Here is a 54,455-nt window from a genome sequence, read left to right as displayed (position 1 = left end):
CCAATGAATGGTGCGCTGCCGTCGGGACGCCCTAGGTAGAGGCCGGTGCCCACGTCGTGGATATGGTTGTTTCGGATGGTCCAGTCCCAGGCCGATGCGCGCGTGGTGATGCCGGTGTGGCCCTGCGAGGCGTCGTAGTTTTTGATGGTGAGGTGTTCGAGGGTGATATGGTGCGCGTAATGCCCATGTGCTTCCAGAACGACGCCTGCTGCATTGCGTCCTTGTCCATCCAGGGTCAGGTAACGCAATGTGACATAGGCCGTGCGCGCGAGGCTGATGGTATTTTCGCCGTCGCGCCCGCGAAAAACTGCCGGTTCCCCTTGCTCCGGACCCGTGATGATGATTGGGGCCTCGGGTGTGCCCTTGATGTTGTGCAGGCGCAGGTTGCGTGGATAGGTGCCAGCGGCCAGGTGGAGATGGTCGCCGGGTTGCAGTGTGGCGACCCTGTCACGGTAGTTGTCCGGAGTCGCGTGGAGTAAGCGCTGGGGTAGGGGCGTGGTGAGGACGTGGGCCGTATCGAGGTTCGTTGTAGTCCTGTCCGGCCGCGCCGGCTCTGGGGATGCCAGCAGTGAGGTGAAGAGGTGCCCATGCCGCCTCTCCAGTTCAGCCGTTAGATCGCATTCGCCTGCCTTGTACTCAATGGCGCCCACATCCACCGGCGTGGATCGGCGCTGCCCGCAGAAGTCGTGTGTGACATCATTGTCCCTGCTGCCCTTGGCCACCAAGTCTCCACCATCGCTTAGCCTCAGGTCACCCATCTGTGGTGCCAGAAACCATTGTTCAAAGCGGTCCAAACCCTTGCCGAACGCGGTATTCCCCAGGCTGGCCAAGAGGTTTCCGAGTGCGCCGGTCAAGAACATTGATATGCGATCCAGCCAGGAAGGTGCGGGAGTTTGTGCGCCCACATGCCGTGCCTGAATGCGCCCCTGGATCACGGGCAGATAGCTGGCCTGGGCAAACCAGCCGGTGGTCTGATTCCCTATGAGTTCCGCGTGGCCGCCATCACGCTCCCAGATGGTGCCGGTAAGCAGGTTATCTCTCACTTGGGCTTGGGTCTGTGGAAAGCGAGCCTGGATGCCGTAGGCGTTGTAGATGGTGTTGTTGGCGACGAGGGCGTCACGGGCTCGGTTGAGGTAGATGCCCGGTTCGTTCGGGCAGTTCAGGATGATGTTGTTGGTCATCCGACTGTCAATGGCCTCTGGGCAGTCGTTTTGGCAGTTGCCGGTTCCTCGGGAATCGAAAAGGCCTTGGCCTGTGCCGCCGCCGCCGAATGAGAGGCCGATACGTTGGCCCCCCGCATGACGCCACTCGCAGATCACCAGGTTGCTGTCGAAGGCGGCACTCTGAGCACCTCCTTTGACAAATCCGGCGCTGGTGTTGCGAACCGTGTGGTGGGGGGCGTGAGCGATATCGGCAATGAAATTCTCCGTCACGTGCCAGTTCTTGCCACCGACGATGTCGATGGGGACCACGGGTGAGTCATTGTCACGCGGGTAGTCGTTGACAAAGACATTGCGGGTCACCCGAACCTCATCGGGAAAGGTGCGGGGTGTGCCCTCGCCGTTGGCTTTGATGGCGGCGTGAAAGTTCTGGAAGCGATTGCCTTCAATGCGTACGTGGTGTGCCTCAGCCACGATGTGCAGGGCATGGTGGGTGTTGTGACCGCCTTGAAAATCCAGGCCGATAATGTGCCAATGGGCACCGTAAATTTTCAGCTGCGTGGTGTGGTTGCTCCAGAGTCGCGCGGCTCCGGGGATGAGGGATTCCAACACGATGGGGGCGTTGCTTTCCCCCGATTGTCTGAGTGTAAGGCTGGGCAGGAAGTAGTCACCGGGGAAGAGTGTGATTGTGTCGCCTGGGGCGGCGTCTCGAAGGGCCTCCCGAAGGGCGCTATCATCGCGGACTTCCAGGGAATTGGCATCCGCCGCAGCGCAACTCAGTGACAACAGTGCTGCCAGCAAGAGGAACAGGCTGATGCGAAGAGCGCTCATCACTTTGGCCGCTTTCGGGATGGTCTTGCGATTGTGGTGGGTGTGGGCATCGAAATCAATTGGAATATCCATGCGTTTCTGTTGCAAGATTGAATGACCGCCCATCTTGGGTGCGCCTCCTACCTTGCATGTGGTCCTGCGGGATGCGCGTGCCCTTTTTTCACGGTCGTTGAGGGTTGTCTCATTGTCCGCAGTCTTCTCGATTCAGGCCAAACTGGCAGTGGCCGCATGGGCTTCGTTGCTGGTAGTGCTTTATGCCACTCTGATGCCTTTCGAGTTCGGTAATCAGAGTGTTGCGCAGGCCTGGTCGCATTTCACCAGTATGACGGTCCCGCAGATGAGCGCCTCGGTGCGGCAGCAATGGGTCGCCAACATTGTCATGTTCGTGCCGCTGGGGCTGTTCTGGACGGCCTGGTTGTCGGGTTATGCACGAGGGGTTGTGGCACGGTTCTGGGTGGGGGTGTTCGTGGCCCTGTTGGCGCTGGCCACCACGGCAACCGTTGAGTTTCTGCAATTCTGGCTACCCCGGCGGGAGCCTTCGCTGCTGGATATGAGTGGCAACCTGATGGGGGGCGTATTGGGTGTTTTCGCCTGGTACGCGCTGTCGGGTCCGGTTTTGCGAGGGGTTGCAACGCTCCGCCAGGGCGGGGACGTCGCGCTGTGGTGGGCACTGGTTTTGTATGCGGGGGCCTATGCGCTGGCAGCATGGCTTCCCTGGGACTTTATAGTGTCCTTGGGGGAGGTGGCTGGCAAGCTGGCGACGGACCACTGGGGGCTCTGGCGGTCGCCAGCCTCCAGCGGGGCGGGAGGCGAGTGGTGGATCCTGCGCGGCGTGGCCATGGTGATGACGGCGCCCTTGGGGATATTGCTCGGGTGGTGGCTGTTGATGCGATTACCGGGGTTGACCGGGTTTGGGGCCTTCTCCCTGGTGTTGGTCGCCTCGTTGGCGTTTGGCTTGTTGATCGAGTTGGGGCAGTTTTTGACAGTGTCGGGAGTGGCCGAGGGTGGTTCGGGCTTATTCCGTGCGCTGGGGGTGGTGGTAGGTTTTGGGCTTTTTGCTGCGCGCAAGTGTTTCAATCCTGATCGTCTGCGGTCCTGGGCGCGCGCGCTGGTGGTGATGCTCCTGGTGCCTTTTATTTCGCTTCTGGTGGTGATCAACCTTGGGGGCGAGGGTTTCGCCCTGGAGACCCGTTCGGTGCTCGCCAAGTGGGAGTCGGTGCGGTTTTTGCCGTTCTGGTACCACTACATGGTACCCGAGGCGGTGGCGATTGGCAGTTTGATCTTTCATGTGATCATGTATCTGCCGGTGGGGGTCGGCGTGTGGTTGTGGGGCTGGGGCCACCGGCGGAACACGCCTCAACGAGGGTTATGGAGTGCGGTCGTGCTGGCATGGGTGCTTGCCGTGGGGATGGAGGGTGGCAAGCTGTTCATGGCAGGCTTGCGCCCGGACCCTACCACGGTCTGGATTGCTGCAGCCGCTGCATGGTTGGGTTGGCAGCTTTGTGCCGCGCTGTGGTGGGGGTTGCAGGGGGGCATGGAGCAGGCCCGTGTGTCATGGGAGGGACCTGCTCGGTCACTGGAGCGGGGTGAGGTGCCCCGGCATGCCAGTTTTAAGCGGGCAAGCAAATATCCGGGAATTGAGCCAGCGGACTCGGGGTTTGTTCGCGATAAAGGGATAACGAAGCCAGCGACCCACGTGGGGCAAGATTAGGATTTTTTCCCATGCCGACCTGGTCAGTCAGGTGTTTTCGTGAGGGCCTTGTGGGTTAGATGTTTCACAAGTAAAGGAAGGGGCATCTTCAGGTAATGGCCGCGTACGAATAATGCCGCCTGGGCAAAGGTGTCTCGTGCGGGGCTATCGGTGGCATGGGTGTTGATGCCATGCAGATAGATGCTGCGTTCCAGGGGCCGGGTGATCGCGGATGGCTGGTGTGGCTTAAGCGGCTGCCATGCGCGCTCCGGTAGGGCCAGATGCAGCGCTGATGCGGCGAGCGTGAGTGCTCGCTCCAGTATCCAGCTTAACCCCAGGGCTTCCGCTTCGTGGATAAGTCGATCAATAAAGCCATCGCCTTCAGTCTGCTGGAAATGCTCAATGAGCACCTTGATGTCATATAAATCCCTGATGCTGCGTGCCCAATCCGTTTCGGAGAAGAGATGGCATACGCAGTGCAGTACCATGTGCTCATCGCACAATAACCGATAACGCCATGGAAGTGGGGCTGGGAGTGAGTGCTCCCAAAGGCGTTGCGGATTGATGCGGACCTTGAAGGTTCTTGGCAGGATGTTGTGGTGCAGGTCTATGGTGGTGCCTCGGACCTTATGCTGGAGTGGTGGTAGTTCGTGCATCCACTCCCGATAGTAACGCTGGTCGTAATCATCGTGGTGCGTTGTTGTCCAGCCCTCGAACTGCAGGAGTTCCTCGGCAGCTTCTACCTGTGATGAGGGGTACATTAAGTCGATGTCTTGCGAGATTCTTCCTGGCGCATTAGGTAGCTGCCTCAGAAGGTAGGCACTGCCTTTGAGTGCAATGGGCGCCGGTAGTTTGTTTAACAGCGTGTTTTGGAGTGTTTCCAGCTCCCAGCGTAACGCTTCAGTGTTGTGTTCTGATCGGATGAAGCCGCCCCGCAAGTGTCGCGCCAATGCCTCCGGGATGGTTTCGTCAATGTCATGGATTTGTGCGAGGTGCCAAAGGGTTCCCAGCATGCCCGCTTCGCGCGCCGCCGCTAAAAGCTGGCCGAGCTCCTCGCCAGTTCTTTGGAGTATGCTTTCGGGGTGTGTTAAAGCTTCCCTTAGGGCAGCGCTACCATCCATGGGCCAGCTCCTCTATCTGCGCTATGACCTCATCGAGGTCGCTGTAGATTATGTCATAGCCTTCAGATTGGCTTACGACATCCGCAATTCTATGGAATGCAGTCCTACCGAGGGCGGTGAAGTTAAAAGCGTTCCTGACGAGCCCCGCGAAGACCGCGCTACGAGGGGTTGGGGTGATTTGTAGCGGAGCCCCTTTTTGAAAACGTGGAAAAATCACAAGGCCAGGTGACGCGGTCACGCCAGCGCTTTGAGCGCTGTCGCGTGACGGGCGCATGTGAGCCACGCTGCCTTTGATTGTGTCGTGGACCGGGGGTGTTAGTACGGCATCCTTTGAAAATTCTTGAATAACCTGGACTGATTCATTTTTCAAGCTTATGGGTCTGGCAGGTCCGGAGATCTTCGCAGCATCAAGTTCAAGCAAGGTTGTCTCATCACTGAGCAGACGCCATCCGCGGCAGGAAAGCGCGGCACAAAGCGTACTTTTCCCCGAGCCTGGTGGGGCAGGCATTATCAAGGATCTCCCGTGGCGCTCGAGCGAGGCGGCATGAAGGATGAGGTGGTGTGTGGTCTGATTGGCGATGCACCAGTTCAGCCCCCACTCCAGCATCGGGAATGCCTGTGAGAGGGGGAGTGGCTTAAAAATGCACTGCCGGTCTGCGAAGAACAGGACTTGGGGCTTATACCACCGTCTCAGGTAGGGCGCCTTGCTTAGAGAAATATCGAAATCTGCAAATGATGGCGAAATGTCACAAGGGAAGTGGCCGTACATTAACTTCAGGTCTGCCTTGACTCGGGGGATTCGGCACCTGATTCGGGCTCGAAATGGCCCGGTCTGTATGACCAGGTCCCCTCGGTGTAGGTGGACTTCGAGTTGCTCCGCCGGAATGTCATCCAATGTCATTTTGGGCGATTTCGATAATGTTAAGGTCGATAAGGGTTTCGATAACGTCCAAGGGGAGTGCTTCAGTCGGGTTCGTGCGCGCACTATCCAGGATGCTTTCCTTATGCCCGGGTTGATCGGTGGAGGGGGGCATGACTGGATGTGTGTCTATCTTGGAAATGAGGTGGGTCTTGCCCGAGCCCGCATGGAAGGCCATGATCACGTCGCCAGCCTGGCGCAGTTCCCCATAAGGGGTAAGCCGATACCCTTGAGGTATGGATGCTTTGGGGATAGGCAGGGGGGTGGCGGATCGGCCCATGAGGCGTAATCGGTAGGTGGCTGTTGTAGCTTGAGGTGGGTTGCTGCCCCTGCGGGAGCTCTCTTGGATTGAGGCCGTCGGAGTACTTGATCAGAGCAGCTGTCTCAAGGCTAACCACGATCCGCCCGCTGGGGGGTATGGAAACCTCTGAGAATGTTATTGTTGGTCCCGCCATCCAGGACGGTCAGTAGATTTCCTCGCGCAGTGGGCAGATATTCTAGAGTCTACAACGAGGGCATGTAAACGTGTTGATCCGTGCGCTCGCTGTCAATGACGTTTTGAAAAAACCGTGTAACGTCATCCATGTCCAGCGTTATGCCAGTCGAAGTTACATATATGCCGCTCCCGAGTACCTGTCCAACAATTTGGCCGGAGTGATGTTGACGGCTCACCTGGAAATCATATGTTAGCTCATTCAACCTCACCGCTGCACCCCAGCGCAGGAATTTCCTTACGGGATCGCTGTTAGGCAGCACGGCGCCCGTCCATGTGTAAATGGTGTCATCCGTCGCTTCATAATCTTCCTGATCCTCGGCGTAATACATGCCCTCCTGTGGCTTGGCTGCATCGCCGAGTGTGGCCTCCTGTGTAAGGTTTTGATCTGTATAGAAGCGAAAACCAAATTCGGCACTCAGAAGCTTGTCACTATGGGTGCCAAATTGGGAGTAGCGGGAGTTGACATTGCCTACGGACTCCGTATGGCAGTTTCCATCGAGCCCCTGGGATCCGCCCGATGTCCAGCCAGAGATGGTGCAATTTCTTCCCATGGCAGTGGCATGTAGAGGCCTTGAATGCAGAGTCATTATTGCGAGCGGCACTGAGCCAGCCAGCGCACGCCCGAACCGGCGCCGAGAGCGGCTGTGCGCAAGCGCGGCATCAATGTGTTCAGCGGGCGTATCTATTGGGGAACGGTCGGGCATCGTGGTACCACTCTTTCAGTAGACTTCAGGCGCAAGGTTTGCGTGCGCCACGGGTACAAAGATAGCGCTCCAGGGGCAGTGAAGCAAGGCCGGCTGGAGTTGCCTTTTAGTATTTCAAGCAATATTCGTGTCAAGTCCTGGGGGGGCTTTAAGGCGCTGTTTGTTTGGGTGTTTTTAAGGCGGTTAGTTCCTTGGGGTGCGACATTGTAAGGAAAGTCGACGTTGCTAGGGGCGCCCCTGGAGCGCAGGCCGCTAGCCCTTGCCGTCGGGTAAGACTGCAAGGTGGCTAGCCCAAGGTGGCGGCAAACTCCAGAAATTGCAACGATTAGCGGTACTCTCGAGGGGATGGGTGTTGCGTCGCTGGACGGGCTGACGGCTACCCGGGAGGTCATAGCGGCGTCAATTTTGTGATTCCTTTCACGTAATGGGGTGGTGGGTGGAAATTTCACCGACAGTAAGCTTTTTTGCGGGGGCGCGGAATGAGGGGGTATGTAGCTGAGCCCCCGGAAGCGCACCGCGTGTGGCGGTGGCAGTCTATTTGGCGATTCCCAGAAACACAGCCAGGCAACGTTCAATCTCCAGCAGAGAGGGGGGGCGATCTGCCCAATGGCGGGGCCGACCTTGTCGCGTTTTACCGTCATCTAACTCCTCCAGCCATCCGTGTCGGCGAAGGCTTCGTCCATGAAGCGGTGCATGTCTCCGTCGGCTCTGTCTGCCTTGGCGGCCAGAAGGCACTGACGGCGGCATTCCTCGACAAAGCCGGGTCGCTGTGTGTCGGTCACCCAGATTCGCGCGGGTCAAGCCCCGCCTTGTGCAGGGCGTCACGATCTTTCTTCATTTGGGGATTATCGTGTCTGTTGGCCATGTTGCGCGTCTTCAGAAGAACAGTCCCGGGTCAATATCAAACCGTCGTGACAGCGCCTTGATGTGGCTCTTGTTGAGGCTGCGTTCGCCGGACAGCACCCGGGACACCATGGACTTCGAGCCGATCTCGGGAAGGTCGGCGATGCCGAGTTGGTGTTGGGCCATCAGCAAGCGCAGCATCGCGAGATCGGCGGGTTGTTCCAGGGCCCGTTGTTCGAATGCCGCCAGTTCTGCATCCTGGTCCTCGTAGGTCTGGATGGCGTGGGTGAGCAGGTCGATGACGGCATTGAGTGGATCGCTGGGGGAATCCTCGGCTTCCTTCAGTAAGCTCTCGACCAGCGCCAGTGCCTCTTCATAATGGGCGTCGTCCCGGATGGGGAGATAGGGTGCCGCAGCTTTGGCGAAGCTGTGGCAGGCGTCTTTGAACGCTGCAGCGGTCATGACAGCTCTCCTTTCGCGTAGCGCTTGCAAATTTTGTCGTACTCGGCATGGGTGACAATGTGTTTCACGTACATGCGGTTCTGAACGAACTGGATAAAGGCGATCATCCGCAGGTGATTGCCGCCGACGTCAAGTACCCAGCATTTGTCCTTATGCTTGAAGTTGTCCAGTGAAGGGAACACCCGTCGCATCGCCTCCGGCGTGCCGAATTTGCTGTTGCGGAGCGTACGGTAGAGATCTTCCAGGGCCTGTCGTTGGTTGGGGTGGGCCTTGGCCGCCTCGTTGAACGGGCGCTTGGAAATGACATGCATGGACGCTCCTGTCAGGGTCGACTCCGTTGACTCATTGGCAACCATAGGGTGGGGCTGTCAGTGAGTCAACCGTTACCTTTCGGGTGTGTCTGGGGTGGTGGTGGGTTGAACACTTCAGGCCAGTGATATCATCGGATGGCAAGCGCTCACCCTGATCGTTGCCCCCGGAGTCGCCCATGCCCCAGAAACGCAATCTTCCCATTGGTATCCAGGCGTTCGACAAGCTCCGCCGGGGTGGCCACTACTATGTGGACAAGACACCGCACCTGCTTCGGTTGGTGAGTGAAGGGGGGTATTTTTTCCTCTCCCGTCCCCGCCGTTTTGGCAAGAGCCTGCTGCTGGATACTCTCAAGTGCCTGTTCGAGGGTCGTCAGGATCTGTTCGAGGGGTTGTTCATCCTGGAGCAATGGGACTGGCAGGTGCGTCATCCGGTGATTCGCCTGAGCTTTGCCGACGGGGTGCTGACCACGCGCGAGACGCTGGATGTCCACATCGATGAGTTGTTGCGGGCAGAGGCCTCGCGGCTTGAGGTGGCGCTGACGAATACCAGCATTCCGGGCCGTTTCCGGGAATTGATCCAGCAGGCCCATGCTGTTCATGGTCAGCGGGCGGTGGTGCTGATCGATGAGTATGACAAGCCGATCCTGGACAACATCACCGAGCCGGAGCGGGCGCGGGCGGTTCGGGAGGGGCTGAAGAATCTGTATTCGGTGCTCAAGGATGCCGACCCCCATCTGCGGTTCTGCTTGCTCACGGGGGTGTCGAAGTTCAGCAAGGTGAGTCTGTTCTCGGGGCTGAATAATCTCAATGACATCACCCTGGACGAGCCGTATGCCGACATTTGCGGTTATACGGATCACGATGTGGATACGGTGTTTGCGGCGGAGTTGCCGGGGCTGGATCGGGCGGAGATCCGGGACTGGTATAACGGCTACCGGTGGGGTGGGGCGGATACGCCCTCGGTGTATAACCCCTTTGATCTGTTGCTGTTGTTCCAGAAGCGTCGATTCGCGCCTTACTGGTTTGAGTCGGCCACACCGACCTTTCTGGTGGATCTGCTGAGCGAGCGCGGGGTGTTCACGCCGCGGCTGGAGGCGATGCAGACGGAGGCGGAGTTGCTGGGGCGGTTTGATGTGGATGGGATTGCCACCGAGGCCTTGTTGTTCCAGACGGGGTATCTCACGGTGCATGCGGTGGAGGAGCCCATGACGGGGTATTGGCTCTACACCCTGGGTTATCCCAACCGGGAGGTGGAGTCGAGCCTGAACCAGGCGTTGCTGCCGGCCTTGGGTGTGCCGGAATCGCCACGGCAGCGGTTGAGTCTGTTCAGGATTCTGCAGGCCCATGACCTGGATGCCCTGGAGGTGCACTTCAAGGCGCTGTTCGCCTCCTTGCCCCATGACTGGTATCGGAATAATCCCATTGCCCGGTATGAGGGGCATTATGCCAGTGTGTTCTACAGCCACTTTGCGGCTTTGGGGTTGCGGATCTCGGTGGAGGATTCATCCCACATGGGTAAGGTGGACATGGCCGTGGAGTTCGGTGGCCATGTGTATGTGTTCGAGTTCAAGGTGGTGGAGCAGGTGCCCCAGGGGCGGGCGCTGCAGCAGATCAAGGATAAGGGTTATGCGGACAAGTACCGGGGGCGGGGTCAGCCGATCCATCTGATCGGGGTGGAGTTTTCCCGGGTGCAGCGGCAGGTGGTGGCGTTTGAGGTGGAAACGGTGCCAGTAACCTGATTGGGCGATTCCCGGAAACACTACCAGCCGGGTTGGGAGGGATCTGGCGCCTTTGGGGTGGTCAACGCGACTCCCACGGCCTCCGCCCTCTCCGCTGCCACGGCACGAAAGTCCGAGGATATGCGATCATCTGCCGCCGCTCGCTGCCAGAAATCCAGTGCCATGGCGCCGCCCTGGCGCCACGGCTCGATGCCTCCGTGGGCCGGTGGGGGGGTGAAGGCCGGTGTCGGTGGTACCTCGCCAGGGCGGGGTGTGTGGAGCATGGGCAGCATGTCATAGACTGGGGCCAATGCCAGTCGTCCGTCGGGGTGGGGTTGGAGGGTCAGGTTGCCCAGGTGCTGGTCGCTGTTCTCGATCCAGTTGGCAAAATTCTGAAGCAGGGTCACCGTCGTCGGGGTGTCTTCGGTCACCCGTCCTTGCCGGGCAAGGGCCTGGATGGCCAGGCTCCAGCCCCGGCCGATACCGCTGAACTCCGCATCCACGGTGAGCAGTGAGAGGGCCGGTAGACGTCCACCCCGCGCGGTTCGGTCGAAGCGCACCGACTCCAGAAAGAAACGCCCCTCTCGTTCCAGCAGCCGACTTTCGGCCACGGCCAGTCCGTGTTCCGCGAGCGTGGTCAGGGCCAGGTATTCACAGACCAGGAGGTCACGCAGGCGCTGGGCCACCGCGCTGCCGTCGTCGGGCGGCGAGAACTTCACCAGTGCCGGGCGCCCCGCCACATGGGCAGCGAACTTGGGCTGCTCGCCCCCCACCGAGGAGCCGGGGGCACCCCCGGAGAGGACACGTTGGGCCAGCACTGGGAAGTCATCGATGGTGGCGGGCTCTGGTTGCCATGCCCGCCAACGGTCGAGGGCCGCGTCCCCGAGCAGGAGGTCGCCGGGGGTGTCGACCGCGTGATCCAGTAGCCAGGCGCCGATCTGATCGGTGGACCAGTGCTCCGGGTTGTTCGGGAACGCGGGGAGGGCATGGGCATTCAGGCGACCGAGAAAGCCCTGGGGCCGCAGGTCCTGGAGAAAGAATGGCAGATCATCGAACAGGCCTGTGCCGGCCTCACCCAGGAGCAGGCTGGGTAGCGGACCGTGTTGGATGGGGCGCGCCAGTATGGCGCCCTGGTCGAGACCGACCAGTTCGGCAAGGGGATGGACATGGCCATCGGGGTCCACGCGATGGATAGGGAGGGTGGTGTCGGCGCGGTTGAACAGCGGCCCGCGAAGGGCATGGCGGGTGGCGGGCCCACGCCCAAAGGAGACGACCTTTCCCCGGGCTTCGGCATCTCGCAGTCGCCGGTAGACGGTGGGTGCGCTGGCGCCCAGGGCGGTGGCCAGCTCGGCCCGCGAGGCGGTTCCAAGGGCGCGCAGCCGGGAGAGGAGTTCGTCGCTGGTCAGGCGCATGGGGGGCGAGTGAAACGATGATGAACTGGTATTTTCTGCCTGTAGGGCTTTTAGATCAAGTGGTTGTATGTTTGCTTGGCGGGATTTGTGAAACGATTTTGTGCGTTGGTTCCGAGCGGCGCGATGATGTAATCCGTATCATCTCCGCCCGAAAAGCCACCAAACAGGAGGTGAAACAGTATGTCGAAAGTATCGAAAACTGATTGGGAAGGGCTTGCCAAGATGAACGACGAGGACATCGATACCCAAGACATGCCCGAACTAGGCGAAGACTTCTTTCAGCGCGCCGAGCTGCGTGTTCCGGTAAAGAAAGCGGTTACAATCCGTCTCGACGCCGATGTCCTGGAGTGGTTCAAGGGGCAGGGTGCGGGCTACCAGACACGCATCAACCAGTTGTTGCGCCATTACATGCATGCCCAGCAGCGGTATCGGTGATGAACACTGTAAGGCTCGGAGCCATTTGCGAAACGATACAGTGACACCATTATCCAGATTGGATATGCCCCAGAAACGCAATCTACCCATTGGTGTCCAGGCGTTCGAGAAGATCCGTCGGGGTGGCCACTACTATGTGGACAGGACACCGCACCTGCTTCGGTTGGTGAGTGAGAGTGGGTATTTTTTCCTCTCTCGCCCCTGCCGTTTTTGGGAGAGCTGAAATGGAAACGGCGTGAGTCAGGGCCTCTGGATGGCCACGCTTTGGCGCCGGATGATGTCGCGAAAGCGTTCGTCGGTACTGGCCCAGTCGACGATGTCCACCTTCCAGGGTAGGTCGGAGTCGGCGAAGGCGTTGGTGAGTTCGGTAAGCTGGCTCAGGGTGAGTGGTCGATCGGTCATGATGGCCAGGTCCAGGTCGGAGTAGGGTTTGGGATTGCCGGTCGCTCGGGAGCCGAAGGCGCGCACCTCGTATTCAGGGGCGTGTGTCTGGAGGATGTCCCGGACGATGGCCCAGTGAGAGGCCGCCATATGAACGGGTGGATCAGCGGTTGCGGGCATCCAGTTGCTCCAGCAGGTGCCGTGCATCATGGATGAATACCCGGGTGCCTTGGAAAACCTCCCGGGCCTTTTCCTGATTGTAGGTGTGCGAGGTGATGTTGCGCATGGTTCGATAGTGGAACCAGGCGGCTACGTCCTGGATCAGGCCCTTTTCGCCTGCGGTTCGCAGCAGATCGCGGAAATGGCTGTGGTCCACTTCCTCGGGGCTGGCGGCCTCCAGCTCCAGTTGGCGGCGCAGCATCTTGATGCTGATTTCGTACACAAATTCGAAGTTCTGAATGACTCCGGCCATGAGGGTTCTCTGCACGGTGGTCGGCTGGGCGTTGAACCAGTGCGTGTCGTCGACCAGCGTGATGCCTTCCTGTAACGAGGTGATGGCCTGTCGCAGGGGGGTGAGGTCGAGCCTGGTTTCCTTCACACCAGCACTTCCACTGCCGCTGGGTGCCCCAGGAATTTCTCCGGGCTGGCGGTGAGGCCGTAGGCGCCGGACTGGTAGATGACCACCAGGTCGCCGGGCTGAGCAGGGGGGAGCTCCATGCGGTCGGCCAGCAGGTCCAGGGGGGTGCACAGGGGGCCGACCACGGAGGCGGTCTCCCGGGGGGTGTCTTCCATGCGGGTGCCGATGGCCACCGGGTAGTTCTTGCGAATGATCTGGCCGAAGTTGCCGGAGGCGGACAGGTGCTGGTGCAGGCCGCCGTCGGTAACCAGGAAGGGGTGGCCGCGGGAGATCTTGCGATCCAGGATGCGGCAGACGTACAGGCCCGCTTCGCCCACCAGATAGCGGCCCAGTTCGATGAGGATCTCGGTGTGGGGCAGTTTGACGGCGGCCTCTTCGACGATGGTCTTGAGGTTGTCGCCCACGGGGGCGATGTCCAGGGGCTGTTCGCCGGGGAAGTAGGGGATGCCGAATCCCCCGCCCAGGTTGAGGAACTTGACGGGGCCGGGTGCGTCTTCGGCCAGTCGCAGGGCCAGGTCGAAGCACTGGCGCTGGGCCTCGATGATGGAGTCGGCCTTGAGGTTCTGGGAGCCGGCGAAGAGGTGAAAGCCCTCGAAGGCCAGCTGGGCGTCGCCGATGCGGACCAGCAGTTCCGGCACCTGTTCGGCATCCACGCCGAATTGTTTGGGGCCACCGCCCATCTTCATGCCGGAGCTCTTGAGTTCGAAGTCGGGATTCACGCGCACGGCCACTCGGGCGGGCAGGCCCAGTTCCCGGGCGGCCTGGGCCAGGATGTCCACTTCGCGGAAGGATTCAATATTCACCAGGATGCCGGCGGCCACGGCCTGGCGCAGTTCGGTGGCCTGTTTGCCGGGGCCGGCGAAGCTGATCTCGGCGGGGTCGGCGCCAATGTCCAGGGCCACTTTAAGCTCCCCGGCCGAGGCCACGTCGATGCCGTCCACCAGGCCCGCCATGTGGCCCACCAGGGCGGGCATGGGGTTGGCCTTCATGGCGTAGTGCAGCTTGATGGCCGGCGGCAGGTGTTCCCGCAGGTGCGCCACGCGCCGGGTGAGCAGGGCGCGGTCGTAGGCATAGAAGGGGGTGCTCCCCACGCGGGCGGCGATTCGGCTGATGGGCTGATCACCAATGAGCAGTTCGCCGTTGGCGGCGGGGAACTGGGTCATGGGGGCGTGGGTGGGTTTGGGTGAAGGCTTGGGCGTGTCCATGGTCCCGAATGGTCTCAGTATGGCTTGGAGGGGGCAAGCACCTTAACCCGGTGCCTTGTCTACGAGGTGTATTGCGCCGCCAGGCTCTTGCGATCGAGCTTGCCGTTGGGGTTTCGTGGCAGGGGGCCCTCGTGGATGTGGATGCTGGCCGGGACCATGTAGGCGGGCATGCGGGCCTTGCATTCACTCAGTAGGGCCTGGGTGTCCACCGGGGTGCCTTCCGGGGCGGTGACCACCACGGCGATGCTCTGGCCGAGAGTGTCGTCCGGGACGCCGAAGGCCACGCATTCGCCTACCTGGCGGGTGGCGTAGAGGATCTCTTCCACCTCGGTGGGGCTCACCCGGTAGCCGGAGGTCTTGATCATCTCGTCGCGCCGGCCGATGAAGTAGAGATAGCCTTCTTCGTCATATTTGACCGTGTCGCCGGAGAAGACGGCGATCTCGGGCAGGACGAGGCCGGACTGGCGGCCGGGGGCCAGGGCCGGCAGGGGCTTGAAGTGGTGGGCGGTCTTGTCAGGGTCGTTCCAGTAGCCCTGGGCGACCAGGGCGCCGCGCTGCACCAGTTCGCCGGGTTCGTGGGGGGCGCAGGGGCTGCCGTCTTCCCGCAGCACCAGGACCTCGGCGTTGGGGATGGCCTTGCCGATGGAGTCGGGGCGGTTGTCCACCTGCTCGGGGGGGAGGTAGGTGGCGCGGAAGGCCTCGGTGAGGCCGTACATCAGATAGGGGCTTGTGCGCGGCAGGTGCTCGCGCAGGCGGTTGAGGGTCTCGCGGGGCATGCGTCCGCCGGTGTTGGCGATGTAGCGCAGGTGCGCGTCGATGCCCTCGGGCCAGTCCAGCTGGGTGAGCTGGATCCACAGGGGGGGCACGGCGGTGAGGCCGGTGATGCGCTCCCGGGCGAGGGTCTTGATCACGTCCCGGGGCAGCAGGTAGTTGAGCAGCACCACCCGCGCGCCGCTGTGGAAGGCGGTGGTGAGTTGCGAGAAGCCGGCGTCAAAGGACAGGGGCAGGGCGGCCAGCAGGCTGTCGTCGGCGTGGTTTTCCAGGTACTGGGCCACGCTCTTGGCGCCCATGACCATGTTGCGATGGGAGAGCACCACACCCTTGGGTCCGCCGGTGCTGCCGGAGGTGTAGAGGATGGCGGCGATGTCGGTGTCGATGATGTGCGGTTCCGGGGCCTCGGGTGCATCGGCCAGGGAGGCCCAGCCGTGGACGGCGGCGCCGGAGAGGGTGTGCTCATCCGCTGGGGTGTTGGTGAGGATGACGTGGCGCAGGTCGTGGCAGTGTTCCAGGGCGTCCTTCAAGGCATTGAAGCGGGCCGGGGAGGTGACCAGTACGCGCACGTTGCAGTGTCGCAGGATGTAGGCCACCTGGTCGGCCTTGAGCACCGGGTTGACCGGGACGAATACACCGCCGGCGGCGCTGGTGCCGAAGATGGCGCTCACCGTCTCCAGCCGCTTTTCCAGGAAGATGCCCACTCGTTCGCCCCGTTCCAGCCCCAGGGCCCGAAGTCCGTGGGCGAAGCGTTGTGCCGCTTGGGTGGCGGCGGCATAGTCCTGCGTGTGCTTGCCGTAGGTGACCGCCGGGGCATCGGGTGCGCGGTGGGCAGAGGCCTGGAGAAGATGGTGGAGGAGGTAGGTGTTGTCCATGGGGTGTTTATAACCGATGGGAGGGGGGTGTGTCAGCGGTGGTATGGATGTTGGTTGGGGTGGGGCGCTTCTCGAAGCGCCCGTACGGGTTGGGGGGCAGGAAGGGGCGCTTCTCGAAGCGCCTGTACGGTTTGGGGGGCAGGAAGGGGCGCTTCTCGAAGCGCCTGTACGGGATACTGTTGGGCGCGACTGGCTGCACTGGGCGGAGTTGCGTGGGAGGCATGACATCATGGGGGCTTGTGGCGTTTCGGGGGCTCGGCTCATGATGGTGGGGTGGTGCCTTGGTAGAGGATGATGAAGCGCCCTTCAGGGCGTGGGAGGTTTGGGATGCGTGCGTTGAGTCGGATGGGTGTGCTGGGTGTGTTGTTCTGGGCGCTGTGGTGGGTGCCGCTGGCTTCGGTGGGGGGTTCCGATCTGGCCGATACCATTGAGAAGATCAAGCCGTCGGTGGTGGGGGTAGGGACGTTTCAGCCCACGCGTTCGCCCCGGGCGCAGTTGCTGGGCACCGGCTTTGCGGTGGGGGATGGGCGGCATGTGATCACCAATGATCACGTGATTCCGCACATGCTGGATTCGGAGAATCGCGAACATCTGGCCATCTTCATCCCTGGGCGTGGCGATTCGGGGGAGATGCGCCAAGCGCGGCGGGTGGCGTCGGATCCCTTGCGGGATCTGACCTTGCTGCGTTTTGAGGGGCGTGGGTTGCCGACACTGCGGGTGGGCAATTCGGATCGGTTGCGCGAAGGTGAGACCGTCGCCCTGACCGGTTTCCCCATCGGTGCGGTGCTGGGGCTGGTGCCGGCGACCCATACAGGGATCGTCTCGGCCATCACGCCCATTGCCATGCCCGTGCGCTCCACCCAGAACCTGGACCCGGCGGTGATCCGGCGGTTGCGGGATCCCTACACCGTGTTTCAGCTGGATGCCACGGCCTATCCCGGGAACAGTGGCAGCCCCTTGTACCGGCCTGAGACGGGTGAGGTGATCGGGGTGCTGAACATGGTGTTTGTGAAGGAGGGGCGTGAGCGGGCACTGGATCGGCCCAGTGGGATCAGTTATGCCATCCCGGGGAATTATGTGCGGGAGTTGTTGAGGGAGGCGGGGGTGTCTCAGTGAGGTGTTAACGTGAAAGCACCCAGGTTCAGCTACGGAAGCTCCCTTCTCCCCCTTGGGGGAGAAGGGCTGGGGATGAGGGGGGGAGGCACCTTGCTGGCCCTCGCCCCTCGCCCCTCGCCCCTCACCCCCACCCCTCTCCCCGGAGGGGAGAGGGGCTTGGTACAGGCCTGCCCGCGAAAGGTCAGAACGACCGCATGACCAGGACCTGTGCCTTGAACAGGATGGCGGCCACCATGAGGGCGATGCCGCCGCTGAGGACCACCAGGAGCTCAAGGCCCAGCAGGTAGTATTCGCCCATGAACCAGGTGGCGCCCACGGCGGCGCAGACGATGAGGCCGGCCAGCCCGATGAGGGTGCCCAGGGTGTTGAGAAGTGTATCCATGGTGCGGTGATCCCCGTTGTTGGTTGTTGGTGTCGTGGTTATGTTAGGTGCTTGGAGCGTATCTTTCATCATCGGGGGTGACTCACCACCGTGATGCATGAGAGTTCGTGAGGCAGCCCCGCTCTCGCAAGCGGGGAATGGGGAAAGGCTGACTCACGTCAGTCACCGGGGCATGGGATTATCGGTCGGCCAGTTTGCGCTCCCAGTCCAGTGAGGTGCGCACGATGAATTCCAGGTCGTCGTGCCGGGGTTCCCAGCCCAGCACCGAGCGGATGCGGTCGGCGGCGGCCACCAGGCTGGGGGGGTCGCCGGCGCGGCGGGGCTCTTCGCGGATGTCCAGGGGCTGGCCATTGAGCCGTTGTACCGTGTCCAGCACTTCACGCACGCTCAGGCCGTGGCCGTAGCCCACGTTGAAGGTATCGGAGGCGCCGCCGGCGCGCAGGTACTCCAGGGCCTTGAGGTGGGCGGCGGCCAGGTCGGTCACGTGGATGTAGTCGCGCACACCGGTGCCATCCGGGGTGGGGTAGTCGGTGCCGAATACCGAGACATGGGAGCGCTTGCCCACCGCCGCTTCGCAGGCCACCTTGATCAGCAGGGTGGCCTTTTCCGTGGACTGGCCGATGCGACCCTCCGGGTCGGAGCCGGCCACGTTGAAGTAGCGCAGGGCCACATGGCGTAGGGGTGTGGCGGCGGAGAGATCCCGGAGCATCCACTCGCTCATGAGCTTGGAGGTGCCGTAGGGGTTGATGGGGGCGTTGGGGGTGTCTTCCCGGGCGACGCCGTCGGTGGGGATGCCATAGACGGCGGCGGTGGAGGAGAAGACGACGTGCTTGATGCCGGCCTCCTGGCAGCATTGCAGCAGGTTGCGGGTGCCGCAGGTGTTGTTGCGGTAGTACTTGAGCGGGTCGGCGACGGATTCCGGCACGATGGTGTGGGCGGCGAAGTGCATCACCGTGTCGATGTCGTGTTCGCGCAGCAGCGTGGAAACCCGTTCGGTGTCGGCGACATCGCCGATGATGAGGTCGGACTGGATGACCGATTCGGCGAAGCCGGTGGAGAGGTTGTCCAGGACAACGACCCGTTCGCCGGCCTCGGCCAGCATGAGGGCCACGTGCGCGCCGATGTAGCCGGCGCCGCCAGTGACGAGGATGCCTTTTTGGGGCATGTGGATCTCCTTTGCTGGTTGGGATGGCTGCCCGCCGCCTTCCCCTCATCCCCGACCCTTCTCCCCCGAGGGGAGAAGGGGGTTGTAGCGCCGATCTTTGGGTGGATGAACCCCTCTCCCGCTGGCGGGAGAGGGGTTGGGGTGACAGCGCCGATCTTTGGGTGGAGGAGCCCCTCTCCCGCTGGCGGGAGAGGGGTTGGGGTGAGGGTGGCAGGTTCAGCCCTTTCTCCCGCGCCCGATGGCATAGTAAGCAAACCCCATGTCTTCCATGTGCTTGGGCTCGTACAGGTTGCGGCCGTCGAAAATGGCCGGTTCCTTGAGGTGCTTGCGGATCAACTCGAAATCCGGGCTGCGGAAGACATTCCATTCGGTCACGATGGCCAGGACATCGGCGCCTTCCAGGGTCTGCTCGTGATGATCACACAGCACCAGGTCGTCGCGTTGACCGTAGATGTGGGCGCATTCTTCCATGGCCACCGGGTCGTGGGCACGCACCCGGGCGCCGGCCGCCCACAAGGATTCCATGAGCATGCGGCTGGAGGCCTCGCGCATGTCGTCGGTATTGGGCTTGAAGGCCAGGCCCCACAGGGCGATGGTGCGGCCCTTGAGATCCCCCTGGAAGTGGCTGTGGATCTTCTGGAACAGGCGCTCCTTCTGGCGTTCGTTCACGTCTTCCACGGCGGTGAGCAACTGGGCCTTGAAGCCCACCTGACGAGCGGTGCGCTCCAGGGCCTTCACATCCTTGGGGAAGCAGGAGCCGCCGTAGCCGCAGCCGGGGTAAATGAAGTGGTAGCCAATGCGCGGATCGGAGCCGATCCCCTGGCGCACGTGCTCAATGTCGGCGTCCAGGGCCTCGGCCAGATTGGCCAGCTCGTTCATGAAACTGATCTTGGTGGCCAGCATGGCGTTGGCGGCATACTTGGTCAGTTCCGCGGAACGGATGTCCATCACCATCACCCGGTCGTGATTGCGATTGAAGGGGCCGTACAGGGCGCGCATCAGCTCGCCGGTGCGCGGGTTGTCGGTGCCGACGATGATGCGATCGGGCTTCATGAAGTCATCCACCGCGGCGCCTTCCTTGAGGAACTCCGGATTGGAGACCACATCGAAGTCGATCTGCGCGTTGCGAGCCTGCAGGGTGCCGGCCATGGCTTCCTGTACCTTGTCGGAGGTGCCCACCGGCACGGTGGACTTGGTCACGACGATGCGGTATTCGCCCATGTGCTCCGCCACGGTGCGGGCCACGGCCAGCACGTGGCGCAGATCGGCGGAGCCGTCCTCGTCCGGCGGGGTGCCCACGGCGATGAACTGGAACAGGCCGTGACGCACGCCCTCGGCGGCATCGGTGGTGAAGGCCAGGCGACCGGACTGCACGTTATCGGCCACCATGTCTTCCAGGCCCGGCTCGTAGATGGGGATTTCCCCCCGGTTGAGGCGCGCGATCTTGTCCTGATCGATGTCCACGCACAGTACCTGATTGCCCACTTCCGCCAGGCAGGCGCCCGTCACCAGGCCCACATAGCCGGATCCATAGATAGTGACCTTCATTGATTGGCAGTCCTCTGTTTCGTGCGATGATGGATGTTGGTCTGCCGGCGATCGTAGCAAAAGGTCGTGGCATGATCATTAAAATGCAAAAGGTGGTTGACAGGCGGGGGTCAGATCACAATAATACCGGGCTTTCGCGTCTGGAGGGGTTCCCGAGCGGTCAAAGGGGGCAGACTGTAAATCTGCTGGCTCAGCCTTCGAAGGTTCGAATCCTTCCCCCTCCACCAGAATGCAGTAAGGCGCCGGCAATGACCCGGAACAGGGTCAGCGCCGGCGGCCTGTCGATGTGGCAGTAGCGGGTTTTCGGCGTTATGCTGGCGGGGTAAGCTTCCCGCGCTCCATCGCATCGATTGGATGGTCAGAGGTTGGATGGCTTGGCGTAGCGCATCCGGAAGTGCGGTTTTGCGGGTGTAGTTCAACGGTAGAACCTCAGCCTTCCAAGCTGATGATGTGGGTTCGATTCCCATCACCCGCTCCAGTTTGATCAGAGGTTATGGCAGCGCTTGGCGCGCCTTTTTTGTTTTGCCCATGTAGCTCAGGCGGTAGAGCACTTCCTTGGTAAGGAAGAGGTCACCGGTTCAAGTCCGGTCATGGGCTCCATCTTTCAGTACAGTGCTGGGCTCTCAAGGCCCTGTTAAGTAGAACATCAGCCGGGGTGCTAGACCATGTCGAAGGAAAAGTTCGAGCGTAAAAAGCCGCACGTGAATGTGGGCACGATTGGTCACGTTGACCATGGCAAGACCACGCTGACGGCAGCCCTGACGGTGTGCCAGGCCAAGAAGTTTGGTGGTGAGTCCCGTGCTTACGACCAGATTGACAATGCTCCTGAAGAGCGGGCGCGTGGTATCACCATCGCGACGGCGCACGTGGAGTACGAGTCTGACGTGCGTCACTATGCTCACGTGGATTGCCCCGGTCACGCGGACTATGTGAAGAACATGATCACGGGTGCGGCGCAGATGGATGGTGCCATCCTGGTGGTGTCTGCGGCCGACGGCCCGATGCCTCAGACGCGTGAGCACATCCTGCTGGCCCGCCAGGTGGGCGTGCCGTGCATCGTGGTGTTCATGAACAAGGCCGACATGGTGGACGATCCGGAGTTGCTGGAGCTGGTGGAGATGGAGGTTCGTGACCTGCTGTCCAGCTACGAATTCCCGGGTGACGACACCCCGATCATTACGGGTTCTGCGCTGAAGGCGCTGGAAGGCGACACCTCCGAGATTGGTGTGCCTGCCATCGACAAGCTGCTTGAAGCCCTGGACACCTACATTCCCGAGCCTGAGCGCGCGGTGGATGGTGCCTTCCTGATGCCGGTGGAGGACGTGTTCTCCATTTCCGGTCGTGGCACGGTGGTGACGGGTCGTATTGAGCGCGGCATCTGCAAGGTGGGTGATGAAGTGGCGATCGTGGGTATCCACGACACCAAGAAGACCACCGTGACCGGCGTTGAGATGTTCCGCAAGCTGCTGGATCAGGGTCAGGCGGGCGACAACGTGGGTGTGCTGCTGCGTGGCACCAAGCGTGATGAAGTGGAGCGTGGTCAGGTGCTGTGCAAGCCCGGTTCCATCACGCCGCACACCAAGTTTGAAGCTGAAGTGTATGTGCTGTCCAAGGATGAAGGGGGTCGTCACACGCCGTTCTTCAATGGTTACCGTCCGCAGTTTTATTTCCGGACCACGGACGTGACCGGTTCCTGCGATCTGCCTGAAGGCGTCGAGATGGTGATGCCGGGTGACAACGTCAAGATGACGGTGTCGCTGATTGCGCCGATCGCCATGGAAGACGGCCTGCGTTTTGCAATTCGCGAAGGTGGCCGCACGGTCGGCGCCGGCGTTGTCGCCAAGATCATCGAGTAAGTCATTCACGGCATATGTCGTGTTGTAGGTGGTACTTGAAGGTGATTTAAGGGATTGAGGGGTTTCGCCGCTGGCGTTTACCCCTCGGTCCCTGTATCCTCTCTAACGTACCTGTTTGTTATAGGCCAGTAGCTCAATTGGCAGAGCAGCGGTCTCCAAAACCGCAGGTTGGGGGTTCAAGTCCCTCCTGGCCTGCCATTTCTAGCAACCCCTTGCGGTTGCAATCGGGTCACTTTATCCCATGGCAGGTAAAGCGGAAGAAGTAGAAGGTGCCGGCTTCGACACCGTCAAACTGCTGGCGGCCGTCGGGCTGCTGGTGGCGGGCGTCACCGGCTTTTACTGGTTTGCGGATCAGTCCACCCTGCTGCGCGTGTTAGGCCTGCTGGCCTTTGCCGCAGTATCGGTGGGTATTATTTTCACGACCGCTAAAGGTCGTTCCCTGGCCGCCTTCCTGACGGATGCCCGCACAGAAGTGCGCAAGATGGTCTGGCCCTCGCGGGCCGAGACCCTCCAGACTGCCCTGGTTGTCATTGCGGTCACCATTTTGGTCGCAATCTTCCTGTGGCTGATCGACATGCTGCTCGGCTGGTCGATCCGCGAATTCATCCGTTGAGCGATTAGGAAGTCAAGATGGCCCTGCGTTGGTATGTCGTACATGCGTACTCCGGTTTTGAAAACCAGGTGAAGCGCTCCCTGCGGGAGCGTATCAACCGGATGGGCATGGAAGACAAGTTCGGCGAGATCCTCGTGCCCACCGAAGAAGTGGTGGAAATGCGCGATGGTCAGAAGCGCAAGAGCGAGCGCAAGTTCTTCCCTGGCTATGTGCTGGTGCAGATGGAAATGGACGAGGACAGTTGGCACCTGGTGAAAAGCGTGCCCAAGGTCCTTGGGTTCATCGGCGCCAGCCAGGACAAACCTTCCCCCATCTCCGAGAAAGAGGCCGACACCATCCTCCAGCGCATGCAGGACGGGGTCGACAAGCCGCGTCCGAAGGTGCTGTTCGAGGCCGGCGAGGTGGTGCGCGTGACCGATGGTCCGTTCAACGACTTCAATGGCGTGGTGGAAGAGGTCAACTACGACAAGAGTCGCTTGCTGGTGGCCGTGCAGATCTTCGGTCGCTCCACGCCGGTGGAGTTGGAGTTCCATCAGGTGGAGAAGACCTGATCAGGCAATGATCGGGATGCTGGCAGGCGTGCCGGCGATCAAATCCTTGAACGGCAGCGAATCCCGGGCGTGACCCGGGATTCGCTGCTTTTCCCCAGGGGAGCCGAAAGGCGCTAACACCCATATTCAGGAGTCCATACCATGGCGAAAAAGATTGAAGCTTACATCAAGCTTCAGGTGGCGGCCGGCAAGGCCAATCCCAGTCCCCCGGTGGGTCCGGCGCTGGGTCAGCGCGGCGTGAACATCATGGAGTTCTGCAAGGCATTCAATGCCCAGACGCAGGACATGGAACCGGGTCTGCCGATTCCCGTGGTGATCACTGTGTATTCCGATCGCAGCTTCACCTTCATCACCAAGACGCCGCCCGCGGCTGTGTTGTTGAAGAAGGCGGCCGGTATCAAGAGCGGCTCCGCCACCCCTAACACCTCCAAGGTGGGCAAGGTCACGCGTGAGCAGGTGGAAGAGATCGCCAAGACCAAGTGGCCTGATCTGACCGCCGCCGATATGGATGCCGCTGTTCGCACCATTGCTGGAAGTGCCCGTGCCATGGGCCTTGACGTGGAGGGCCTCTAAGATGGCTAAACTGAGCAAGCGTATGCGGGCCATCCGCGAGAAAGTGGAGCCCGGCAAGTTCTATCCCCTGAATGATGCCTTGCAGATCCTCAAGGATACGGCTTCCGTGAAGTTTGCCGAGTCCGTGGATGTGAGCGTGAATCTGGGTGTGGACCCGCGCAAGTCCGACCAGGTGGTGCGGGGTTCCACTGTGCTGCCCAACGGCACCGGCAAGACCGTGCGCGTGGCCGTGTTCACCCAGGGTGCCAATGCAGACGCTGCCCGGGAAGCCGGTGCGGATATCGTAGGCATGGATGACCTGGCCGAACAGGTGAAGGCTGGCAATCTGGATTTTGATGTGGCCATCGCCAGCCCCGACGCCATGCGTGTGGTGGGGCAGCTGGGCCAGATCCTGGGCCCCCGCGGCCTGATGCCGAACCCGAAGGTGGGCACCGTGAGTACCGATGTGGCCACGGCGGTGAAGAATGCCAAGGCGGGTCAGGTACGTTACCGCACGGACAAGTCCGGTATCATCCATTGCACTATTGGCAAGGTGAGTTTTGAGCCGCAGGCGCTGGAGGAAAACCTCAATGCGCTGCTGAGCGATCTGCAGAAGGCCAAGCCTTCCGCAGCCAAGGGTGTGTACATGAAGAAAGTGACGGTCTCCACCACCATGGGCCCGGGTGTTCCCGTGGACCAGGGGAGTCTGGCTATCTGATGAATGAAGCCCCTCTCCCGCCAGCGGGAGAGGGGTTGGGGTGAGGGTGGAGATGGGTCAGGTGCCCGTCCCCCCTCATCCCCAGCCCTTCTCCCCTCAGGGGAGGAGGGAGCAACAAGATTAAGTAGGTTTGGGTAGGACTGCCGGCGGTTGCCGGCATCCGTCCAAGACCGCAGGTGTGCCGGGGAGGCCTGGCACTTAATGAAGCGGCAGTTTCGCCTGCGCAGACGGTGTCTCCCGATTCAGGTTCTTCCTGCTGAGGGTACGCCGTGAAAGGGGTCGGGGAATTGTTCCTCGGCTTTATCACTCAGCGTCGGAGGCGTAGTTAAGCCCCCGTCGTCAGACAGGAGGTAGGTAATCCGTGGCACTGAATCTCGAAGACAAGAAAGCGATTGTCTCTGAGGTCGCCGCGGTGGCCGCTCAAGCACATTCGGCCGTGGCTGCCGAATACCGTGGACTGTCCGTTGCCGAGATGACCGAACTGCGCCAGAAGGCGCGGGACACCGGTGTCTATCTGCGGGTGGTGAAGAACTCCCTGGCCCGCCGCGCGGTTCAGGGGACCGATTTCGAGTGCATGCAGGAAGGGATGGTGGGTCCGCTCATTATTGCCTTCTCCCAGGAAGATCCTGGTGCAGCCGCTCGTCTGGTCAAGGACTTCTCCAAGGACCACAAAAAGCTTGAGTGCAAGATGGTGTCCGTGAGCGGGCAATTGCTGGGACCGGCGGAACTTGAACGCCTGGCCAGTATGCCGACCCGCGATCAGGCCATCAGCATGCTCATGGCGACGATGAAAGCCCCGCTCGACAAGTTTGCTCGCACTGTCAATGAAGTGCCTGGCAAGCTGGTTCGCACCGTGGCCGCCATCCGGGACCAGAAGCAGGCCGCCGCCTGACCCATTATTGAACCGAATCGGGTATTGCACCCTCTTAGGAGTTAAATCATGGCAGTTTCGAAAGAAGACATCCTGGAAAGCATTGGCAACATGACCGTTCTGGAGATCGTTGACCTGATCTCCGCCATGGAAGAAAAGTTCGGCGTGTCCGCCGCTGCCGCCGTTGCCGCTGCTCCGGCCGCTGCAGGTGGCGCTGGCGAAGCCGCCGAGGAAGTGAAGGACGAGTTCGACGTGGTGATGTCCAGCTTCGGCTCCAACAAGGTTGGCGTGATCAAGGTCGTGCGCGGCCTGACCGGCCTGGGCCTGAAGGAAGCGAAGGACATGGTGGAATCGGCTCCGGCCACCATCAAGGAAGGTGCCAACAAGGACGATGCCGAGAAGATGAAGAAGGAACTGGAAGAAGCCGGCGCCACTGTCGAACTGAAATAAGGCGTTGGTCTGGTCCTTTGTTGAAAGACCAGGTCCTGTCAGTACAGGGGCTGGCGGTGCTGCACCGCCGGCCTCTTTCTGCTTGTCCCAGCTCACTTGTTCCTGTGAGTGGCGTGTCGATTCTGTCGATTCTAGTGTGAGGAATCACAATGGCTTATAGCTACACCGAGAAAAAGCGAATCCGCAAGGACTTCGGCAAACGGCCCCAGATCCTTGAGGTCCCCTATCTGTTGGCCACGCAGATTGATTCCTATCGGCAGTTCCTCCAGATGCGCGACCCTCAGGAAGGGCGCGAGGAGGTAGGTCTGCACGCCGCTTTCAAGTCGGTTTTCCCGATTGTGAGCTATTCCGGTTCCGTGGAACTGGAGTATGTGAGCTATCGGTTGGGCGACCCTGTGTTCGATGTGAAGGAATGTCAGCTGCGGGGCATGAACTATGCCGCGCCCCTGCGCGTGCTGCTGCGCCTGGTGATCTACGACAAGGATGCCCCGGCGGGCTCCCGTGTCGTCAAGGACATCAAGGAGCAGGAAGTCTATATGGGCGAGTTGCCGCTCATGACCGAGAACGGCACCTTTGTGGTGAACGGCACCGAGCGCGTGATCGTGTCTCAGTTGCATCGGTCCCCGGGTGTGTTCTTCGACCATGACAAGGGCAAGACCCACAGTTCCGGCAAGCTCCTGTTCAATGCCCGTGTGATCCCGTATCGCGGGTCCTGGCTGGACTTCGAGTTTGACCCCAAGGATTCCATTTACGTGCGTATTGACCGTCGCCGGAAGCTGCCGGCCACGGTGCTGTTGCGTGCGTTGGGTCTGGAGACGGAGGAAATCCTTTCCACCTTCTTCGAGACCACTCAGTTCCGCGTGCTCACCGATGGCTTCGAGATGGAGTTGGTGCCGGCGCGTTTGCGCGGTGAAACCGCGGCATTTGATATTCACCTGGGCAATGAGCTGTTGGTGGAATCGGGCCGTCGCATCACTGCCCGCCATGTGCGCAAGATGGAGGAGGCTGGCCTGGATTCCCTGCAGGTGCCGGCCGATTCCCTGATCGGCAAGATCCTGGCCCATGCCGTGGTGGACGAGGACAGTGGCGAGGTGATCGCCAATGCCAACGAGGAACTCACCGCCGATCTGCTGGAGAAGGTGCGTCGCTCCGGCATGAAGAGCTTCCGTACCCTGTATACCAACGAGCTGGATCACGGCCCGTATATCTCCAGTACGCTGAACATCGATACCACCCGCTCGCAGCTGGAGGCGCAGGTGGAGATCTATCGCATGATGCGTCCCGGTGAGCCGCCCACCAAGGAGGCGGCCGAGACGCTGTTCAACAACCTGTTCTTCAGCGAAGACCGTTACGACCTGTCGTCCGTGGGGCGGATGAAGTTCAACCGCCGCGTGGGCCGTGAGGAAGAGACCGGGCCGGGTGTGCTGAATAATGATGACATCCTGGACGTGCTCAAGGTGCTCATCGATATCCGTAACGGCAACGGCCAGGTGGATGATATCGACCACCTGGGCAACCGCCGTGTGCGCAGCGTGGGTGAGATGGCGGAGAATGTCTTCCGCGTCGGCCTGGTGCGCGTGGAGCGGGCCGTGAAGGAGCGGCTGAGCGTGGCCGAGAGCGAAGGGCTGATGCCTCAGGAGCTCATCAACGCCAAGCCGGTGGCGGCGGCGGTGAAGGAGTTCTTCGGCTCCAGCCAGCTGTCCCAGTTCATGGACCAGAACAATCCGCTCTCCGAGGTGACTCACAAGCGCCGTATCTCGGCCCTGGGGCCGGGCGGCCTCACCCGTGAGCGCGCCGGCTTCGAGGTGCGCGACGTGCACCCGACCCACTATGGTCGTGTCTGTCCCATCGAGACGCCGGAAGGCCCGAACATCGGCCTGATCAACTCGCTGGCCGTGTATGCCCGCACCAACCGTTTCGGGTTCCTGGAGACCCCGTACCGGCGCGTGGTGGACGGTAAGGTGACCGAAGAGATCCTGTTCCTGTCGGCCATCGAGGAAGGCAACTATGTGATCGCCCAGGCCAACGTGGCCCTGGACGAGGAAGGCCGCTTGGTGGACGAGTTGGTGTCCTGCCGTTATCAGAACGAGTTCACCATGTCGACGCCGGACAAGATCCAGTGCGTGGACATCTCGCCCAAGCAGATTGTCTCGGTGGCGGCGGCGCTGATCCCGTTCCTGGAACATGACGACGCCAACCGCGCCCTCATGGGTTCGAACATGCAGCGTCAGGCTGTGCCCTGCCTGCGTGCCGAGACCCCGGTGGTGGGGACCGGCATCGAGCGGACCGTGGCCATTGACTCCGGTTCCTCCATCGTCGCCCGTCGTGGCGGTGTGGTGGACTCGGTGGACGCCGCTCGCGTGGTGGTTCGCGTCAATGACGACGAGACCGAGGCGGGCGAGCCGGGCGTGGATATCTACAACTTCACCAAGTACACCCGTTCCAACCAGAACACCTGCATCAACCAGAGCCCGCTGGTGCGCGTGGGCGATACCATCGCCCGCGGCGACGTGCTGGCCGATGGCTCCTCCACCGATCTGGGTGAGTTGGCCCTGGGGCAGAACATGCTGGTGGCCTTCATGCCCTGGAATGGCTACAACTTCGAGGATTCCATCCTCATTTCCGAGCGGGTGGTGGAAGAGGATCGCTTTACCTCCATCCACATTGAGGAGCTGACCTGCGTGGCCCGGGACACCAAGCTGGGGCCGGAGGAGATCAGCGCCGATATTCCCAACGTGTCCGAGAGCCTGCTGTCCAAGCTGGATGAGTCGGGCATCGTCTACGTGGGTGCCGAGGTGAACCCGGGCGACATCCTGGTGGGTAAGGTCACCCCCAAGGGTGAAACCCAGCTTACCCCCGAGGAGAAGCTCCTGAGAGCCATCTTCGGTGAGAAGGCCTCGGACGTGAAGGACACCAGTCTGCGCGTGGCGTCCGGTATCGATGGCACGGTCATCGATGTGCGCGTGTTCACCCGTGATGGGGTGGAGAAGGACAAGCGAGCCCTGCAGATCGAAGAGGCTGCCCTGGAGTCGGTGCGCAAGGACCTCAAGGACCAGCTGCGTATCTACGAGGACGACATCTACGATCGCGTGGAAAAGCTGCTGAATGGCAAGCTGGCCGCGGGCGGTCCCGGGGGGCTGAAGGATGGCGTCAAGGTGACTCGTTCCTATCTGGGGGAACTGCCCCGGGAGAAGTGGTTCGAAATCCGTATGCGTAGCGAGGAGGTGAACGAACAGCTGGAATTGATGGCGGATGCCCTCAAGGCCCAGCACGACGCCTTCGAGAAACGTTTCAAGGAGCAGAAGGACAAGCTCACCGCCGGTGACGATCTGGCGCCGGGTGTGCTCAAGATGGTGAAGGTATACGTGGCCGTGAAGCGCCGCATGCAGCCCGGTGACAAGATGGCGGGCCGTCACGGCAACAAGGGTGTGGTCTCCATGATCGTGCCCACCGAGGACATGCCCTTCACCGAGGATGGTACCCCCATGGATATCGTCCTCAACCCCCTGGGCGTGCCCTCGCGCATGAACGTGGGGCAGGTGCTGGAAACCCACCTGGGGTGGGCGGCCAAGGGCCTGGGCCAGAAGATCGGTCGCATGGTCGAGGCGAAGGCCAAGGTGGATGAGTTGCGGCAGTTCCTGGATCAGATCTACAACCATGATCCGGACAATCGCAAGGAAGACCTGTCTCAGCTGAGTGACGAGGAGATCATGGAACTGGCCGGCAACCTGAAGAAGGGTGTGCCCATGGCCACGCCGGTGTTTGACGGTGCCCATGAGCACGAGATCAAGTCCATGCTCAAGCTGGCGGATCTGCCCGACACGGGGCAGGCCACGTTGATTGATGGCCGCACCGGCGAGGCCTTTGATCGCCCGGTGACCGTGGGTTACATGCACATTCTGAAGCTGAACCACCTGGTGGATGACAAGATGCATGCGCGTTCCACGGGGCCCTACAGTCTGGTGACCCAGCAGCCGCTGGGCGGCAAGGCGCAGTTTGGTGGTCAGCGCTTCGGTGAGATGGAGGTCTGGGCGCTGCAGGCCTATGGTGCGGCGTATACCTTGCAGGAAATGCTCACTGTGAAGTCCGACGATGTTCAGGGACGCAACAAGATGTACAAGAACATTGTCGATGGCGATCACCGGATGGAGGCGAACATCCCCGAGTCCTTCAATGTGCTCATGAAGGAGATCCGTTCGCTGGCCATCAATATCGAACTGGAGCAGGACTGATATGAAAGATCTTCTCAATCTCTTCAAGCAGCAGGGCCAGGTGGAGGAGTTCGATGCCATCCGGATCGCGCTGGCGTCGCCGGAGATGATCCGGTCCTGGTCATTCGGCGAGGTGAAGAAGCCGGAGACCATCAACTACCGCACCTTCAAGCCGGAGCGGGATGGCCTGTTCTGCGCCAAGATCTTTGGGCCCATCAAGGACTATGAGTGCCTGTGCGGCAAGTACAAGCGTCTCAAGCATCGCGGTGTGGTCTGCGAAAAGTGTGGTGTGGAAGTCACCCAGACCAAGGTGCGCCGCGAGCGCATGGGTCATATCGAGTTGGCCAGCCCGGTGGCCCATATCTGGTTCCTGAAGAGCCTGCCGTCCCGTATCGGTCTGCTCATGGACATGACGCTGCGCGATATCGAGCGCGTGTTGTACTTCGAGGCCTTTGTGGTGGTGGACCCGGGGATGACCACCCTGGAACGCAACCAGCTGCTCAGCGATGAGCAGTATCTGGAGGCCATTGAGGAGCATGGTGATGAGTTCGACGCCCGCATGGGCGCCGAGGCCGTGTTTGAATTGCTGCGCTCCATCGATTTGCAGGCCGAGGCCACCCGCATGCGCACGGAAGTGCGCGAGACCAACTCCGATACCAAGATCAAGCGCCTGGCCAAGCGCCTGAAGCTGATCGAGTCGTTCCTGGAATCGGGTAACAAGCCGGAGTGGATGATCCTAGAAGTGCTGCCGGTGCTGCCGCCGGATCTGCGTCCCCTGGTGCCCCTGGATGGCGGCCGCTTCGCCACCTCCGACCTGAATGATCTGTACCGCCGGGTGATCAACCGCAACAACCGCCTCAAGCGGCTGCTGGAGCTGAATGCCCCGGACATCATCGTGCGCAACGAAAAGCGCATGCTGCAGGAGTCTGTGGATGCCTTGCTGGACAACGGTCGTCGCGGTCGGGCCATCACGGGGACCAACAAGCGCCCGCTGAAGTCCCTGGCCGACATGATCAAGGGCAAGCAGGGCCGTTTCCGGCAGAACCTGCTGGGCAAGCGCGTGGACTATTCAGGCCGGTCGGTCATCGTGGTGGGCCCCACGCTGCGTCTGCATCAGTGTGGTCTGCCCAAGAAGATGGCCCTGGAGCTGTTCAAGCCCTTCATCTTCGGCAAGCTGCATCGTCGCGGCCTGGCCACCACCATCAAGGCAGCCAAGAAGCTGGTGGAGCGTGAAGGTCCGGAGGTCTGGGATATCCTGGACGAGGTGATCCGGGAACACCCGGTCATGCTCAACCGCGCGCCCACGCTGCACCGTCTGGGCATCCAGGCGTTCGAGCCGGTACTGATCGAGGGTAAGGCCATCCAGCTGCACCCGCTGGTGTGTGCTGCCTTCAACGCCGACTTTGACGGCGACCAGATGGCCGTGCATGTGCCCTTGTCTCTGGAGGCGCAGCTGGAAGCCCGCGCCCTGATGATGTCCACCAACAATATCCTGTCCCCGGCCAATGGCGAGCCCATTATCGTGCCGTCTCAGGATATCGTGCTGGGCCTGTATTACATGTCCCGTGAGCGCATCAATGCCCAGGGCGAGGGCATGCGCTTTTCCGACGTGGACGAGGTGCATCGCGCCTACGAAAACGGCTGCGTGCACATCCATGCCAAGGTGCAGGTGCGTATCCGCGAGGTGGTGATTAACGAGGAGGGTCAGCACGAGGAAACGTTCACCCGCTACGACACCACCGTGGGTCGTTCGCTGCTGTCGCAGATTCTGCCCCCGGGCATGCCGTTCGAACTGGTGAACCGAGACCTGTCCAAGAAGGCCATCTCGGGCCTGATCAATGCCTGTTACCGTCGGGTGGGACTGAAGGAAACAGTGATCTTCGCTGACCAGTTGATGTACACCGGGTTCAAGTATTCCACCCGGGGTGGTGTGTCGTTCGGTATCAACGACATGGTGATCCCGGATGAGAAGACGGGGATCCTGGCGGCCGCCGAGGCCCAGGTGAAGGACATTGAGGATCAGTACGCATCCGGTCTGGTGACCAAGGGTGAGCGGTACAACAAGGTGGTGGATATCTGGTCGCACACCAATGACCAGGTCTCCAAGGCCATGATGGAAAAGCTGGGCAGCGACGAGGTGGTGGATGCCGAAGGCAACACCCAGCGCCAGCCCTCGTTCAACTCCATCTTCATGATGGCCGATTCCGGGGCACGTGGTTCTGCAGCCCAGATCCGCCAGTTGGCGGGGATGCGTGGCCTGATGGCCAAGCCGGACGGTTCCATCATCGAGACCCCCATCACGGCAAACTTCCGTGAGGGGCTGAACGTGCTGCAGTACTTCATCTCCACCCACGGTGCACGTAAGGGGCTGGCGGATACCGCGCTCAAGACCGCGAACTCCGGTTACCTGACCCGTCGCCTGGTGGATGTCTCCCAGGATCTGGTGGTCACGGAAGAGGATTGCGGCACCGAAGAAGGCATCGTCATGAAGCCCATCATCGAGGGGGGTGACGTGGTCGAGCCGCTGCGTGAGCGTGTGCTGGGCCGTGTGCTGGCCCTGGATGTGCTGGCCCTGGATGGCTCGGTGATCATGCCCAAGGGCACACTGCTGGATGAGGCCCGAGTGGACGCCATGGAGGCGGCTGGCGTGGACGAGGTGGTGGTGCGTTCCGCCATCACCTGCGAGACCCGTCACGGGATCTGCGCCAAGTGCTACGGTCGTGATCTGGCCCGAGGCCATCAGGTGAACATCGGCGAGGCGGTGGGGGTCATTGCGGCCCAGTCCATCGGCGAGCCGGGTACCCAGCTGACCATGCGTACCTTCCACATCGGTGGGGCTGCCAGCCGGACGGCGGCGGCCAGCAACATCGCCGTGAAATCCAGGGGTTCCATTCGTCTGCACAACATCAAGACGGTGGAAAACAAGAACCAGAACCTGGTGGCGGTGTCCCGCTCCGGTGAGATCGGCGTGATCGACGAGGCCGGCCGCGAGCGTGAGCGCTACAAGCTGCCTTACGGTGCCGTGATCCTGGTGGGTGATGGTGATGCGGTCGAGGCCGGCCAGGAAGTGGCCACCTGGGATCCCCACACCCACCCGATCATCACCGAGGTGGCCGGTACCATCCGCCTGCACGACTTCACGGAAGGCGTGACCGTCAATAAGCAGGTGGACGAGGTGACCGGTCTGACCTCGACGGTGATCATTGATCCCAAATCCCGCGGTTCCATGGGTAAGGATCTGCGTCCTACGGTGAAACTGATTGGCCCCGATGGCCGCGACCTGTGCCTGGCCGGTACGGAGATCCCTGCCCAGTACGTGCTGCCCGCCAACTCCATTGTGAATCTGGAGGATGGTGCAGCAGTGGAAGTGGGTGACGTGGTGGCGCGTATCCCGCAGGAGTCCTCCAAGACCCGTGACATCACCGGGGGTCTGCCCCGGGTGGCCGACCTGTTCGAGGCGAGAAAGCCCAAGGAGCCGGCCATCCTGGCGGAGCGTTCCGGTACCGTCAGCTTCGGCAAGGACACCAAGGGCAAGCAGCGCCTGATCATCACTGATGAGAAGAGCGGCGAGAACCACGAGGAACTCATTCCCAAGTGGCGTCAGGTGAGCGTGTTCGAGGGTGAGCACGTGGAGAAGGGGGAAGTGATCGCCGAGGGCGAACCCAACCCCCATGACATCCTGCGCTTGCTGGGCGTGACGCCGCTGGCCGAGTACATGGCCAAGGAGATTCAGGACGTTTATCGACTGCAGGGCGTGAAGATCAACGACAAGCACATTGAGGTGATCATCCGTCAGATGCTGCGCAAGGTGGACATCACCTATCCGGGAGATGGGCGTTTCCTCACCGGCGAGCAGGTGGATCGCTCCCGAGTGCTGGAAGAGGTCGAGCGTCTGGGTTCCGACAAGCAGGCCCCGCTGTATGAGCGCGTCCTGCTGGGCATTACCAAGGCCTCGCTGGTGACGGAGTCCTTTATCTCGGCGGCCTCCTTCCAGGAGACCACCCGGGTGCTGACCGAGTCCGCCGTGCGCGGGGCCCGGGACGACCTGCGCGGTTTGAAGGAGAACGTCATCGTGGGACGTCTGATCCCGGCGGGTTCCGGACTTGCCTATCACAAGGAACGGCGTCGCCGTCGCTACGGCGAGGGGCTGAACCTGGGGATGCCGGAAGCCCCCAGCGAGGCACCGCGCGACACACCGGTCGATCCCGAGGCCAGTACCACCGAGACGGATCAAAACCCGCCGTCTTCCACGGATCAGCCGACCCAGGAATAACCACCCACTTGACGGACTCAAGTCCCCTGCTTGACAGGGGCCTTGAGTCTGCCTAACATATCGCACCCTCGACAGGCCGGTTGGGTCCGGCCTGTCGTTGTTTTTGGGCTAGGAGAAAAGCTTTCATGGCAACAATTAACCAGTTAGTGCGCAAGCCCCGCAAGCGCCCGACGGAAAAGAGCAGTGTGCCGGCCCTCGAGGCCTGTCCGCAAAAGCGTGGTGTCTGCACCCGCGTGTACACCACGACGCCGAAAAAGCCGAACTCTGCGTTGCGTAAGGTGGCTCGTGTGCGCCTGACCAATGGTTACGAAGTGTCCAGCTACATCGGCGGTGAAGGCCATAACCTTCAGGAGCACTCCGTGGTGCTGATCCGCGGCGGTCGTGTGAAGGACTTGCCCGGTGTGCGTTATCACACGGTTCGCGGCAGCCTGGATACCCAGGGTGTGCAAAATCGGAAGCAGGCTCGCTCCAAGTACGGCGCGAAGCGTCCCAAGAAGGCCTAAGCGGCCTGTTGAGATAAGACCATGTCCAGAAGATCCGAAGCTCCCAAACGCCATATCCTTCCCGACCCCAAGTACAAGAGCGAACTGCTTGCCAAGTTCATCAATACGGTGATGCGTGATGGCAAGAAGTCCGTGGCTGAGCGGGTTCTGTACGGCGCCCTGAGTCAGATTGAAAGCAAGAAAGGCGATGGCCTGGAAGTGCTCGATCTGGCGCTTGAGAATGTGCGCCCTCGTGTTGAGGTGAAGTCCCGCCGTGTCGGCGGCGCCACGTACCAGGTTCCTGTGGAGGTTCGTGCAGTTCGTCAGAACGCCCTGGCCATGCGCTGGATCGTGGATGCCTCCCGCAAGCGCGGTGAGAAGTCCATGGCCCTGAAGCTGGCGGGTGAATTGATGGATGCATCCGACAGCAAGGGTTCGGCCGTCAAGAAGCGTGAAGACACGCACCGCATGGCAGAAGCCAACAAGGCCTTCTCGCATTACCGCTGGTAAGACGGCGGCCTAGGCAATAGTTTCTTCGAGGTATTTTTACAGTGGCACGCAAAACCCCCATCGAGCGTTACCGTAACATCGGTATCATGGCGCACATCGACGCCGGCAAGACGACCACCACGGAGCGGATTCTGTTCTATACCGGTGTGTCCCACAAGCTCGGTGAGGTGCACGACGGTGCCGCCACCATGGACTGGATGGAGCAGGAGCAGGAGCGCGGGATTACCATCACCTCCGCGGCGACCACCTGCTTCTGGCCGGGTATGGAAAAGCAGTTTCCTGAGCATCGCATCAACATCATCGACACCCCCGGGCACGTGGACTTCACCATTGAGGTGGAGCGCAGCCTGCGTGTGCTGGATGGTGCCTGCGCCGTGTTCTGTGCCGTGGGTGGCGTGGAGCCCCAGTCCGAGACGGTGTGGCGTCAGGCCAACAAGTACCAGGTGCCGCGCATGGCGTTCGTCAATAAGATGGACCGTCCCGGCGCCGACTTCCTGCGTGTGGTGAAGCAGATCAAGGATCGCCTGGCCGGCAATCCCGTGCCGCTGCAGTTGCCCATCGGGGCCGAGGACGGCTTCGAGGGGGTTGTCGACCTGGTCAAGATGAAGGCCATCTACTGGGATACGGACAACCACGGCATGACCTTCCAGGAGAAGGACATTCCCGCCGAGATGCAGGACGACTGCCAGACCTGGCGCGAGCACCTGGTGGAGGCGGCTGCCGAGTCCTCCGAGGAGTTGATGGAGAAGTACCTGAATGACGGCGAACTCAGCACGGACGAGATCAAGCAGGGCCTGCGCAAGCGCACCCTGAACAACGAGATCGTGCCTGCCCTGTGTGGTTCCGCGTTCAAGAACAAGGGCGTGCAGGCCATGCTCGACGCCATTGTGGAATACATGCCGTCGCCAACGGATGTGCTGGCCATCAAGGGTCACCTGGATGATGCCAACGAGACCGAGGCGCTGCGTCATTCCACGGACGATGAGCCCTTTGCGGCGCTGGCCTTCAAGATTGCCACCGACCCGTTCGTGGGTACGCTGACCTTCTTCCGGGTGTACTCCGGCGTGGTCAAATCCGGCGATACCGTGTTCAACCCGGTGAAGAGCAAGCGCGAGCGTATCGGTCGTATCGTGCAGATGCACTCCAATTCCCGGGAAGAGATCAAGGAAGTGCGCGCCGGCGATATCGCGGCGGCCGTGGGTCTCAAGGATGTCACCACCGGTGAAACCCTGTGCGCCATGGATAGCGTCATCACGCTGGAGCGCATGGAGTTCCCCGAGCCTGTGATCTCTGTGGCCGTGGAGCCCAAGACCAAGAGCGACCAGGAAAAGATGGGGGTTGCGCTGGGCAAGCTGGCTCAGGAGGATCCGTCCTTCCGCGTGCGGACTGACGAGGAATCCGGTCAAACCATCATCTCCGGGATGGGCGAGCTGCACCTGGACATCATCGTTGACCGCATGAAGCGCGAGTTCAAGGTGGAGGCCAATGTCGGCAAGCCGCAGGTGGCCTACCGTGAAACCATCCGCAAGACGGTGGAGCAGGAAGGCAAGTTCGTGCGTCAGTCCGGTGGCCGCGGTCAGTATGGTCACGTATGGGTGCGCATCGAACCCCGTGAGGCCGGTGATGGTTACCTGTTTGAAAATGCCATCGTTGGTGGCGTGGTTCCCAAGGAATACATCCCTGCCGTGGACAAGGGCATCCAGGAGGCCAGTAAGAACGGTGTCGTGGGTGGTTTCCCGCTGGTGGATTTCAAGGTCACCCTGTTCGACGGCTCTTACCATGATGTGGACTCCTCCGAGTCGGCGTTCAAGATTGCCGGCTCCATGGCCTTCAAGGAAGGCGCCGCCAAGGCGAGCCCGGTGCTGCTTGAGCCGATCATGAAGGTTGAGGTGGTGACCCCGGAAGAATACATGGGCGATGTGATGGGCGACCTGAACCGTCGCCGTGGCCTGGTGCAGGGCATGGATGATGCCCCGGCCGGCAAGATCGTGCGTGCCGAGGTGCCGCTGGCCGAGATGTTCGGTTATTCCACCGATCTGCGTTCTGCCACTCAGGGCCGCGCCGTGTACTCGATGGAGTTCTGCAAGTACGCGGAAGCGCCCGCCAGCGTGGCCGAAGCCGTCGTCAAGAAGGCGTCCTGATCCCGGGTCATTGCGGCCCAGCCAGATTTGAATTTTTTGAAGGGGTAGAAAGGTGTCGAAGGAAAAGTTCGAGCGTAAAAAGCCGCACGTGAATGTGGGCACGATTGGTCACGTTGACCATGGCAAGACCACGCTGACGGCAGCCCTGACGGTGTGCCAGGCCAAGAAGTTTGGTGGTGAGTCCCGTGCTTACGACCAGATTGACAATGCTCCTGAAGAGCGGGCGCGTGGTATCACCATCGCGACGGCGCATGTGGAGTACGAGTCTGACGTGCGTCACTATGCTCACGTGGATTGCCCCGGTCACGCGGACTATGTGAAGAACATGATCACGGGTGCGGCGCAGATGGATGGTGCCATCCTGGTGGTGTCTGCGGCCGACGGCCCGATGCCTCAGACGCGTGAGCACATCCTGCTGGCCCGCCAGGTGGGCGTGCCGTGCATCGTGGTGTTCATGAACAAGGCCGACATGGTGGACGATCCGGAGTTGCTGGAGCTGGTGGAGATGGAGGTTCGTGACCTGCTGTCCAGCTACGAATTCCCGGGTGACGACACCCCGATCATTACGGGTTCTGCGCTGAAGGCGCTGGAAGGCGACACCTCCGAGATTGGTGTGCCTGCCATCGACAAGCTGCTTGAAGCCCTGGACACCTACATTCCCGAGCCTGAGCGCGCGGTGGATGGTGCCTTCCTGATGCCGGTGGAGGACGTGTTCTCCATTTCCGGTCGTGGCACGGTGGTGACGGGTCGTATTGAGCGCGGCATCTGCAAGGTGGGTGATGAAGTGGCGATCGTGGGTATCCACGACACCAAGAAGACCACCGTGACTGGCGTTGAGATGTTCCGCAAGCTGCTGGATCAGGGTCAGGCGGGCGACAACGTGGGTGTGCTGCTGCGTGGCACCAAGCGTGATGAAGTGGAGCGTGGTCAGGTGCTGTGCAAGCCCGGTTCCATCACGCCGCACACCAAGTTTGAAGCTGAAGTGTATGTGCTGTCCAAGGATGAAGGGGGTCGTCACACGCCGTTCTTCAATGGTTACCGTCCGCAGTTTTATTTCCGGACCACGGACGTGACCGGTTCCTGCGATCTGCCTGAAGGCGTCGAGATGGTGATGCCGGGTGACAACGTCAAGATGACGGTGTCGCTGATTGCGCCGATCGCCATGGAAGACGGCCTGCGTTTTGCAATTCGCGAAGGTGGCCGCACGGTCGGCGCCGGCGTTGTCGCCAAGATCATCGAGTAAACGTCCATGGCAGCCAAGCAAAGAATTCGTATTCGCCTCAAGGCCTTTGATCATCGTTTGATTGATCGCTCGGCCGTTGAGATTGTGGAAACCGCGAAGCGTACCGGTGCGCGGGTGAAGGGTCCGATCCCTTTGCCCACGAAGATGGAAAGCTTCACGGTGCTCATCTCTCCCCACGTCAACAAGGACGCGCGGGACCAGTATGAGATCCGTACACACAAGCGCCTGATGGATATCATGGACCCCACAGACAAGACCGTGGACGCCCTGATGAAACTGGACCTGGCGGCTGGTGTGGATGTGCAAATAAAGCTTAACTAGCCCTAGTTTCTGTGGCATAATAGTTGGCTTTCCATGGCCCGGTGCAGGGTAACTTGTGCCGGGCCGTGACTTTCAGAATGAAATAATTTCTCCGACGCCCCGGGGTCTCGGGGTGGAAGCAGAGGTAGTGTCATGGCAATCGGACTGGTCGGTCGCAAGGTGGGCATGACTCGTGTCTTTACGGAAGACGGAGTGTCCCTGCCGGTGTCTGTCATCGAGGTGGAGCCGAATCGTGTCGCCCAGGTGAAGGCCGGCGAACGCGATGGTTATCGCGCCCTGCAGGTAGCGGTGGGTTCTCGTAAGGCGAGTCGTGTGGGTAAGCCCCTGGCCGGTCATCTGGCCAAGGCGGGTGTGGAGGCCGGTCGCGGTCTCTGGGAATTCCGTCTGGAAGAGGGTGAGGGTGAAGGCGTTGAGGTGGGCGCTGAGCTGAAGGTGGATGTCTTCTCCGAAGGTCAGATGGTGGATGTCACCGGGACCAGTAAGGGTAAGGGCTTCCAGGGTGTGATCAAGCGTCACAACTTCAGTATGCAGGACGCCACTCATGGTAACTCCCGCTCTCACCGTGCGCCGGGCTCCATTGGTCAGAACCAGACGCCTGGTCGTGTGTTCAAGGGCAAGAAGATGGCTGGCCAGATGGGTAACGAGCGCTGCACGATCCAGAACCTGGAGGTTGTCCGGGTTGATGCCGAGCGGAATCTGCTTCTGATCCGTGGCGCGGTGCCGGGTTCCACCGGTGGTGACGTCATGGTGCGTCCCGCTGTCAAGGCGAAGGGTTGACTCTCATGAAGCTTCAGGTTCAGGACACTCAGCAGGGCGTCGACGTCTCCGACGTGGCATTTGCCCGTGATTTTAACGAGACATTGGTGCACCAGGCGGTCGTGGCTCACATGGCTGGCGGCCGCTCGGGCACCAAGGCGCAGAAGACCCGCGCCCAGGTGCGCGGTGGCGGTGCCAAGCCCTGGCGGCAGAAGGGTACGGGTCGTGCTCGTGCCGGTACCATTCGCAGCCCGCTGTGGCGTGGGGGCGGCAAGATCTTTGCGGCTTCGCCGCGCAGCTATGCGCAGAAGCTGAATCGGAAGATGTATCGCGCCGCCATGGCCAGCATCTTCTCCGAATTGGTCCGCCAGGAGCGCCTGGTGGTGGTTGAAGATTTCAAGGTGGGTGAGCCCCGCACCAAGGCGCTGATCGCCAAGCTGTCCGAGTTGGGCCTGGAGTCGGCGTTGATCGTGGCAACCGAGGCGGACGCCAATCTTTACCTGTCGGCGCGGAATCTGCCGAAGGTGGATGTCCTGGACGTTGCGGAAATCAATCCCGTGAGTCTGGTGGGTGCCGAGAAGGTGCTGATCACTGTGTCCGCGCTCAAGCATGTTGAAGGGTGGCTGTCATGAACGAAGAAAGAATGCTGAAGGTGATCGTGGGGCCGCATGTGTCGGAAAAAGGCACCATGCTTGCTGATGCCGCGAACCAGCACGTGTTCAAGGTGGCTGTCGACGCAACCCGTGATGAAGTTCGCCAGGCCGTGGAAAAACTCTTCGAAGTGAAGGTTTCCTCGGTGCGTGTGCTGAACCAGCAGGGTAAGCGTAAGCGGTTGGGCCGATCCCAGGGTCGCCGCAATCATTGGAGAAAGGCCTACGTGACCCTCGAGCCGGGTTACGATATTGAATTGGCCGGCAACGAGTAATCGGAAAGGTAACGCGAAATGGCGATCGTCAAATCGAAACCCACTTCCGCGGGCCGCCGTTTTGTGGTCCGGGGTGTGACCCCCGATCTTCACAAGGGCGAGCCGTACGGGCCGCTGTTGGAGAAGAAGAGCCGCACCGGTGGCCGCAACAACCAGGGGCGCATCACGACGCGCCACGTGGGTGGCGGTCACAAGCAGCGCTATCGCATCGTGGACTTCAAGCGTAACAAGGATGATGTCCCGGGCAAGGTTGAGCGGCTGGAATATGACCCGAACCGCAGTGCGCATCTTGCATTGGTGCTGTACGCGGACGGTGAACGTCGGTATATTATCGCGCCTCGTGGCGTGAAGGCCGGCGACCCGGTGGTCTCCGGTGTGCATGCCCCGATTCGTGCCGGCAATTGCCTGCCCCTTCGGAACATCCCGCTGGGTACCGTGATTCACTGCATCGAGATGCGCGCCGGGAAGGGAGCGCAGCTCGCTCGTAGTGCCGGGGCCTCCGTGCAGTTGGTCGCCCGTGAAGGTCAGTATGTCACGCTGCGGCTGCGCTCTGGCGAAATGCGTAAGGTGCATTCGGATTGCCGCGCCACCATCGGCGAAGTCAGTAATTCGGAACACAGCCTGCGCAAGTTCGGCAAGGCTGGCGCCCGCCGCTGGCTGGGGATTCGTCCTACGGTGCGGGGCACGGCGATGAACCCGGTGGACCACCCGCATGGTGGTGGTGAGGGTCGGAACTTCGGCCAGCACCCGGTGACCCCATGGGGTATTCCGACCAAGGGTTACAAAACCCGAAAGAATAAGCGGACGGATAGCATGATTGTGCGCCGTCGGAAAGCGAAGTAAGAGTTGAGGGGATAGATCAGTGCCGCGTTCGCTGAAGAAAGGTCCTTTTGTCGACCATCATCTGTTCAAGAAAGTGGAGGCAGCTTCTGCTGCCAACGACAGGCGTCCCATCAAGACCTGGTCCCGTCGGTCCATGGTGATTCCGCAGATGGTGGGGTTGACGTTGGCCGTCCATAACGGGCGGCAGCATGTGCCGGTGCTGATCAACGAAAACATGGTGGGTCACAAGCTCGGGGAGTTCGCGGCAACGCGCACCTTCAAGGGCCACGTGGCTGACAAGAAGGCAAGGTAAGGGGTTGATGATGGAAACCGTCGCAGTATTGCGATTCGCTCGCATATCGCCGCAAAAATGTCGGCTGGTGGCGGATCAGGTCCGTGGGCTGCCCGTTGAGCGGGCGCTGCAGGTCCTGTCCTTCAGCCCGAAGAAGTCCGCTCAGTTGGTGCGCAAGATCCTTGAGTCGGCCATTGCCAACGCCGAGCACAATGATGGCGCGGATGTGGATGAGTTGCGTGTGTCACGCATCTGTGTGGACCAGGGTCCGGTGCTCAAGCGCATCCAGGCGCGGGCCAAGGGCCGGGCAAACCGGATCAACAAACGTACAAGTCACATTACCGTCGCCGTCAGCGCCGAGTAAGGTAGGGGTCTGAGATGGGTCAGAAAGTCAATCCGATCGGTTTCCGTCTGGGGGTGTCCGCGGACTGGGCATCCACCTGGTACGCAGATGGTCGGGATTATGCCGACAACCTGCACAGTGATCTGGAAATCCGTAAGTTTCTGAAGAAGAAGCTGTCCCAGGCCTCCGTCAGCCGCATCGAGATCGCCCGGCCCGCGCGCCAGGCGTTCATCACGATTCACACGGCACGTCCGGGGATCGTCATCGGCAAGAAGGGTGAAGATATTGAGGCGCTGCGCCGCGAGGTTGCCGGCCGCCTGGGTCTTCCTCCGCAGGCCGTGAAGATCAACATTGAAGAAATCCGCAAGCCCGAGACCGATGCACAGCTCGTGGCCGAAGGGATCGCGCAACAGCTGGAGCGCCGTATCATGTTCCGCCGCGCCATGAAGCGCGCGGTCGGTAACGCGATGCGTCTGGGTGCCCAGGGTGTGAAGGTGCATGTCTCCGGCCGCCTGAATGGCGCCGAGATCGCCCGCAGCGAGTGGTATCGCGAAGGCCGTGTGCCGCTGCATACCCTGCGCGCGGAAATTGATTATGGGTTTGCCGAAGCTCGGACCACGTACGGCATCATCGGTGTGAAGGTCTGGGTGTTCAAGGGTGAGGTGTTCGACTTCGAGAAAAAGACGGACGCTGCCCAGGAAGGCAAGGCCGCGGTTAACTGAGGAGTTTGAGTGATGCTGCAGCCCAAGAGAACGAAATTCCGGAAGCAGTTCAAGGGCAGGAACCGCGGTCTGGCCATTTCCGGTGGAAAGGTCAGTTTCGGCGAGTTCGCCCTGCAGTCCGTCGATCGCGGTCGTATTACGGCGCGTCAGATCGAGGCTGCACGTCGTGCGATGAACCGGCATATCAAACGTGGCGGCAAGATCTGGATCCGTGTGTTCCCGGATGTGCCCGTCACCAAAAAGCCCGTCGAAGTACGTATGGGTAAGGGTAAGGGCAACGTGGAATACTGGGTATGCAAGATTCAGCCCGGTCGCGTGCTCTATGAGATGGAAGGCGTGAGCGAAGAAGTGGCCCGCGAGGCATTCCGCCTGGCCGCTGCCAAGCTGCCCATCAAGACGGCATTTGTGACACGGCAGGTGATGTGATGAAGGCGAGCGAAGTGCGTGAGCAGAACACCGAAGAACTGCGTGGTGAGCTGCTGGAGCTGTACCGCGAGCAGTTCAAGATGCGGATGCAAAAGGGCACGGGCCAACCGCCCCGCCCAGACCGCTTCGGCAAGATCCGCAAGGACGTTGCCCGCATCAAGACCGTGCTGAACGAGCGTTCGAGAGCAGGCGAGTAAAGTCATGAGCGAACAAGAAGTCAAAGAACAACGTGCGGTCACTGGCCGTGTCATCAGTGACAAGATGGACAAGACCCGCACCGTGCTCATCGAGCGCCGTGTGCGTCATCCACTGTATGGCAAGTACATGCGCCGCTCCACCAAGCTGCACGTCCATGACGAAGGCAACGACTCCCGGATGGGTGATACGGTCCTGGTAAAGGAGTGCCGTCCCATGTCCCGGACGAAGACGTTCCGCCTGCTGAAGGTTGTCGAGCGCGCGCCTGAGTGAGGCCGTTGACGGCCACCACCGATACGAAGTGAGATCAGATCATGATTCAGATGCAGACGGTTTTGGATGCAGCGGACAACAGCGGGGCGCGCCGGGTCCAGTGCATCAAGGTTCTCGGCGGCTCGCACCGGCGCTACGCTGCCGTGGGTGACATTGTCAAGGTGAGCGTCAAGGACGCGATCCCCCGCGGCAAGGTCAAAAAGGGCGAGGTTTACAACGCGGTGGTCGTGAGAACCGCCAAGGGCGTCCGTCGTCCTGATGGCTCGGTGATCCGCTTTGACCGTAACGCAGCCGTTCTGCTCAATAACCAGCTGCAGCCCATTGGCACCCGTATTTTTGGGCCCGTGACTCGCGAGCTGCGCGGTGAGCGGTTCATGAAGATCATTTCCCTGGCGCCGGAAGTACTGTAACGCGAAAGGCTGAGGTAGAAGACGATGCGCAGAATTCGACAGGGTGATGATGTAGTGGTCATCGCCGGCAAGGACAAGGGCCGCCGCGGTACCGTATTGAAGGTGATCGACGACAAGCGGGTCCTGGTCCAGAACCTGAACATGGTGAAGAAGCACCAAAAGCCCAACCCCCATAACGGGGTGCAGGGCGGCATCATCGATAAAGAGATGCCCCTGGATGTTTCCAATGTCATGCTGTTTAACCCCGCAAGCGGCAAGGGTGATCGCGTGGGCTTCCGGACGCTCGAGGACGGCCGCAAGGTGCGGTATTACAAGTCCAACAACGAAGTCGTTGACGCGTCTTAAGGTGAATACGATGGCCAGGTTGAAAGAATTTTACCAGGAGACCGTAGTCAAGCAGCTCATGGAGCGCTTCGAGTACGGCAATGTCATGGAAGTCCCGAAGATCACGAAGATCACCCTGAACATGGGTCTGGGCGAGGCTGTGGCGGACAAGAAAGTCATTGAACATGCGGTCGGTGATATGGCTGCGGTCTCCGGTCAGAAGCCGGTGGTGACCAAGGCACGCAAGTCCATCGCGGGATTCAAGATCCGTGATGGCTACCCGATCGGCTGCAAGGTGACCCTGCGCCGGGAACAGATGTATGAGTTCCTGGACCGCCTGGTGAATGTGGCCCTGCCGCGGGTGCGTGACTTCCGTGGTCTGAATGCCAAGTCCTTTGACGGTCGTGGCAATTACAATATGGGCGTGCGCGAGCAGATCATCTTCCCGGAAGTCGATTACGACAAAATCGACGCGCTGCGTGGGATGGACATCACCATCACCACCACGGCCAAGACTGATGAGGAAGGTCGGGCGCTGCTGCAGGCGTTCAACTTCCCGTTCAAGAATTGAGAGGTTTTTAGACATGGCCAAGATTTCCATGATGATGCGTGAAAAGAAGCGCGCCCAGCTGGTGAAGCAGTATGCCGAACGGCGGGCCGAGCTCAAGGCGCTCATCAGTAGCCCGGAGACGAGCCCGGAAGCCCGTATGGAGGCGGTGGTCAAGCTGCAGAAGCTGCCCCGTGATTCCAGCCCGGCACGCCAGCGTAATCGCTGCCGTCTGACCGGTCGTCCTCACGGTTACTATCGGAAATTTGGCCTGGCGCGGAACAAGCTGCGCGAAGCGGCCATGCGGGGCGATGTGCCCGGTCTGGTCAAGTCGAGCTGGTAAGAGGGAAAGACCGAAATGAGCATGACCGATCCCGTGGCAGACCTGCTGACCCGCATTCGCAACGGCCAGCGCGCTGCCAAGACTGAAATTACCCTGCCGGCCTCCAAGCTGAAGGTGGCGATTGCCCGCGTCCTGAAGGACGAGGGCTACGTGGCCGATGTGGTCGTCGACGAGCAGGAAAAGAAACCCGTCATGACGGTGAAACTGAAGTACTTCCAAGGCAAGCCCGTGATCGAGACGATCAAGCGGGTGAGCCGTCCGGGCCTGCGTATCTATCGCTCCAAGGATGACTTGCCGACTGTGATCGGTGGCCTTGGTGTTGCGGTGATCTCCACCTCCGGTGGTGTGATGACCGAGCGTCAGGCACGTGCCCAGGGTCAGGGCGGCGAAGTACTTTGCGTCGTCTCCTAATCGGATAGAAGCCATGTCCCGAGTAGCGAAAAACCCCATCACGCTCCCCAAGGGCGTGGATGTGATGATTAACAACGAGATGATCTCCGTCAAAGGGCCGAAGGGAGCGATGGAGTTCCCGATGAACCCGAACGTCGAGGTCTCCCAAGATGAAGGCGTGGTGCGCCTGAATCCGGCCAACGGCAACGAGAAGCATTGGGCCATGGCCGGTACGATCCGCGCGCTGATCAATAATATGGTCACGGGCGTCAGCGCTGGCTTCGAGAGAAAGCTGGAACTGGTGGGCGTGGGTTATCGCGCTCAGGCACAGGGCAAGACGCTGAACCTGACGCTGGGGCTGTCTCATCCGGTGGAGTACCCGGTGCCCGAGGGCATCACCATCGAGACCCCCAGCCAGACCGAAGTCGTGGTCAAGGGCATCGACAAGCAGCAGGTCGGCCAGGTGGCTGCCGAGATCAGGAGCTTCCGCCCGCCGGAGCCTTACAAGGGTAAGGGTGTCCGGTATGCGAATGAGCAGATCATTCGCAAGGAAGCCAAGAAGAAATAAGGCAAGGTGACCACGATGGATAAGAAAGCAGCTCGACTCCGGCGCGCGAACCGTGCCCGGCACAAGATCCGTGAACTGGGTGCACACCGGTTGTGTATTCACCGCACGCCGCGCCACGTCTATGCGCAGATCATTGCCCCGACGGGTTCCGAAGTGGTCGCTTGTGCTTCCACGGTGGAAGCCAGTGTACGCGGTGATCTGAAGGCGACCGGCAATGTGGAAGCCGCCATGGCGGTGGGCCGCCTGATTGCCGAGCGGGCCTCGGCCAAGGGCATCAAGAAAGTGGCCTTCGACCGTTCCGGGTTCAAGTACCACGGCCGCGTGAAGGCGCTGGCCGACGCCGCCCGTGAGGGCGGCCTGGAATTCTGACAAGGGTGATTCAATGGCAAGTGTGAACGCGAGCGACAACGACGGCCTTCAGGAGAAGCTCATCTCCGTGAACCGCGTGGCCAAGGTGGTCAAGGGCGGTAGGCAGTTCCGTTTCACGGCGCTCACCGTCGTGGGTGACGGTAACGGGAAGGTCGGTTTTGGCTACGGCAAGGCCCGCGAAGTGCCTCTGGCCATCCAGAAGGCGATGGAGTCTGCCCGCAAGAACATGCGTAAGGTCCCCTTGAAGGACGGCACGCTGCATTATTCCACCACTGCCCGTCATGGGGCGGCCAAGGTGTTCATGCAGCCGGCCTCTGACGGTACGGGTATCATTGCCGGCGGCGCCATGCGCGCGGTCTTTGAAGTGGCGGGCGTGAAGAACGTGCTGGCCAAGTGCATTGGTTCGCGGAACTCCAGTAACGTGGTGCGCGCGACCCTCAATGGGCTGACGTCGCTGCATGATCCGGAGCTGATCGCCGCCAAGCGTGGCAAGCAACTGGACGAGATCACGGGGTAAGACATGGCTGGCGAACTTAAAGTAACGCTGGTGCGCAGCAAGCACGGCCGCTTGAAGAAGCATGCCGCCTGCCTGCGTGGCCTGGGGATCCGGCGGATCCACAATCCGGTGGTTGTCAAGGACACGCCGGAGAATCGGGGCATGATCAATAAAGTGTCCTATCTCCTGAAGGTTGAGGAGGCTTGAGATGAAACTGAATAATCTGAGCCCGGCCGATGGCAGCCGCATGCCGGCACGCCGTGTGGGTCGTGGTATCGGCTCCGGCCTCGGCAAGACTGCCGGTCGTGGTCACAAGGGTCAGAAGTCCCGTTCCGGAGGCTACCAGAAGGTGGGCTTCGAGGGCGGTCAGATGCCCTTGCAGCGTCGTCTGCCCAAGGTTGGATTCCGTTCGCGGACGGCTGGCGATTGCGCCGAGATCCGTTTGCACGAGCTGGTCGGCTTTGATGGCGTGATCGACCTGGCTGCTCTGAAGGCGAAGGGTGTGGTGCCCGTTCAGGCCAAGTCTGCCAAGGTGATCGCTTCCGGATCCCTGGAACAGGCGGTGACCCTGAAGGGCGTGGCTGTAACCAAGGGCGCCCGTGCCGCGATTGAAGCGGCAGGCGGGCAGATCGAGGAATAAGTGGCTGCATCCAATCCAACTGGGGGCGTTTCACTGGGCGGTATGGGGAAGTTCACTGAACTTCGCCAGCGTCTGCTATTCGTTTTGATGGCTTTGGTCGTCTACCGGATCGGGACATTCATTCCCGTGCCGGGGATCGACCCGGTGGCGTTGGAGCAGTTTTATGATGCCCAGTCCGGGACGATCCTGGACATGTTCAACATGTTCTCCGGGGGCGCCCTGGAGCGGCTGAGCATGTTTGCACTGGGTGTGATGCCGTATATCTCGGCGTCCATCATCATGCAGTTGATGTCGGCCACGGTGCCAGCGCTGCAGCAAATCAAGAAGGAAGGTGAGCCGGGTCGGCGCAAGATCACTCAGTACACCCGTTACGGTACCGTGTTCCTGGCCTTGATTCAGAGTATTGGTATCAGCATCGCCCTGAATCAACAGACCATGGGGGACTCCACGGTGGCGTTGACCCCGGGTCTGGGTTTCATGTTCACCACGGTGGTGACGTTGGTGACCGGCACGGTGTTTCTGATGTGGCTGGGCGAACAGGTCACGGAGCGGGGCATCGGCAACGGTATCTCGGTGATCATCTTCGCCGGTATCGTGGCGGGTCTGCCGGGTGCCTTTGGTGGCACGCTGGAGCTGGCGAGCACGGGTGAGTTGTCCCCGGCGTTCGTGATGCTGCTGGTGTTCATGGCCCTGGCGGTCATTGGTTTCATTGTGTTCATCGAGCGCGGTCAGCGCCGGATCACCGTGAACTATGCCAAGCGCCAGGTGGGCCGCAAGGTCTACGGCGGGCAGAGCAGTCATCTGCCCCTCAAGCTGAACATGGCAGGCGTGATCCCGGCGATCTTCGCGTCCAGTATCATCCTGTTCCCGGCAACGCTGGGAACCTGGTTTGGACAGGCGGAAGGGGTGACCTGGTTGCGCGACCTGTCGTCGGCGCTGGGTCCGGGTGAGCCGCTCTATGTAATGTTCTATGGTGCGGCCATCATCTTCTTCTGCTTCTTCTACACGGCGCTGGTGTTCAACGCCCGGGAGACAGCAGAAAACCTGAAGAAGTCCGGCGCGTTCATTCCCGGGATTCGTCCCGGGGTGCAGACCGAAAAGTACATCGATAGCGTCATGACCCGTCTGACTGCGGTGGGTGCGATCTACATCACGGCCGTGTGCCTGATGCCCGAGTTCCTGATTCTGTACTGGAACGTGCCGTTTTACTTTGGCGGGGCCTCGTTGCTGATTATCGTGATCGTGGTGATGGACTTCATGGCACAACTTCAGGCGCACCTGGTGTCTCATCAGTACGAGGGACTGATGCGCAAAGCCAACCTTAAGGGCTACGGCAAGTCGGGCATGCTGCGCTAGCAGGCTGGCAGGCCCAGTGAGAGGAAAGAAACATGAAAGTACGTGCGTCTGTAAAGAAGATCTGCCGTAACTGCAAGATTATCCGTCGAAATGGCGTCGTTCGCGTGATCTGTTCGGATCCGCGTCATAAACAGCGTCAGGGTTAAGCATTGCTTTGGCAGCGTTCACTGGTTAGAATAGCCGGCTTTTCTGCCGGTTCTTGGAGATAGCTGGATGGCTCGTGTAGCAGGTGTCAATATTCCCGACCACAAACATGCGGTGATTGCACTGCAGGCAATCTATGGCATTGGTAACACCCGTGCCAAGATGATTTGCGGGGCGGCGGGGATTCGGCCGGAGCAGAAGATCCGTGACCTCTCTGAAGAAGAGGTGGAAAAGATTCGCGCCGAAGTCGGTCGCTTGAGTGTAGAAGGTGACCTTCGCCGCGAGACCTCCATGAACATCAAGCGTTTGATGGATCTGGGTTGCTACCGGGGTTTGCGTCACCGCCGCGGTCTTCCGCTGCGCGGCCAGCGCACCCGCACGAACGCGCGCACCCGTAAGGGCCCGCGTCGTCCCATCCGCAAGTAATATTCAGGATTACAGGAAACAGGTATGGCACAGGCCTCCACGCGGACCCGTAAGAAGGTCAAGAAGTCCGTCTCCGATGGAGTGGCGCATGTTTATGCGTCCTTCAACAACACGATCGTGACCATCACTGACCGTCAGGGCAACACCCTGTCCTGGGCAACGGCCGGTGGCTCCGGGTTCCGTGGTTCCCGGAAGAGCACGCCGTTTGCTGCGCAGGTGGCAGCTGAGCGTGCCGGTACCGCAGCTCAGGAATATGGTTTGAAGAATCTTGAAGTGCTGGTCAAGGGTCCCGGCCCCGGTCGCGAATCGGCGGTGCGTGCGTTGAATAACGTGGGCTACAAGATCACGAACATCAGCGATATCACGCCGATTCCGCACAATGGCTGCCGTCCGCCCAAGAAGCGGCGCGTCTAGACTGGAGGAACCCCATGGCTCGTTATATTGGCCCGAAGTGTAAGCTTAGCCGCCGGGAAGGTGCAGACCTTTCCCTGAAAAGTCGCGCCCGCGCGCTGGACAGCAAGTGCAAGCTCGATAAGCCACCCGGTCAGCACGGCGACCGTCGCACCCGTCTGTCCGACTATGGTGTGCAGCTGCGCGAAAAGCAGAAGCTGCGTCGTATCTACGGCGTACTGGAAAAGCAGTTCAGAAATTACTACAAGGCCGCCAGCCGACTGAAAGGCTCCACGGGTGACAACCTGCTGAAGCTGCTGGAATGCCGCCTGGATAATGTGGTGTACCGCATGGGCTTTGGCACGACGCGTTCCGAAGCGCGCCAGTTGGTCAGCCACAAGGCGGTGCTCGTCAACGGTCAGACGGTGAATATCGCTTCTTATCAGGTGAAGGCCACGGATGTGGTTTCCATCCGGGAAAAGGCCCGCAAGCAGGTGCGTATCCAGGATTCTCTGGCCCTGGCGGAGCAGTACGGATTTCCCGAATGGGTCGATGTGGACACCAAAAAGATGGAAGGCGTGTTCAAGAGCGTTCCCGAGCGTACCGATTTACCGGCGGATATCAATGAATCCCTGGTGGTCGAGCTCTACTCCAAGTAATCAGTTACGAGGTCTTTGATGCAGACCAAGGTCAACGAACTCCTCAAGCCTCGTCATATCGAGGTCCAGGCTGTCTCCGAAAGACTTTCGAAGGTTGTCCTGGAGCCGCTTGAGCGTGGTTTCGGTCATACGCTGGGTAATGCCCTGCGCCGAATCCTGCTGTCCTCGATTCCGGGGTCGGCCATTCTGGAGGCGGAAATCGAGGGTGTGCTCCACGAGTACACCACGATGGAAGGTGTTCAGGAAGATGTGGTGGATGTGCTGCTGAACCTGAAGGGTGTGGCACTGCGCATGCACAACCGCGAGGAAGCGACGCTGACTCTGCGGAAGAAAGGCCCGGGCACCGTGACGGCGGGTGATATCACGCTGGATCATGACGTGGAAATCGTCAATCCAGAGCACGTGATCGCGCACCTCACCAAGAGTGGCGAGCTCAACATGACGTTGAAGGTCGGCCAGGGTCGCGGCTATCAGCCGGTGAGCACCCGCCGTTCGGCGGAGGGTGAGGATGGCTCGATTGGCCGTTTGTTGCTGGATGCCAGCTTCAGTCCGATCCGTCGGGTGGCTTACAAGGTGGAAAGCGCCCGCGTGGAACAGCGCACTGACATGGACCGCCTGGTGATTGAACTGGAGACCAATGGTACCGTGGATCCGGATGATGCCATCCGCGAAGCGGCAACTATCCTGCAAAGTCAGTTGATGGCCTTTGTGGAGCTTCGGGGCGATGAAAGTATCTCCCAGGAAAGCAAGCCGATGGATATTGATCCCATCCTGTTGCGCCCGGTGGATGACCTGGAATTGACGGTGCGTTCGGCCAATTGTCTGAAGGCGGAGAACATTTATTACATCGGCGACCTGATTCAGCGCACTGAGGTGGAGCTCTTGAAGACGCCGAACCTGGGCAAGAAGTCGCTGACTGAGATCAAAGACGTGCTCGCATCACATGGCCTGTCCATGGGGATGCGCCTGGAGAACTGGCCACCGGCCGGTCTGAAAGAGCACGAGAAAAAGAGCACCGGCTGAACAGGCCGGGTGCACAGAATCTGACTGGAAGGATAATTAAGCCATGCGTCACCGCAGCTCCGGTAGGCAACTCAACCGCAATAGTTCGCATCGCAAGGCGCTGATGCAATCCCTCGCCCTGTCTTTGTTCCGTCATGAGGCGATCAAGACAACCTTGCCCAAGGCCAAGGAACTCCGTCGCGTGGCGGAGCCGCTGATCACGATGGCGAAGGAAGACAGTGTGCACACCCGGCGCCTGGCATTCTCCAGGTTGCGGGACGATGAGGTGGTGGGCAAGCTGTTCAATGAGTTGGGTCCTCGCTATCAGTCTCGCCCAGGCGGTTACCTGCGTATTCTGAAGTGCGGCTTCCGCAAGGGTGATAACGCACCGATGGCCTTCGTGGAATTGGTGGATCGTCCGGACTCGGACGAGGCCAGCGAAGCCACAGCCTGACCGCAGTGACAGTTTGAACCGTCCTCTGGGGCGGGGAACGCAAAAAGCCGGCCTTGTGCCGGCTTTTTGCGTTGGTGGTGGCTCATCGAGGTGTCGGCTTGCTGGATGTTGATGTCGGTGCCTATATTGGTCCGATTGAACAAACTGCGGGAGACACATGCTCGTCACATATACCGATTTTGGTTTGACCGGTCCCTATACAGGCCAATTGGAGGCCGTGCTTCGGCAACTGGCGCCTGGGGTTCCGGTGGTGCATCTGCAAGCGGATGCGCCGGCTTTCAATCCTCGCGCGGCCGGGTGTTTGCTCAAATCCCTTGTAACGCCTTTTGCTCCGGGGTCTGTCCTTGTGTGTGTGGTGGATCCTGGTGTGGGTACGGCGCGTGACCCGATCTGGGTGCATGCACATGGGCGGATCTTTGTGGGACCGGATAACGGCCTGTTGGCGGCGGTTACCCGGGATGACCCGGATGCTCAGGTTCATCGCATCCTGTGGCGGCCGCCACAACTCTCAAACAGCTTCCATGGTCGGGATTTGTTTGCGCCGGTGGCTGCGGCGCTGGCGAAGGGGGAGGCGGTGGCCTCGGAGTGCGTTACGCCTGAAAGGCTGTGCGGCGCGGATTGGCCAGCGGAACTGTCGGAGGTTATTTACGTGGATGTCTACGGAAATCTGGTCACCGGGCTGCCGGCCCAGGCTGTGCCGTCAGAAAGTGTGCTGAACCTGGGGGGGTGGAGCATTGCTCATCGTCGTGTGTTTGGTGAGGCCGTTCCAGGCGAGCCGTTCTGGTACGCCAACTCCATGGGGTTGGTGGAAGTGGCTGTGCCCCAGGGGAATGCAGCGGATCTGTTGAAGGTGGGGATGGGTGCGGTGATAGAGGGAATCGGTTCGGAAGGTCGAGGGGGGGCAGCATGAAGCCAGTGAGCGCCTATGGATTCATTCGCGCCACGCGGCCCTTCACCTTCAGCGTGGCGATCGCCGCCTGTGGGTTGGGTACGGTCCTGGCACTCCACGAGGGGCATGGCTCGGTATGGTTGGCGCTGCTCATCGTGGGGGCGGGTGTGCTGCTGCAGGCGGCGGTGAACCTGATCAATGATCACGCGGATCTGCCGCTCCTGGAGGAGCAGGTGCAGCAGGCAGAAGGGGCGCGACGCGCGCAACTACAGGCGGTCATTGATGCGATCCGCCGCAATTTTCGTTGGGGGATGGTGTTTCTGGGGCTCGCATTCCTGATTGGTCTGGGGCTTGTCTGGGTCCAGGGGTGGCCCTTACTGGTCTTGATTGTCATTGGTCTGCTGGGAGCCTATTTCTATTCAGGTGAGCCCGTGCACTATAAGCGCCGGGGATTGGGCGTGGTCCTGGTGTTCTGGCTGATGGGGGTGCTCCTGGTGGGTGGCTCGGCCGTGGCCATGGGTGCCCCTCTGACGGTGGAGGTGCTGCTGATCAGTATTCCTTTTAGCCTGCTGACGTCGCTGGTGCTGTTGGGTAACGAGCTGCGCGATCATGCGGAGGACGAACGCCATGGTCTGCGCACCCTGACCGTGCGGATTGGCGAATGGCGGGCACGGCAATTATTCGGGCTGATGCTCGGTGCGGTGTATGCGGGCAGTCTGCTGCTGTGGTGGGGCGAGCTGTTGCCCTGGGTCTGGCACCTGGCGCTCTCGCTGCCCCTGGCCTGGCCGCCCCTGCGCGCCGCCTGGCAACCCGGTGCGGACCGCTCGCAGTTGCCCCAGCAGACGGGGCGCCTGTTTGCCGGGTTCGGGTTGCTGTTCCTGATGCCCTACCTGGCACGCCTGTTCTGAGTCTGGATGTGTTCCTTTGGTCACAACCTGCTCTGTTCGCTTCATCCCCCTCACCCCAACCCCTCTCCCCCGAGGGGAGAGGGGCTCGAGGCGCCTATCTATCCTGCGGTGGGATGAGTTTTCTCCCTCGAAGGGAGAGGGGCTCGAGGCGCCTATCTATCCTGCGGTGGGATGGGTTTTCTCCCTCGAGGGGAGAGGGGCTCGAGGCGCCTATCTATCCTGCGGTGGGATGGGTTTTCTCCCTTCTCCCCTTGGGGGAGAAGGGCCGGGGATGAGGGGTGGAGGGGCACCCGGTGGTATCTGTTCTTTCCAATGTATTGTTTTTCTTAGGCATTTCAAAATAGTTTCAAAAAAGTGAATTCAGGGTGTTGACGGTATTTTTCAGTGGCCTATAATGCGCGCTCTCCAACGG

63 protein-coding genes and 4 tRNA genes (1 of these 67 running past the window's edge) are annotated in these 54,455 nt (G+C 60.9%); 52 read left to right on the top strand and 15 right to left on the bottom strand.

The features are described from left to right. On the bottom strand, positions 1-2,063 hold the 5' portion of the coding sequence (locus BMY52_RS04205) for a chondroitinase-B domain-containing protein (protein WP_177169836.1). It extends 787 nt beyond the left edge of the window; the window shows 2,063 of its 2,850 coding nt (coding positions 1-2,063); the start codon lies at positions 2,061-2,063; the stop codon falls past the left edge of the window. Between the two features lie 58 nt (positions 2,064-2,121). On the opposite strand from BMY52_RS04205, the gene BMY52_RS04200 reads away from it, so the two are divergent. Next, positions 2,122-3,702 carry a VanZ family protein gene (locus tag BMY52_RS04200; protein ID WP_143050416.1) on the top strand — a complete coding sequence of 527 codons (1,581 nt, stop codon included), beginning with the start codon at positions 2,122-2,124 and terminating at the stop codon, positions 3,700-3,702. A gap of 23 nt (positions 3,703-3,725) precedes the next feature. Here BMY52_RS04200 and BMY52_RS04195 read toward each other — a convergent pair whose 3' ends face one another. The 6 genes from BMY52_RS04195 to BMY52_RS04165 form a co-directional block, all read right to left on the bottom strand. After that, positions 3,726-4,802, bottom strand: a complete 1,077-nt coding sequence (locus BMY52_RS04195; protein WP_090251323.1) for a nucleotidyltransferase domain-containing protein — start codon at positions 4,800-4,802, stop codon at positions 3,726-3,728. Then, on the bottom strand, positions 4,792-5,703 hold the full coding sequence (locus BMY52_RS04190; protein WP_090251321.1) for an HprK-related kinase A: 912 nt from the start codon (positions 5,701-5,703) through the stop codon (positions 4,792-4,794). The genes BMY52_RS04195 and BMY52_RS04190 overlap by 11 nt, the downstream gene beginning before the upstream one ends. Positions 5,704-6,225: 522 nt before the next feature. Further along, complete coding sequence (locus BMY52_RS04180; RefSeq protein WP_143050414.1) at positions 6,226-6,921, bottom strand: hypothetical protein; 696 nt, start codon at positions 6,919-6,921, stop codon at positions 6,226-6,228. Positions 6,922-7,562: 641 nt separating this feature from the next. Next, the gene (locus tag BMY52_RS15590; protein WP_245740560.1) at positions 7,563-7,703 is read right to left on the bottom strand and encodes an antitoxin MazE-like protein; all 141 of its coding nucleotides are present in this window, start codon (positions 7,701-7,703) and stop codon (positions 7,563-7,565) included. A gap of 94 nt (positions 7,704-7,797) precedes the next feature. Further along, on the bottom strand, positions 7,798-8,226 hold the full coding sequence (locus BMY52_RS15585; RefSeq protein WP_090251311.1) for a helix-turn-helix domain-containing protein: 429 nt from the start codon (positions 8,224-8,226) through the stop codon (positions 7,798-7,800). After that, complete coding sequence (locus BMY52_RS04165; protein WP_090251309.1) at positions 8,223-8,537, bottom strand: type II toxin-antitoxin system HigB family toxin; 315 nt, start codon at positions 8,535-8,537, stop codon at positions 8,223-8,225. Before BMY52_RS04165 ends, BMY52_RS15585 begins: the two co-directional genes overlap by 4 nt. A gap of 176 nt (positions 8,538-8,713) precedes the next feature. Between BMY52_RS04165 and BMY52_RS04160 the strand changes: the two genes are divergently transcribed. Further along, a complete protein-coding gene (locus tag BMY52_RS04160) occupies positions 8,714-10,276 on the top strand; it encodes an ATP-binding protein (protein ID WP_090251306.1) in 1,563 nt (520 codons plus the stop codon). Between the two features lie 20 nt (positions 10,277-10,296). Here BMY52_RS04160 and BMY52_RS04155 read toward each other — a convergent pair whose 3' ends face one another. Then, the gene (locus BMY52_RS04155; RefSeq protein WP_090251304.1) at positions 10,297-11,667 is read right to left on the bottom strand and encodes a HipA domain-containing protein; all 1,371 of its coding nucleotides are present in this window, start codon (positions 11,665-11,667) and stop codon (positions 10,297-10,299) included. Between the two features lie 180 nt (positions 11,668-11,847). Here BMY52_RS04155 and BMY52_RS04145 point away from each other — a divergent pair, with 180 nt between their 5' ends. Both BMY52_RS04145 and BMY52_RS04140 read left to right on the top strand, forming a co-directional pair. Next, complete coding sequence (locus BMY52_RS04145) at positions 11,848-12,102, top strand: BrnA antitoxin family protein (protein ID WP_090251300.1); 255 nt, start codon at positions 11,848-11,850, stop codon at positions 12,100-12,102. A 64-nt stretch (positions 12,103-12,166) separates the two neighbouring features. Next, positions 12,167-12,325 (top strand): AAA family ATPase, encoded by a 159-nt coding sequence (locus tag BMY52_RS04140; protein ID WP_090251297.1) that lies wholly within the window; start codon positions 12,167-12,169, stop codon positions 12,323-12,325. Positions 12,326-12,342: 17 nt separating this feature from the next. On the opposite strand, the gene BMY52_RS04135 is transcribed toward BMY52_RS04140, so the two are convergent. The 4 genes from BMY52_RS04135 to BMY52_RS04120 are packed head-to-tail and all read right to left on the bottom strand — an operon-like array spanning position 12,343 to position 15,971. After that, entirely contained in the window at positions 12,343-12,663 is a 321-nt protein-coding gene (locus BMY52_RS04135) for a nucleotidyltransferase family protein (protein WP_245740558.1), read from the bottom strand. After that, positions 12,647-13,081 (bottom strand): nucleotidyltransferase substrate binding protein, encoded by a 435-nt coding sequence (locus BMY52_RS04130; protein ID WP_090251293.1) that lies wholly within the window; start codon positions 13,079-13,081, stop codon positions 12,647-12,649. The genes BMY52_RS04135 and BMY52_RS04130 overlap by 17 nt, the downstream gene beginning before the upstream one ends. Then, positions 13,078-14,325, bottom strand: a complete 1,248-nt coding sequence (locus BMY52_RS04125; protein ID WP_218140389.1) for a pyridoxal-dependent decarboxylase, exosortase A system-associated — start codon at positions 14,323-14,325, stop codon at positions 13,078-13,080. Before BMY52_RS04125 ends, BMY52_RS04130 begins: the two co-directional genes overlap by 4 nt. A 59-nt stretch (positions 14,326-14,384) precedes the next feature. Further along, positions 14,385-15,971: an acyl-CoA ligase (AMP-forming), exosortase A system-associated gene (locus BMY52_RS04120; protein WP_090251291.1), complete on the bottom strand. Its 1,587-nt coding sequence runs from the start codon at positions 15,969-15,971 to the stop codon at positions 14,385-14,387. Between the two features lie 327 nt (positions 15,972-16,298). Between BMY52_RS04120 and BMY52_RS04110 the strand changes: the two genes are divergently transcribed. Further along, complete coding sequence (locus BMY52_RS04110) at positions 16,299-17,087, top strand: S1C family serine protease (protein WP_177169835.1); 789 nt, start codon at positions 16,299-16,301, stop codon at positions 17,085-17,087. 181 nt (positions 17,088-17,268) lie between these two features. Here BMY52_RS04110 and BMY52_RS04105 read toward each other — a convergent pair whose 3' ends face one another. The 3 genes from BMY52_RS04105 to BMY52_RS04095 all read right to left on the bottom strand — a co-directional run bounded on the left by BMY52_RS04105 (position 17,269) and on the right by BMY52_RS04095 (position 20,182). Then, positions 17,269-17,469, bottom strand: coding sequence for a hypothetical protein (locus BMY52_RS04105; RefSeq protein WP_090251283.1), 201 nt, complete (start codon positions 17,467-17,469; stop codon positions 17,269-17,271). A 178-nt stretch (positions 17,470-17,647) separates the two neighbouring features. Then, on the bottom strand, positions 17,648-18,634 hold the full coding sequence (gene galE, locus BMY52_RS04100) for a UDP-glucose 4-epimerase GalE (protein WP_090251282.1): 987 nt from the start codon (positions 18,632-18,634) through the stop codon (positions 17,648-17,650). 216 nt (positions 18,635-18,850) lie between these two features. Further along, entirely contained in the window at positions 18,851-20,182 is a 1,332-nt protein-coding gene (locus tag BMY52_RS04095) for a UDP-glucose dehydrogenase family protein (RefSeq protein ID WP_090251279.1), read from the bottom strand. A gap of 142 nt (positions 20,183-20,324) precedes the next feature. On the opposite strand from BMY52_RS04095, the gene BMY52_RS04090 reads away from it, so the two are divergent. From BMY52_RS04090 to BMY52_RS03860, 47 genes are all read left to right on the top strand, one after another. Then, positions 20,325-20,409 (top strand) — tRNA-Tyr (locus BMY52_RS04090). Between the two features lie 177 nt (positions 20,410-20,586). Continuing rightward, positions 20,587-20,660 (top strand) — tRNA-Gly (locus BMY52_RS04085). Positions 20,661-20,706: 46 nt separating this feature from the next. Beyond that, positions 20,707-20,782: transfer RNA gene (locus BMY52_RS04080), tRNA-Thr, on the top strand. 65 nt (positions 20,783-20,847) lie between these two features. Then, entirely contained in the window at positions 20,848-22,038 is a 1,191-nt protein-coding gene (tuf, locus tag BMY52_RS04075; protein WP_090251251.1) for an elongation factor Tu, read from the top strand. A gap of 122 nt (positions 22,039-22,160) precedes the next feature. Further along, positions 22,161-22,236: transfer RNA gene (locus BMY52_RS04070), tRNA-Trp, on the top strand. 43 nt (positions 22,237-22,279) lie between these two features. Continuing rightward, positions 22,280-22,651 (top strand): preprotein translocase subunit SecE, encoded by a 372-nt coding sequence (gene secE / locus BMY52_RS04065; protein ID WP_090251277.1) that lies wholly within the window; start codon positions 22,280-22,282, stop codon positions 22,649-22,651. Between the two features lie 17 nt (positions 22,652-22,668). Further along, on the top strand, positions 22,669-23,202 hold the full coding sequence (nusG, locus tag BMY52_RS04060; protein WP_090251274.1) for a transcription termination/antitermination protein NusG: 534 nt from the start codon (positions 22,669-22,671) through the stop codon (positions 23,200-23,202). 141 nt (positions 23,203-23,343) lie between these two features. Then, a complete protein-coding gene (gene rplK / locus BMY52_RS04055) occupies positions 23,344-23,775 on the top strand; it encodes a 50S ribosomal protein L11 (protein ID WP_090251272.1) in 432 nt (143 codons plus the stop codon). Position 23,776: 1 nt separating this feature from the next. Beyond that, positions 23,777-24,472 carry a 50S ribosomal protein L1 gene (gene rplA, locus BMY52_RS04050; RefSeq protein WP_090251269.1) on the top strand — a complete coding sequence of 232 codons (696 nt, stop codon included), beginning with the start codon at positions 23,777-23,779 and terminating at the stop codon, positions 24,470-24,472. Between the two features lie 367 nt (positions 24,473-24,839). Beyond that, positions 24,840-25,364: a 50S ribosomal protein L10 gene (rplJ, locus tag BMY52_RS04045; protein WP_025282234.1), complete on the top strand. Its 525-nt coding sequence runs from the start codon at positions 24,840-24,842 to the stop codon at positions 25,362-25,364. Between the two features lie 48 nt (positions 25,365-25,412). Beyond that, positions 25,413-25,793: a 50S ribosomal protein L7/L12 gene (gene rplL / locus BMY52_RS04040; protein ID WP_090251267.1), complete on the top strand. Its 381-nt coding sequence runs from the start codon at positions 25,413-25,415 to the stop codon at positions 25,791-25,793. A gap of 149 nt (positions 25,794-25,942) precedes the next feature. Beyond that, positions 25,943-30,025, top strand: coding sequence for a DNA-directed RNA polymerase subunit beta (gene rpoB / locus BMY52_RS04035; protein ID WP_090251264.1), 4,083 nt, complete (start codon positions 25,943-25,945; stop codon positions 30,023-30,025). Between the two features lies 1 nt (position 30,026). After that, a complete protein-coding gene (gene rpoC / locus BMY52_RS04030) occupies positions 30,027-34,277 on the top strand; it encodes a DNA-directed RNA polymerase subunit beta' (protein WP_090251261.1) in 4,251 nt (1,416 codons plus the stop codon). 125 nt (positions 34,278-34,402) lie between these two features. Further along, positions 34,403-34,780, top strand: coding sequence for a 30S ribosomal protein S12 (gene rpsL, locus BMY52_RS04025; protein ID WP_090251259.1), 378 nt, complete (start codon positions 34,403-34,405; stop codon positions 34,778-34,780). A 21-nt stretch (positions 34,781-34,801) separates the two neighbouring features. Further along, entirely contained in the window at positions 34,802-35,269 is a 468-nt protein-coding gene (gene rpsG, locus BMY52_RS04020; RefSeq protein WP_090251257.1) for a 30S ribosomal protein S7, read from the top strand. Between the two features lie 41 nt (positions 35,270-35,310). Then, a complete protein-coding gene (fusA, locus tag BMY52_RS04015) occupies positions 35,311-37,410 on the top strand; it encodes an elongation factor G (RefSeq protein ID WP_090251254.1) in 2,100 nt (699 codons plus the stop codon). A 52-nt stretch (positions 37,411-37,462) separates the two neighbouring features. Further along, the gene (gene tuf / locus BMY52_RS04010; RefSeq protein ID WP_090251251.1) at positions 37,463-38,653 is read left to right on the top strand and encodes an elongation factor Tu; all 1,191 of its coding nucleotides are present in this window, start codon (positions 37,463-37,465) and stop codon (positions 38,651-38,653) included. Positions 38,654-38,659: 6 nt separating this feature from the next. Further along, the gene (gene rpsJ / locus BMY52_RS04005) at positions 38,660-38,974 is read left to right on the top strand and encodes a 30S ribosomal protein S10 (RefSeq protein WP_025282228.1); all 315 of its coding nucleotides are present in this window, start codon (positions 38,660-38,662) and stop codon (positions 38,972-38,974) included. Between the two features lie 132 nt (positions 38,975-39,106). Continuing rightward, the gene (gene rplC, locus BMY52_RS04000) at positions 39,107-39,751 is read left to right on the top strand and encodes a 50S ribosomal protein L3 (RefSeq protein ID WP_090251249.1); all 645 of its coding nucleotides are present in this window, start codon (positions 39,107-39,109) and stop codon (positions 39,749-39,751) included. A 5-nt stretch (positions 39,752-39,756) separates the two neighbouring features. After that, entirely contained in the window at positions 39,757-40,362 is a 606-nt protein-coding gene (gene rplD, locus BMY52_RS03995; RefSeq protein ID WP_090251246.1) for a 50S ribosomal protein L4, read from the top strand. Next, positions 40,359-40,655, top strand: coding sequence for a 50S ribosomal protein L23 (gene rplW, locus BMY52_RS03990; protein ID WP_090251244.1), 297 nt, complete (start codon positions 40,359-40,361; stop codon positions 40,653-40,655). Before rplD ends, rplW begins: the two co-directional genes overlap by 4 nt. Positions 40,656-40,673: 18 nt before the next feature. Then, on the top strand, positions 40,674-41,498 hold the full coding sequence (gene rplB / locus BMY52_RS03985; RefSeq protein ID WP_090251241.1) for a 50S ribosomal protein L2: 825 nt from the start codon (positions 40,674-40,676) through the stop codon (positions 41,496-41,498). 19 nt (positions 41,499-41,517) lie between these two features. Continuing rightward, complete coding sequence (gene rpsS, locus BMY52_RS03980) at positions 41,518-41,790, top strand: 30S ribosomal protein S19 (protein WP_025282223.1); 273 nt, start codon at positions 41,518-41,520, stop codon at positions 41,788-41,790. A gap of 4 nt (positions 41,791-41,794) precedes the next feature. After that, positions 41,795-42,133, top strand: a complete 339-nt coding sequence (gene rplV / locus BMY52_RS03975) for a 50S ribosomal protein L22 (protein WP_177169834.1) — start codon at positions 41,795-41,797, stop codon at positions 42,131-42,133. Between the two features lie 14 nt (positions 42,134-42,147). Then, positions 42,148-42,834, top strand: coding sequence for a 30S ribosomal protein S3 (rpsC, locus tag BMY52_RS03970; RefSeq protein WP_090251237.1), 687 nt, complete (start codon positions 42,148-42,150; stop codon positions 42,832-42,834). Positions 42,835-42,846: 12 nt separating this feature from the next. Continuing rightward, on the top strand, positions 42,847-43,260 hold the full coding sequence (rplP, locus tag BMY52_RS03965; protein ID WP_090251234.1) for a 50S ribosomal protein L16: 414 nt from the start codon (positions 42,847-42,849) through the stop codon (positions 43,258-43,260). Beyond that, positions 43,260-43,457 carry a 50S ribosomal protein L29 gene (rpmC, locus tag BMY52_RS03960; protein ID WP_025282219.1) on the top strand — a complete coding sequence of 66 codons (198 nt, stop codon included), beginning with the start codon at positions 43,260-43,262 and terminating at the stop codon, positions 43,455-43,457. The genes rplP and rpmC overlap by 1 nt, the downstream gene beginning before the upstream one ends. A gap of 4 nt (positions 43,458-43,461) precedes the next feature. Then, positions 43,462-43,728 carry a 30S ribosomal protein S17 gene (gene rpsQ, locus BMY52_RS03955; protein ID WP_090251232.1) on the top strand — a complete coding sequence of 89 codons (267 nt, stop codon included), beginning with the start codon at positions 43,462-43,464 and terminating at the stop codon, positions 43,726-43,728. A gap of 41 nt (positions 43,729-43,769) precedes the next feature. Continuing rightward, positions 43,770-44,138 carry a 50S ribosomal protein L14 gene (rplN, locus tag BMY52_RS03950; RefSeq protein WP_025282217.1) on the top strand — a complete coding sequence of 123 codons (369 nt, stop codon included), beginning with the start codon at positions 43,770-43,772 and terminating at the stop codon, positions 44,136-44,138. Positions 44,139-44,162: 24 nt separating this feature from the next. Further along, entirely contained in the window at positions 44,163-44,483 is a 321-nt protein-coding gene (gene rplX, locus BMY52_RS03945; RefSeq protein WP_090251229.1) for a 50S ribosomal protein L24, read from the top strand. Positions 44,484-44,493: 10 nt separating this feature from the next. Continuing rightward, the gene (rplE, locus tag BMY52_RS03940) at positions 44,494-45,033 is read left to right on the top strand and encodes a 50S ribosomal protein L5 (protein WP_090251226.1); all 540 of its coding nucleotides are present in this window, start codon (positions 44,494-44,496) and stop codon (positions 45,031-45,033) included. A 13-nt stretch (positions 45,034-45,046) separates the two neighbouring features. Beyond that, positions 45,047-45,352 (top strand): 30S ribosomal protein S14, encoded by a 306-nt coding sequence (gene rpsN / locus BMY52_RS03935; protein ID WP_025282214.1) that lies wholly within the window; start codon positions 45,047-45,049, stop codon positions 45,350-45,352. A gap of 15 nt (positions 45,353-45,367) precedes the next feature. Continuing rightward, entirely contained in the window at positions 45,368-45,763 is a 396-nt protein-coding gene (rpsH, locus tag BMY52_RS03930; protein ID WP_090251224.1) for a 30S ribosomal protein S8, read from the top strand. Between the two features lie 13 nt (positions 45,764-45,776). After that, complete coding sequence (gene rplF, locus BMY52_RS03925; protein WP_090251221.1) at positions 45,777-46,310, top strand: 50S ribosomal protein L6; 534 nt, start codon at positions 45,777-45,779, stop codon at positions 46,308-46,310. A 15-nt stretch (positions 46,311-46,325) separates the two neighbouring features. Then, positions 46,326-46,679 (top strand): 50S ribosomal protein L18, encoded by a 354-nt coding sequence (rplR, locus tag BMY52_RS03920; protein WP_090251219.1) that lies wholly within the window; start codon positions 46,326-46,328, stop codon positions 46,677-46,679. Positions 46,680-46,692: 13 nt separating this feature from the next. Beyond that, complete coding sequence (rpsE, locus tag BMY52_RS03915) at positions 46,693-47,196, top strand: 30S ribosomal protein S5 (protein ID WP_090251215.1); 504 nt, start codon at positions 46,693-46,695, stop codon at positions 47,194-47,196. 3 nt (positions 47,197-47,199) lie between these two features. Next, complete coding sequence (gene rpmD, locus BMY52_RS03910; RefSeq protein ID WP_063464628.1) at positions 47,200-47,382, top strand: 50S ribosomal protein L30; 183 nt, start codon at positions 47,200-47,202, stop codon at positions 47,380-47,382. A gap of 1 nt (position 47,383) precedes the next feature. Next, complete coding sequence (gene rplO / locus BMY52_RS03905) at positions 47,384-47,815, top strand: 50S ribosomal protein L15 (RefSeq protein WP_090251212.1); 432 nt, start codon at positions 47,384-47,386, stop codon at positions 47,813-47,815. 42 nt (positions 47,816-47,857) lie between these two features. Then, positions 47,858-49,171, top strand: a complete 1,314-nt coding sequence (gene secY / locus BMY52_RS03900; RefSeq protein ID WP_090251210.1) for a preprotein translocase subunit SecY — start codon at positions 47,858-47,860, stop codon at positions 49,169-49,171. Positions 49,172-49,203: 32 nt separating this feature from the next. Then, positions 49,204-49,317, top strand: coding sequence for a 50S ribosomal protein L36 (gene rpmJ / locus BMY52_RS03895; RefSeq protein ID WP_008933182.1), 114 nt, complete (start codon positions 49,204-49,206; stop codon positions 49,315-49,317). A 67-nt stretch (positions 49,318-49,384) separates the two neighbouring features. After that, positions 49,385-49,741, top strand: a complete 357-nt coding sequence (gene rpsM, locus BMY52_RS03890) for a 30S ribosomal protein S13 (RefSeq protein WP_025282205.1) — start codon at positions 49,385-49,387, stop codon at positions 49,739-49,741. A gap of 24 nt (positions 49,742-49,765) precedes the next feature. Beyond that, a complete protein-coding gene (gene rpsK, locus BMY52_RS03885) occupies positions 49,766-50,155 on the top strand; it encodes a 30S ribosomal protein S11 (RefSeq protein WP_025282204.1) in 390 nt (129 codons plus the stop codon). A 14-nt stretch (positions 50,156-50,169) separates the two neighbouring features. Beyond that, positions 50,170-50,790 carry a 30S ribosomal protein S4 gene (gene rpsD / locus BMY52_RS03880; protein ID WP_090251207.1) on the top strand — a complete coding sequence of 207 codons (621 nt, stop codon included), beginning with the start codon at positions 50,170-50,172 and terminating at the stop codon, positions 50,788-50,790. 18 nt (positions 50,791-50,808) lie between these two features. After that, a complete protein-coding gene (locus tag BMY52_RS03875; protein WP_090251205.1) occupies positions 50,809-51,813 on the top strand; it encodes a DNA-directed RNA polymerase subunit alpha in 1,005 nt (334 codons plus the stop codon). Between the two features lie 43 nt (positions 51,814-51,856). Then, a complete protein-coding gene (rplQ, locus tag BMY52_RS03870; protein ID WP_090251202.1) occupies positions 51,857-52,246 on the top strand; it encodes a 50S ribosomal protein L17 in 390 nt (129 codons plus the stop codon). A 157-nt stretch (positions 52,247-52,403) separates the two neighbouring features. Next, a complete protein-coding gene (locus BMY52_RS03865; protein ID WP_090251201.1) occupies positions 52,404-53,156 on the top strand; it encodes an SAM hydrolase/SAM-dependent halogenase family protein in 753 nt (250 codons plus the stop codon). Beyond that, the gene (locus tag BMY52_RS03860; protein ID WP_090251198.1) at positions 53,153-54,043 is read left to right on the top strand and encodes a prenyltransferase; all 891 of its coding nucleotides are present in this window, start codon (positions 53,153-53,155) and stop codon (positions 54,041-54,043) included. Before BMY52_RS03865 ends, BMY52_RS03860 begins: the two co-directional genes overlap by 4 nt. Positions 54,044-54,455: the final 412 nt, after the last annotated feature.

The sequence above is a fragment of the Ectothiorhodospira marina genome (assembly GCF_900109495.1).
Taxonomy (GTDB): domain Bacteria; phylum Pseudomonadota; class Gammaproteobacteria; order Ectothiorhodospirales; family Ectothiorhodospiraceae; genus Ectothiorhodospira; species Ectothiorhodospira marina.
The sequence above is the reverse complement of the archived record's forward strand: the minus strand, read 5'-3'. Positions and strand labels throughout refer to the sequence as shown.

Bases quoted from the DNA above. Each gene is read 5' to 3' on its own strand.
- BMY52_RS04195 (WP_090251323.1), bottom strand. From the start codon at position 4,802: ATGGATGGTAGCGCTGCCCTAAGGGAAGCTTTAACACACCCCGAAAGC.
- BMY52_RS04190 (WP_090251321.1), bottom strand. From the start codon at position 5,703: ATGACATTGGATGACATTCCGGCGGAGCAACTCGAAGTCCACCTACAC.
- BMY52_RS04180 (WP_143050414.1), bottom strand. From the start codon at position 6,921: ATGCCCGACCGTTCCCCAATAGATACGCCCGCTGAACACATTGATGCC.
- BMY52_RS15585 (WP_090251311.1), bottom strand. From the start codon at position 8,226: ATGACCGCTGCAGCGTTCAAAGACGCCTGCCACAGCTTCGCCAAAGCT.
- BMY52_RS04165 (WP_090251309.1), bottom strand. From the start codon at position 8,537: ATGCATGTCATTTCCAAGCGCCCGTTCAACGAGGCGGCCAAGGCCCAC.
- BMY52_RS04160 (WP_090251306.1), top strand. From the start codon at position 8,714: ATGCCCCAGAAACGCAATCTTCCCATTGGTATCCAGGCGTTCGACAAG.
- BMY52_RS04155 (WP_090251304.1), bottom strand. From the start codon at position 11,667: ATGCGCCTGACCAGCGACGAACTCCTCTCCCGGCTGCGCGCCCTTGGA.
- BMY52_RS04145 (WP_090251300.1), top strand. From the start codon at position 11,848: ATGTCGAAAGTATCGAAAACTGATTGGGAAGGGCTTGCCAAGATGAAC.
- BMY52_RS04140 (WP_090251297.1), top strand. From the start codon at position 12,167: ATGCCCCAGAAACGCAATCTACCCATTGGTGTCCAGGCGTTCGAGAAG.
- BMY52_RS04135 (WP_245740558.1), bottom strand. From the start codon at position 12,663: ATGCCCGCAACCGCTGATCCACCCGTTCATATGGCGGCCTCTCACTGG.
- BMY52_RS04125 (WP_218140389.1), bottom strand. From the start codon at position 14,325: ATGGACACGCCCAAGCCTTCACCCAAACCCACCCACGCCCCCATGACC.
- BMY52_RS04120 (WP_090251291.1), bottom strand. From the start codon at position 15,971: ATGGACAACACCTACCTCCTCCACCATCTTCTCCAGGCCTCTGCCCAC.
- BMY52_RS04110 (WP_177169835.1), top strand. From the start codon at position 16,299: ATGCGTGCGTTGAGTCGGATGGGTGTGCTGGGTGTGTTGTTCTGGGCG.
- BMY52_RS04105 (WP_090251283.1), bottom strand. From the start codon at position 17,469: ATGGATACACTTCTCAACACCCTGGGCACCCTCATCGGGCTGGCCGGC.
- galE (WP_090251282.1), bottom strand. From the start codon at position 18,634: ATGCCCCAAAAAGGCATCCTCGTCACTGGCGGCGCCGGCTACATCGGC.
- BMY52_RS04095 (WP_090251279.1), bottom strand. From the start codon at position 20,182: ATGAAGGTCACTATCTATGGATCCGGCTATGTGGGCCTGGTGACGGGC.
- tuf (WP_090251251.1), top strand. From the start codon at position 20,848: ATGTCGAAGGAAAAGTTCGAGCGTAAAAAGCCGCACGTGAATGTGGGC.
- secE (WP_090251277.1), top strand. From the start codon at position 22,280: ATGGCAGGTAAAGCGGAAGAAGTAGAAGGTGCCGGCTTCGACACCGTC.
- nusG (WP_090251274.1), top strand. From the start codon at position 22,669: ATGGCCCTGCGTTGGTATGTCGTACATGCGTACTCCGGTTTTGAAAAC.
- rplK (WP_090251272.1), top strand. From the start codon at position 23,344: ATGGCGAAAAAGATTGAAGCTTACATCAAGCTTCAGGTGGCGGCCGGC.
- rplA (WP_090251269.1), top strand. From the start codon at position 23,777: ATGGCTAAACTGAGCAAGCGTATGCGGGCCATCCGCGAGAAAGTGGAG.
- rplL (WP_090251267.1), top strand. From the start codon at position 25,413: ATGGCAGTTTCGAAAGAAGACATCCTGGAAAGCATTGGCAACATGACC.
- rpoB (WP_090251264.1), top strand. From the start codon at position 25,943: ATGGCTTATAGCTACACCGAGAAAAAGCGAATCCGCAAGGACTTCGGC.
- rpoC (WP_090251261.1), top strand. From the start codon at position 30,027: ATGAAAGATCTTCTCAATCTCTTCAAGCAGCAGGGCCAGGTGGAGGAG.
- rpsL (WP_090251259.1), top strand. From the start codon at position 34,403: ATGGCAACAATTAACCAGTTAGTGCGCAAGCCCCGCAAGCGCCCGACG.
- rpsG (WP_090251257.1), top strand. From the start codon at position 34,802: ATGTCCAGAAGATCCGAAGCTCCCAAACGCCATATCCTTCCCGACCCC.
- rpsJ (WP_025282228.1), top strand. From the start codon at position 38,660: ATGGCAGCCAAGCAAAGAATTCGTATTCGCCTCAAGGCCTTTGATCAT.
- rplC (WP_090251249.1), top strand. From the start codon at position 39,107: ATGGCAATCGGACTGGTCGGTCGCAAGGTGGGCATGACTCGTGTCTTT.
- rplD (WP_090251246.1), top strand. From the start codon at position 39,757: ATGAAGCTTCAGGTTCAGGACACTCAGCAGGGCGTCGACGTCTCCGAC.
- rplW (WP_090251244.1), top strand. From the start codon at position 40,359: ATGAACGAAGAAAGAATGCTGAAGGTGATCGTGGGGCCGCATGTGTCG.
- rplB (WP_090251241.1), top strand. From the start codon at position 40,674: ATGGCGATCGTCAAATCGAAACCCACTTCCGCGGGCCGCCGTTTTGTG.
- rpsC (WP_090251237.1), top strand. From the start codon at position 42,148: ATGGGTCAGAAAGTCAATCCGATCGGTTTCCGTCTGGGGGTGTCCGCG.
- rplP (WP_090251234.1), top strand. From the start codon at position 42,847: ATGCTGCAGCCCAAGAGAACGAAATTCCGGAAGCAGTTCAAGGGCAGG.
- rpmC (WP_025282219.1), top strand. From the start codon at position 43,260: ATGAAGGCGAGCGAAGTGCGTGAGCAGAACACCGAAGAACTGCGTGGT.
- rpsQ (WP_090251232.1), top strand. From the start codon at position 43,462: ATGAGCGAACAAGAAGTCAAAGAACAACGTGCGGTCACTGGCCGTGTC.
- rplN (WP_025282217.1), top strand. From the start codon at position 43,770: ATGATTCAGATGCAGACGGTTTTGGATGCAGCGGACAACAGCGGGGCG.
- rplX (WP_090251229.1), top strand. From the start codon at position 44,163: ATGCGCAGAATTCGACAGGGTGATGATGTAGTGGTCATCGCCGGCAAG.
- rplE (WP_090251226.1), top strand. From the start codon at position 44,494: ATGGCCAGGTTGAAAGAATTTTACCAGGAGACCGTAGTCAAGCAGCTC.
- rpsN (WP_025282214.1), top strand. From the start codon at position 45,047: ATGGCCAAGATTTCCATGATGATGCGTGAAAAGAAGCGCGCCCAGCTG.
- rpsH (WP_090251224.1), top strand. From the start codon at position 45,368: ATGAGCATGACCGATCCCGTGGCAGACCTGCTGACCCGCATTCGCAAC.
- rplF (WP_090251221.1), top strand. From the start codon at position 45,777: ATGTCCCGAGTAGCGAAAAACCCCATCACGCTCCCCAAGGGCGTGGAT.
- rplR (WP_090251219.1), top strand. From the start codon at position 46,326: ATGGATAAGAAAGCAGCTCGACTCCGGCGCGCGAACCGTGCCCGGCAC.
- rpsE (WP_090251215.1), top strand. From the start codon at position 46,693: ATGGCAAGTGTGAACGCGAGCGACAACGACGGCCTTCAGGAGAAGCTC.
- rpmD (WP_063464628.1), top strand. From the start codon at position 47,200: ATGGCTGGCGAACTTAAAGTAACGCTGGTGCGCAGCAAGCACGGCCGC.
- rplO (WP_090251212.1), top strand. From the start codon at position 47,384: ATGAAACTGAATAATCTGAGCCCGGCCGATGGCAGCCGCATGCCGGCA.
- secY (WP_090251210.1), top strand. From the start codon at position 47,858: ATGGGGAAGTTCACTGAACTTCGCCAGCGTCTGCTATTCGTTTTGATG.
- rpmJ (WP_008933182.1), top strand. From the start codon at position 49,204: ATGAAAGTACGTGCGTCTGTAAAGAAGATCTGCCGTAACTGCAAGATT.
- rpsM (WP_025282205.1), top strand. From the start codon at position 49,385: ATGGCTCGTGTAGCAGGTGTCAATATTCCCGACCACAAACATGCGGTG.
- rpsK (WP_025282204.1), top strand. From the start codon at position 49,766: ATGGCACAGGCCTCCACGCGGACCCGTAAGAAGGTCAAGAAGTCCGTC.
- rpsD (WP_090251207.1), top strand. From the start codon at position 50,170: ATGGCTCGTTATATTGGCCCGAAGTGTAAGCTTAGCCGCCGGGAAGGT.
- BMY52_RS03875 (WP_090251205.1), top strand. From the start codon at position 50,809: ATGCAGACCAAGGTCAACGAACTCCTCAAGCCTCGTCATATCGAGGTC.
- rplQ (WP_090251202.1), top strand. From the start codon at position 51,857: ATGCGTCACCGCAGCTCCGGTAGGCAACTCAACCGCAATAGTTCGCAT.
- BMY52_RS03865 (WP_090251201.1), top strand. From the start codon at position 52,404: ATGCTCGTCACATATACCGATTTTGGTTTGACCGGTCCCTATACAGGC.
- BMY52_RS03860 (WP_090251198.1), top strand. From the start codon at position 53,153: ATGAAGCCAGTGAGCGCCTATGGATTCATTCGCGCCACGCGGCCCTTC.